Below are 57,671 nucleotides of genomic sequence, written 5' to 3' on the forward strand. Positions count from 1 at the left end.
CCCAGTCTCTCCCGAGCGTCCAACCGTCTCTCCGGCCCGTCTCCGCCGTTCCCAGCGTCCCAACAACCACCTCAGCAGCGCCGGTGAAGGGGTATTTACGGATTAGGTCTGGGACCTGCAACCCCCATTTTGAAAAAACTTCGCATTTCCGTTCGGTTTCTTCTCCACCTTAATAAAAACAATACGTTAGCTTCATAATTCGCCCCGAAAACTTGCTGAAAGGACGTTCACAGCAACGAAATGGACGACCTTTCAGCGGAATCATACCCAATGCTCGGTATACAGCCCTAAATCAGGCGAATGAAAACGCCGCCCGAGTCTCTTCGGGCGGCGCAATTTACTGCGATGGTCACAGGGTTACTTCAGATCAAAACGATCCGCATTCATCACCTTGTTCCAAGCCGAAACGAAATCGCAGACAAATTTGCCGCCTGCATCTTCCTGACCATAGACCTCGGCCAGTGCCCGCAATTGCGAATTCGACCCAAAGACCAGATCCGTGCGGGTGCCAGTCCATTTCACGTTACCGCTTGCGCGGTCGCGGCCTTCATAGACGCCGTCACCGGATGGCTTCCATTCGGTGCTCATATCCAAAAGGTTCACAAAGAAGTCGGTGCTGAGCGTGCCAACCCGGTCGGTGAACACCCCATGAGACGTGCCGCCGAAGTTTGCACCCAGTACACGCATCCCGCCAACCAGCGCCGTCATTTCAGGGGCCGACAGTGTCAGAAGTTGCGCCTTGTCTAACAACAGGGCCTCGGCCGGAATCGAGTATTCTTTGCGCAGGTAGTTACGGAAACCGTCCGCGATGGGTTCCATCACTGTGAAGGACTCGACATCCGTCTGCTCTTGCGAGGCATCGGTGCGACCCGGGGCGAAGGGCACATCTACGTCATGGCCTGCGGCCTTGGCGGCCTTTTCGATGGCTGCGGCGCCACCCAGGACGATGACATCCGCCAATGAGACCTTCTTGCCACCCGATTGTGCGTCATTAAACGCGGTCTGAACGCCTTCCAACGCATCCAGCGCCTTGGCCAGTTTCAGCGGTTCGTTGACCTCCCAATCCTTCTGCGGGGCCAGACGAACGCGCGCACCATTGGCGCCGCCACGCATGTCCGATCCACGGAAGGTCGAAGCCGAGGCCCATGCGGTCGAAACCAGATCCGATACCGACAGACCGGTAGCGAGAATCTTTGCTTTCAGATCTGCCACATCCGCGTCGTCGATCAGATCATGATCAACGGCCGGAACATTATCCTGCCACAACAGCTCTTCAGTGGGTGCTTCGACGCCCAGATAGCGCGAGCGGGGGCCCATGTCGCGATGGGTCAGTTTGAACCAGGCGCGGGCAAAGGCATCGGCGAACTCTTCGGGGTTTTCGTGGAAGCGCTTCGAGATCGGGCCATAGATCGGGTCCATGCGCATCGCCATGTCGGCGGTGGTCATCATGGTCTTGACCTTCTTGGACGGATCATGCGCCGCCGGGGCCATGTCTTCTTCCTTAACGCCGACCGGTTCCCAGATATAGGCACCCGAGGGGCTTTTGGTCAGGTTCCAGTCATAGCCGAAAAGTAGGTCGAAATAGCCATTGTCCCATTTGATCGGATTTGCGGTCCAAGCGCCTTCGATACCCGAGGTCGTGGTGTCATCGCCCTTGCCGCTGCCGAAATCGTTGATCCAGCCAAAACCCATAGCCTCGATCGGGGCGGCTTCGGGCTCGGGGCCAACAAGGCCGGGATCGCCTGCGCCGTGCGCCTTACCAAAGGTGTGGCCACCGGCGACCAGAGCCACAGTTTCCTCGTCGTTCATCGCCATCCGGCCAAAGGTGTCGCGGATGTCACGGCCTGATGCCAATACGTTCGGCTCACCATCCGGGCCTTCGGGGTTCACATAGATCAGACCCATCTGCACAGCGGCCAGCGGGTTCTCCAGATCTCGCTCGCCCGAATAACGGCTGTGCGGATTCTCGGTGGGGGCCAGCCAATCGGTCTCGGCACCCCAATAGATGTCTTCTTCGGGTGCCCAGATATCCTCGCGCCCACCAGAGAAGCCAAAGGTCTTGCCACCCATGGACTCAATGGCGCAGTTGCCCGCCAGAATATAGAGGTCGGCCCAAGAGATCTGGTTGCCGTATTTCTGTTTAATCGGCCACAGCAGGCGACGCGCCTTGTCCAGGTTGCCGTTGTCGGGCCAGCTGTTGAGCGGTGCGAAACGCTGATTGCCGGTCGAAGCACCGCCGCGGCCATCCGCCGTCCGGTAGGTGCCCGCGCTGTGCCACGCCATGCGGATGAACAAGCCGCCATAGTGACCATAATCCGCAGGCCACCAATCCTGCGAGTCGGTCATCAAAGCATAGAGATCCTCTTTCAACGCTTTCAGGTCGAGCTTCTTGAACTCTTCCGCGTAGTCGAACGCCTCACCCATCGGGTTCGAGGCGACCCCGTGCTGGTGCAGGATCGACAGGTTCAGCTGGTTCGGCCACCAATCCCGGTTGGTCCGGGCCTCGGCGCCATGCATCACCGGGCATTTGCCCATGTTAGGGGTATCACTTCCGTCCATATCGGTCTCCAGTCCTAGCTAGATGTGTGTGTCGCGCGGTTAACTCTGAATACGAGAAACAGGGGTCGTGAGTGTCTTTGCATCCTTTACTGGTCCGGGCACGTCGCTTGTTCGCAAGGGTCGGCCCTGACCTCATCTTGGAGAATAGCATTAACGACTCGTTCTTTCTGCTTGGCGTAGATTTAGCAACTCTGGGTGATGCATATAAGTTTTGTTTTTCGATGATATTAATAATTTAAAACTATTGCTCTTGAACGACCTCTATTCGCCGCAGCGTCACAATTGCGTTCCTGTGATTGCCCTTCACAGTGACCGTCATCGGCAGGGAGGTCAAAGCAAGATGCAATTCGACTATGTGATTGTCGGCGGCGGTTCGGCGGGCACTGTTCTGGCCAACCGCCTGAGCGCGAATCCACGAACCCGCGTTTGCCTGCTTGAGGCGGGCGGGCGCGGTGACAGCTTGATGGTGCGCATGCCCGCAGCAGTGGTGGGCATGCTGCCGGGTCGGCCCCGGATCAACAACTGGGCGTTTGAAACCACTCCACAACCCGGACTGAACGGGCGCAAAGGATACCAGCCGCGCGGACGCGCCCTTGGAGGCTCAAGCGCGATCAATGCGATGCTTTATGTCCGGGGCCAACGTCAGGATTATGACGGCTGGGCCGATCTGGGTTGCGAGGGCTGGGACTGGGACAGCGTGCTGCCTTATTTCAAACGCTCGGAAAACAATGAGCGCGGGGCGGACGATCTGCGTGGTGCGACAGGGCCGCTTCAGGTCTCAGACCAGAAAGAGGAACGCCCAATCACGCGCGCCTTCGTGGATGCCGCCACCCAAATGCAGCATCGCCGGACCGAGGATTTCAATAGGGGCGACAATGAAGGCGCGGGCCTCTATCAGGTCACTCAGTTTCACGACCCCGACCGCAATGGCGAGCGGTGCTCGGCCGCCGCCGCCTATCTGTTCCCGGTGATGAGGCGGCCCAATCTGACCGTCATCACAGGCGCGCACGTACAGCGGCTGCTGCTGGAGGGAAAACGCGCAACCGGTGTGCTGTATCGGAGGCGGGGTAAGGCGCGCAATCTGCAGGTGACCGCCACGCGAGAGGTTCTTGTCTGCGCCGGTGCTCTCAAATCGCCTCAGGTTTTGATGCTGTCGGGAATCGGCGACGCTGAGACCTTCTCGCGCCATGGAATCGCAGTTGCACATGATTTGCCGGGCGTGGGGCAGAACTTACAGGATCATCTGGACTTCACGATCTCCTACAAAACCAGAGACACCGACACATTCGGCATCGGTCCGGTCGGGGCATTGAAACTGCTTGGCCATCTCTGGCGTTGGCGAAAAGATGGAACGTCGATGGCGGCCACACCCTTCGCAGAGGGAGCCGCATTTCTGAAAACAACTCCGGATCTTGACCGACCTGATATTCAGCTGCATTTCACCATCGCCATGGTCGACGACCACGCGCGCAAATTGCATATGGGATATGGTTACAGTTGCCATGTCTGCAAGCTGAGACCTGAAAGCCGGGGCACCGTCTCGCTGAACAGTTCAGACCCGGAAGCACCGCCCGCCATCGATCCAAATTTCCTGTCCGACCCGCGCGACCTGGACACAATGATCAAGGGGGCACGTCTGACACGCGAAATCATGCAAGCCCCGGCGCTGGAGCCTTACCGTCACAAAGAGATGTTCGGCACCGATACCGCACAAAGCGACGCGGATTGGGAGCGCCATATCCGCGCGCGCGCTGATACGATCTATCACCCTGTCGGCACCTGCAAAATGGGTCTGGACGAACTGGCGGTTGTGACCCCAGACCTGCGCGTGCGTGGGATAGAAGGTCTGCGGGTGGTTGATGCATCGATCATGCCGACCCTGGTTTCAGGCAATACAAACGCGCCGACCATCATGATCGCGGAAAAGGCTGCGGACATGATTCTCTCGGTCGCATGACCAAACATGCGTTGAGGCGCCCCGCATAAAGCTCTACACCGCTACGTAATAAGCGGAGAGAGATATGCCGGCGCCGACAAATACTTTCAAACACGCCCTCAAGGATGGCCAGCTGCAGCTGGGGTGCTGGCTGGGCCTGGCCGATACATATGCTGCCGAGATCGCTGCAACCGCCAGTTTCGACTGGTTGCTGATTGACGGAGAGCACGCGCCGAATGACCTGCGTTCGATCCTCGGGCAGCTACAGATCGTTCAGGCCTCGGGTGCGCATGCGGCGGTTCGGTTGCCGGTGGGCGAAACCTGGATGATCAAGCAGGTGTTGGATGCGGGCGCACAGACACTGCTGATCCCGATGGTCGAAAGCGCTGAACAGGCGCGCGAACTGGTCCGCGCTGTGACCTACCCTCCCAACGGGACGCGTGGCGTGGGCTCGGCCCTTGCACGCGCCTCGAAATTCTCGGCCATTCCCGATTATCTGCAAACAGCGGATGAGCAGGTTTGCCTATTGGTTCAGGTTGAAAACCGTGCTGGACTTGCCGCGCTGGACGACATCCTTGCGGTCGAGGGCGTTGACGGCGTCTTTATCGGCCCCGCGGATCTGGCGGCCGATCTGGGCCATATCGGCAACGCGGATCACCCCGATGTAGACGCAGCCATCATGGATGCGCTCAGCCGGATCGTGAAGGCTAGCAAAGCCGCAGGCATCCTGACGCTTGATCCGACGATGCAGAAACGCTGCGCAGATATTGGCGTGACCTTTATGGCCACCGCAATTGATGTGGTTCTGTTTGCAAAAGCGATGCGGGCCGAAGCCAACGACGCACGCGCGCGTCTTCTGCCGGGCTAGTGACCGCTCACTTTCTTATAGAGCGCTGATTTATAGCCAAACGGAATCCCCAGAACGCCCACCAGCCAACCGGCGGTCCGGGCGATCTGGATCAGTCGCCGATCCGGCTGAAACGGGAAGAGCAGCATCAGCACCAACAGCGCGACAAGGCGGAACGGCGCGCTAAGGAATCCGACCATGGCGCGCGAAGGTTTCTGATCCAGCTTGCGGCGCATATGAGTGTTGGCCTGATCCCGCCCGCGCGCGGCCTGATACCAGAAAGACAGCCGAGCTGGGGGAATAGTCTCATAGACAAAGGCATCCGGCACCCAACCTACAGGCAAACCTGCGGCAACCGTCTCTGCATAAAACTTGGCGTCCGTGCCGCCGGTCATGCGCATCGCCTCGTCGAACCACAGGCCGGTTTCACTGAACAACCGCGTCTCACCCAACCAGTTATTGGTGACGATCGTCACTCCACCGGTATCGTTCAACGTGGCCTTCCTGGCAGCGGCGCGTTCCTTGTCGAGATACCGATTGCTGATGTTGCGCAACATCAGCCGTTGCAGCGCAGTCTCCGCACCTGACGGTCCCGCAGCCCGCAGCGGAGCCCCCAGCAGAACCGCCGAACTGATCCGGTACCCGGCGACCAGACGCTCCAGCCAGTCGGGCGCAACGACCTCATCGTCATCCACAAAGCAGAGCAGGTCAGACCCCTGCGCCAGCGCCTCACGCGCAGCGCGATTGCGGCCAAAGGGGATGCCAGGCTCGGTTTCCAACACATATTCAAGCGCAGCGCCATTGGGCAGTGTCGCTCCTGCCGCACGAACCGTGGCTTCACTGAAGGACGAGGCGTCATTCTCGACCACCAGACACCGGACTGAGCAATCGGGTGGCAGAGTCATTTCGCCCCAGCTTTGGATCAGTGCAGCCAACATCTCGGGACGCTGACGGGTCAGCGTCGACACGGTGATCTTCAAAGGGGCAGAGCGGTCATCCATCGAACCCCCTTACAACCCGCGACACTTTGTTGACAAGGTTCAGCGCTCAGCCGCAGCCGCATCCTGATGCTGCATCAACGACTCCAGCCCGACCCGGTAATTGGGATAAAGCAGTGAGATACCAAGCTCGGATTTGATCCGATCATTCCGAACCCGTTTGTTTTCATTGTAAAAACTCCGCGCCATCGGGGTCAGATCAGCCTCATCGAAGGACACAGCGGGCGGCATCGGCAGGCCCTGCAACTCGGCAGCATAGCCAATCACATCCTGCGGTGGGACGGGCTCATCATCACAGACATTGTAGATCGCCCCCGGATTAGGCTGCGCCATCGAGGCGATCAGAACCTGCGCAATGTCATCCACATGGATGCGAGAAAACACCTGCCCCGGTTTGATGATCCGCCGCAAGCCGCCGCGCTTGAGCTTCGAGAACGGCCCCCGACCCGGCCCGTAGATGCCCGCCAGCCGAAAAATGTGCAGCGACAGGTTCGGAATCTCAGCCCACTGATTCTCGGCCTGAACACGCCAGCGGCCCCGTTCAGCGGTGGGGGCCGTGGGCGTTGTCTCGTCCACCCACTCGCCCTGATGATCGCCATAAACCGCAGTGGTCGACAGATACCCAACCCATGTGAATTGCCCAGCGCGGGCAACGATCTCGTCCCGCAGTTGCGCCAGCACCGGGTCGCCCTCGGCGGTTGGCGCGGTCGAGATCAGCAGATGCGTCACACCATCCAGATCTGGCACCTCTCCCGGCCAAACATGCGGTTCGGCGCCCGTGGCCCGGATGACCTCAAGCTGGCTGGCATCTCGCGTGGTCCCGATGACGCGCCATGAGTTCGGGTCCATCTGTTTGGACGTGGCGCGGGCCGAATAGCCGTGACCAAAAGAGAGCAAACACTGTGTCATACCCCTTTGATGATCCGCCAAACGCAGGGATGCAAGCGCCGGATGGCCGCACTTGATTCGAATCCTCGGATGCGCATTCATTGATGTATGAGCGACAAAACCCCAGACCTGCACGCGGCCTACGCGTTGAAATCACCCGAAGACAACAAACGCCTCTACGCCGAATGGGCCGGGGATTATGATGACGGCTTTGCTGCGCGGGAAGATTATCAGCTACATATCCACACAGCCCGCGCCTTTGTCAGCGCCGGTGGGCAGGGTCCGGTTCTGGACGTCGGTGCCGGTACGGGGCTGTGTGGCGGTATTCTGGCCGGATTTGGCGTTGGCCCAATCGATGCCACCGATATCAGCGCCGAGATGCTGGACCAGGCCATGCGCAAGGATATCTATCGCGACGCGATCGAAGCTGATCTGAACGATGGTCTGCCGGTCCCGCGTGAGAGTTATGCCGGCGTCGTCTCTTCTGGGACCTTCACTCACGGTCATCTCGGCCCCGAGGTGCTGCCCGCCCTACTGCGCGTCGCCCGCCCGGGCGCTCAGTTCGCCCTGTCTATCAACGCAAAGCACTTTGAAACGATGGGATTTGCAGAGGCCCTCCGGGATCTGGAGGACAGTCAGATCAGCAATCTTTCACTGCCCGAAGTCCGGATCTACGGTGAGCTGGCAGCAGGCCCGAACAAAGACGACCGCGCGCTGATCGCCCTGTTCGAGACCTGCTGATCAGACCATAATTGGGTCATTCTCCCTCAGGTATACATCTGTTTCTTGTAGGCCCGTGTCCGCACCGTCGCCTCGGCCGACCCATCATGATAGGTGCCAAACCACTTATCGAACGGAATTTCGGAAGTACCATAGTTGCACTCGAAATAGCGGTGGTGCAGCTGGTGGAAGAAATCCCCCGCGCGGGCCGCCTCTGTTTCACCCGCTTTGAGTTTCTCGAACCCCGAATGGGACAGCACCGGGCTGATCTGCTGAAAATAGGCGTGGAACAGCAGATGCAGCGGGTGAGACGGCACAATCAGGTGGATGAAATAGGTGGTGAAGTAGAGCATGTTCTCGAACCAGTGGTTCGAAATGCCTGACCACGGTCCGATATTGACGTTGCGGTGATGCACGGCATGGACATGCTTATAGAGCTTCGGGTGATGTTCAAGCCGATGCACCCAATAGAAATGCAGACCGGACCACATGGGAATAAACAGCATCCAGATCACGAACCAGACGGGTGCAGCGGCCCATGTAACAACCGGTACATAGGCGTTGGCCATCGCCCAGTAGATGACCCATTGATAGACGGTCGCCACCGTCATGGCGCTGCCGAGTGTCCACCAGATGTTATCCCACACCTGATTGCGGAAGGTGAAAGTTCCGTTGTCGCGGGTCAGATCCCGTCGGTCGAACTTCTTGTACATGCCCTGTCCCTTGCGCATGTAAAGCCACCAATGCAGCCCACCTGCCACGAGGATTTGCGGTACCATGTTCAGCAGCCAGATGCGGAACATCCAGCCGGGTGCAAAGTTCTGCATTGTCTCTAACGCGGGGAAAAACGCGACATATGCAATGCTGGCCAGCACCATGCACAGGGTTAGCGAAGTCAATGGCAGCCAGGCCCCGCGATACCACCGCAAAACGGCCATGGGGCGCGGAGGCCAGCTGAACAGTGGATTCAGCCCAACCGGCCCTTCAGGGCGATAATTCCAACGCGCTGCTTCCGGGTCATGAACGTCGGTCATGGCAGATGCTCCTTGCAGAGTCTTCAGGTTGCGTAATCCGAGTCTTCGGCATCCAGAATGGCCTTAATCTCGCGCAGATGCGCCTCGGCCTGATCGGGATAATCATCCAGCTCCTGCGCGGTCTTCTCGGCGGTCTCGCCCGACAGGACGCGCAGAGGCTGGCCCGTCTGCAACGCGCGGATATAGGTTTCGGCGGCACGTTCAAAATAATAGAGTCTATTAAAGGCATCTGCCGGGCTGTCACCGATCACCAAAACGCCATGGTTCCCCATGATCATGACCTTCTTCTTAGGGTCCGACAGCATCGATGCGCAGCGCTCGCCCTCACTTTCAAACGCCAGCCCCCCGAACTCCTCATCGATGACATAGCGGTTATAGAAAGTGGCCGTGTTCTGATCGATCGGCGGCAAAGTGCTGTCCGCCAATGACGCCAGAACAGTGGCGAAGATAGAATGCACATGCATTACGCAACGCGCGTGAGGGCAATGACGATGAATCGACCCGTGCAGCCCCCAGGCGGTCGGATCTGGTGCGCCGGGTTGGTCCATAACTTCGTTGTCATTGGCATCCAACAGCAACAGATTGGACGCCTTGATCCTTGAAAAGTGCATCTGGTTGGCATTCATCAGGAACTGCGTGCCGTCTGGATTCACGGCCAGACTGAAGTGATTGGCCACGCCTTCGTGCATATTCAACCGCTCGGTCCAGCGAAAGGCGGCGGCCATGTCGACGCGTTCAGGCCAGTAATCCATGTTGGGGCGCAGGTTGGTCACGCTCATATCGTGCTCCTTGGGCGGAAGAGGTTTCAAAAAATGGTGCCTGCACCGCAAAAGTTTGACCAACGAAAAAAACACACCTATCTCATTAGCTAAACTAATGGCGAGGTTATACAGATGCAGAAACAACTTCCTCCGCTGGGATGGCTGCGCACATTCGAGGCGGCAGCCAGACATCTGTCCTTTACCGGCGCAGCGCGCGATCTGAACATGACGCAAAGCGCGGTCAGCCAACAGATCAAGTCGCTGGAGGGCTATCTGGGGCAGCCTTTGTTCCTGCGTCGTCCCCGCGCGCTGGAGCTGACCGAGGCGGGCATCACCTATCTGCCCGTTGTGCGCGAGGCCTTCCGTACGCTCGTGCGCGGCACACAAGCCGTGACGGGCGCACAGCAAAATGCAGTGCAGGTGCAAAGCAACATCAGCTTTGCGGTCAATTGGCTGTCGCCGCGACTGCCACGGTTTCGGGAACAGCATCCGGAGGTGCATCTGAACATATTCACTGAGCTGTGGGAGCCGCGCGAAATGGCAGAAGGCGCGGCAGTCGAGATTCGATATTCCCTGCGCCCCGCCGACACGGTTCGGACCGAGCTGTTGCGCACCGATCACTACTATCCGGTCTGCGCGCCCGATTTCGCCGTTACGTTGGAGGATCTTCAACAGCAGCCTTTGTTCGATTGCTCAAATTTGCTGTCAAACTGGGCGAGTTGGGCCGAAGAACAGAGTCTAATGTGGAAGAACCCACAGATCACCTATGCGACGACCTATCTGGTCAGCCTGTCGATCGCGATGGCAGGCGGCGGACTTTGTCTGGCACATGACACCATCGTCCGGCATCTGATCGAGCAAGGACGGTTGATCGCGCCTTTCGCTCACCGCGCCGAGATGCCCGAAGCGTATTACCTACTGTTGTCCCCTCAGGCCGAAGAGAACCCCGGGGCGACGGCGTTCGCCAACTGGGTACGCGCCGAGATCGAGGCGGATTTGCAGGATTGAGGCGGTGCCCTCCCGCCCATCGTCATGGCCCCTGTGGGGCCAATCCTCTGGTTGGGCGTGGCAGCGCTGACGCGCTGAGGGTAGCTCATCATGCAGGCATTATGATGATTTGATGATACCCCGCTGGCAGGGGTTGCACCTTCGGTCGCATTCGGGAAAGTTGGGCCATGGAATACAAGACTTTCCCCAGTTGGCCCGACACCGCCCCCCACCTTATTGCTGTGGCCTCAGGCCGCGAACCCGCCGATATGGTCATCCGTGGCGGGATCTGGGTGAACGTACATACGCGTGAACTGCTGCCGGATCATGACATAGCCATTGCCGCTGGACGTGTGGCTTATGTCGGACCCGACGCCTCTCATTGCACCGGGCCCGCCACTCAGATCATTGAGGCAAAAGGCCGTTATATGATCCCCGGATTGTGTGACGCGCATATGCATATCGAATCAGGGATGCTGACCCCAGCGGAATTTGCCCGCGCCGTGATCCCGCACGGCACGACCTCGATGTTTACCGATCCCCATGAGATCGCCAACGTGCTGGGGTTGGAGGGTGTACGGCTGATGCATGATGAAGCTTTGATGCAGCCCGTGAACATTTTCACCCAGATGCCATCCTGCGCGCCCTCGGCGCCGGGGCTTGAAACGACAGGCTATGAGATCACCGCCGAAGATGTGGCCGAGGCGATGTCCTGGCCCGGTATCATCGGGTTGGGCGAGATGATGAATTTTCCCGGTGTGATCAACGGCGACCCAAAGATGCTGGCTGAAATCGCGGCGACCCAAAGGGCGGGTAAAACCGTAGGCGGACACTATGCTTCGCCTGATTTAGGGTCTGATTTTGCTGCTTATGTGGCCGGAGGCCCCGCCGACGATCACGAATGCACCTGTGAAGCCGATGCCATTGCGCGGGTACGGCAAGGGATGCGCTCGATGATGCGATTGGGCTCGGCCTGGTATGACGTCGAAAGTCAGATTACCGCCGTCACCGAGAAGGGGCTGGACCCGCGCAACTTCATCTTGTGCACGGATGACTGCCATTCGGGCACTCTGGTCAATGACGGCCATATGAACCGCGTTGTGCGGCACGCGATTGCCTGCGGATGCGATCCTGTGGTCGCGCTGCAGATGGCGACCCTCAACACAGCGACTCATTTCGGGCTGGAGCGTGAGATTGGCTCTATCACCCCGGGGCGGCGCGCAGACGTGATCCTGACCTCAGATCTGACCGAGCTGCCCATCGAAACGGTGATCGCCCGGGGTCAGATCGTTGCGGAACAGGGCAAAGTCACCGTCGACTGCCCGCATCTCGACTGGCCGACAAATGCCCGCAACACAGTGCATCTGGGCCATACGCTGAGCGCCGCTGATTTTGAGATCACAGCACCTGCTGGCGCTAATCGTGTCAGGGCCAACGTCATCGGTGTGGTTGAAAATCAGGCGCCGACGCAGGCGTTGAAATCGGAACTGCCGATCATCGGCGGTCTGGTCGAAGGGGAAGGCGACGTCTGTCAGATCGCGTTGGTTGAACGACATCGCGCCACGGGCGGTGTGACCAACGCCTTTGTCTCGGGGTTCGGGTATCAGGGGCGTATGGCCATGGCATCGACCGTTGCGCATGACAGTCACCATATGATTGTCGTGGGGACCGACCGCGAACAAATGGCGCTGGCCGCCAATCGGCTGGCAGAAGTTGGCGGCGGCATCACGATCTTCCGCGATTGTGAGGAGTTGGCGCTGGTGGAGTTGCCCATTGCCGGGCTGATGTCTGATAGCCCGGCGGCCGAAGTGGCCGCCAAAGCGCAAAAGATGGTCGAGGCGATGCAGGCCTGTGGCTGTCAGTTGAACAACGCATATATGCAGCACTCGCTTCTGGCCCTAGTCGTAATCCCCGAATTGCGGATCTCGGACCTTGGGCTGGTGGATGTGCGCACATTCGAAAAGATTGATCTTCTGGAACCTCTTGCATGACCGTTCTCAATTCACCCGACGTCCCAAAGCCCGAGCAATTCGCCGATCCAGCTGCTGCGGTAGCGCGTTTGGAAATGCTCTATGAACAGGCCACGACCTACCTCTGCAATAGCTTTGCCGAAGCGATGAAAAACGGTACGCCTACCGATCGATTCAGAGCCTATTATCCGGAAATTCGCATCAAAACCTCGTCCTACGCTCAGGTCGATAGCCGCCTGAGCTTTGGTCACGTGTCGGAACCCGGCATACATACAACAACCGTGACCCGACCGGATCTGTTCCGGTCCTACCTGACCCAGCAGATCGCGCTGCTGATCAGAAACCACGATCAGCCAGTCACGATCGGAGCCTCTGACACACCGATCCCGGTTCATTTTGCCGTTGCCAGCAATCCAGATTTGCATGTTCCACATCAGGGTGCCGCAGGTTTCACCCTGCGCGATGTGTTTGACGTGCCAGATCTGACGACGACCAATGATGATATCGTCAACGGTGTATATGACCACGACGATGACATCGGTCCTTTGGCTCTCTTTACTGCCCAGCGCGTCGATTATTCATTGTCTCGGCTATCTCATTACACCGCCACCGATCCCAGCCATTTTCAGAACCATGTTCTGTTCACCAACTACCAGTTCTACGTCTCGGAATTCGAGAACTACGCTCGTACTCAACTCGCTGATCCGAACAGCGGCTACACCAGCTTTGTCTCAACCGGGAATGTCGAGATCACCGACGCAAACGCCCCGATTGAGCAGCCGCTGAAACTGCCACAGATGCCCACCTATCATCTGAAACGCGCCGATGGATCGGGCATTACGCTGGTGAATATCGGCGTCGGGCCGTCGAATGCAAAAACTGCCACCGACCACATCGCTGTTTTGCGCCCCCACGCCTGGCTGATGGTTGGGCATTGCGCCGGATTGCGCAACACGCAGGCCTTGGGTGATTTCGTATTGGCCCATGCTTATCTGCGCGAGGACAAAGTGCTGGACGACGATCTGCCGGTCTGGGTGCCGATCCCGCCGCTGGCTGAGGTTCAGGTCGCACTTGAACAAGCCGTCGCCGAGGTGACCAAACTGGAAGGGTATGAGCTGAAACGGATCATGCGCACCGGCACCGTCGCTTCGGTCGACAACCGCAACTGGGAACTGCGGGACCAGTCAGGACCGGTACAAAGGCTCAGCCAGTCGAGGGCCATCGCACTGGATATGGAAAGCGCAACGATTGCCGCAAATGGTTATCGCTTCCGCGTACCTTACGGAACCTTGCTGTGTGTGTCGGATAAGCCGTTGCATGGCGAATTAAAGCTTCCCGGCATGGCCTCGGCGTTCTATACCACCCAAGTCAGTCGTCATCTGGCCATCGGAATTCGGGCAATGGAACATCTGCGCGGAATGCCGTTGGAGCGTCTGCACAGCCGGAAATTGCGTTCCTTCGACGAAACGGCCTTTCTCTGAAGCAAAAAAGCAACGATTTCCCCATATTTTTAGGGTTTTCAGCGCTACTATTCGTTGTGTTCATCCACAATATCCCGTTACAGTTACGCGGTGAGGCCCAAATTATCGGGCACGTTAAGGAGACCAAGAAATGGCAAAGCCTATGACAAAGACTCAGCTGGTTGCTGCTCTCGCTGAGGAAATGGGAACTGACAAGAAATCCGCGAATGCTGCGCTGGAGGCCATGACCGGCCTGATCACCCGCGAAGTTTCGGCCGGTGGCGCCGTCACCCTGCCCGGCGTTGGCAAAATCTACTGCCGCGAGCGCCCCGAGCGCATGGTGCGCAACCCCGCCACCGGCGAGCAGTTCAAGAAAGAAGCCGACAAAGTGGTCAAGATGACCATCGCGAAGGCTCTGAAGGACAGCGTCAACGGCTAATCCGCCGCTGACAGATCGCAAGATCGAAGGGGTCGCCATCGGGCGGCCCCTTTTCCTTGCGGTTGATGCAAAAACCAGTGAAAGTCGCCCGGATTTCATCAGGAGGCCGAAATGGATCTGCGCGCCATTGCCATGGGGCTTGTGTTTGCCCTGATCTGGTCCTCGGCCTTTACCTCGGCCCGGATCATTGTGGCTGATGCATCGCCCCTGTTTTCGCTCGCGCTGCGATTTCTGATTTCCGGGTTGATTGGCGTAGCGATTGCACGGGCCATGGGGCAGAGCTGGCGTCTGACCCGACCGCAATGGCGCGCAACCATTTTGTTCGGAATCTGCCAAAATGCCCTGTATTTGGGTCTGAATTTCTATGCGATGCAAACCGTCGAAGCCTCGGTGGCGGCAATTATCGCATCAACCATGCCCCTGCTGGTCGCGCTGGCCGGGTGGTTGCTGCTGAGTGAGCGGTTGCGCCCATTAGGTATCCTCGGGTTACTGGCAGGCTTTGTCGGAGTTGCGCTGATCATGAGCAGCCGGATCAGCGCCGGCGTTGATCTGTTCGGTGTGTTCCTTTGCGGGATCGGAGCACTGGCGCTGACCTTCGCCACACTGGCAGTGCGGGGGGCGACCTCGGGCGGGAACTTCATGATGGTGGTCGGTCTGCAAATGCTTGTGGGCTCAGCAGCACTGTTCCTCGCCGCCCCAGTGTTCGAGACGATCTATATCCATCCTACACTGCCGTTTGTACTGGCATTTACCTATACGACCCTGTTCCCTGGCCTTCTGGCCACTCTGATCTGGTTCCTGCTGCTGGATCGCATCGGCCCGATCCGGGCTGCAACGTTCCACTTTCTGAACCCCGTCTTCGGTGTTGCCATCGCAGCAATGCTCTTGGGCGAGAATCTCGGCCCGCTGGATCTGCTTGGAGTCGGCATCACCACATTGGGCATTCTTGCGGTGCAGCTGTCGCGGCAACCCGCTCAGCGCAGCAAAGCTTCAATCTGATTGATCAGTTTCGACGCATTGGGCTTGGTGCCCGATCCATAGGTGGCGACAACAGTGCCCTGCGGGCCGATGAGAATCTTATTGAAGTTCCAGCTGGGTACAAAACCCACCTCAGCTGCGACCTCTTTGTAGAACGGGTGAGCATTGGGGCCTTTGACCTCGGTAATATCGGTCATCGGCAGCGTCAGATTATAGTTGAACTCACAGAACTCCTTGACCTCTACAGTCGTTTCCAACTCCTGATTGAAGGAATTCGACGGAACCGCCAGAACCACCAATCCACGATCCTCGTAAGCCTCATGCAGGTCCTGCAGGGCAGAGTACTGCCCGGTAAACCCGCAAAGGGACGCGGTGTTGACCACAAGCACAGGCTGCCCGCGCCAGTCTTCCAATGACAACTTTCCTCCATCGATCGAGGAGAACTCGGCAGTCAGCGGTGCGGCCTGCACCACCTTTGCCAGCAAAATCAGAGCCGTCAACAGAGCCATCCGAATCATCTTTTTACCTCCTCTTGCACAAGATACGCGATCTGCGGCGGTTTGGATCATCTGCACAGACCCGCGAGCAGACTGAAATATGATTTTGATTTTCCCGCGGATGTGCCCAAATAGTACACCACTAACAAAATACCGGAGGAGCCATGTCCCGCTATACCAAGGACCCCCAGGCCATCGCCGCCCTGTCACCGGAAGAGTTTCATGTGACCCAGCGCAGCGGGACCGAGCGCCCGGGCACCGGCAAACTGTTGAACAACAAGGAACCGGGTATCTATGTGGATATCGTCTCGGGTGAGCCTTTGTTTGCGTCCACCCATAAGTACGAATCCGGTTGTGGCTGGCCAAGCTTCACCAAGCCCATCGTCCATGAACATGTCGAAGAATTGGAAGACCGCACCTTGGGCATGATCCGGACCGAAGTACGCTCGAAACATGGGGACAGCCATCTGGGCCACGTGTTCCCCGATGGCCCTCGCGAACATGGTGGGCTACGGTATTGCATCAATTCCGCCTCGCTGCGGTTCATCCATCGCGACGAGATGGAGGCCGAAGGGTACGGCGAATTCCTAATCCATGTGGAGGAAATCTGATGACCGATCAACGCGCCGTTCTGGCCGGAGGCTGCTTTTGGGGCATGCAGGACCTTATCCGCAAACTGCCGGGCGTGTCCCGCACCCGCGTCGGCTATACCGGTGGTGATGTGCCCAACGCCACCTATCGCAACCATGGCACCCATGCCGAGGGAATTGAGATCTGGTTCGACCCGACCCGGATTACCTATCGCGATCTGCTGGAGTTCTTCTTCCAGATTCACGATCCCACCACGCCTAACCGTCAGGGCAATGACCGCGGGATGAGCTATCGCTCGGCCATTTATTACGTGGATGATGCACAGAAACAGGTGGCCGAAGACACGATTGCCGATGTGAATGCCAGCGGCATCTGGCCCGGCAAGGTCGTGACCGAGGTCGAACCGGTTGGTGATTTCTGGGAGGCCGAGCCCGAGCATCAGGATTACCTGGAGCGTATCCCCAACGGCTATACCTGCCATTTCCCACGCCCGGATTGGGTACTGCCAAAGCGATCCAGCGCAGCAGAGTAAGGACTCCGGTAGCCCCGCGCGGGGCTACCCGACCGCCACCCGAGGTCTTCCACTGGCTTCGACGGTAATCAGCGCTTCGACGAACACCTCCTGCGCCTCGATCTTGGCGGTACGGATGTCGCGTTCGACGCTCACGCGGATATCTTCAGCGCCCGCTTCGCGCACCGCGCCTTCAGCCTCACCGCGCAACACGTCTTCAAGCAACTTCAGGGCAGTATTCGAGTCCGAGAAATCCTGCGGCCCTTCTTCCAGATGCACCCGATAGCGGCCTTCAGCCGGAGATGTAACGGACCCGGTCCGCCGCAGAGTCAAGCGCCCGACAACCGCACCGATAGCATTTGCAACACCGGCATGTTCGGGTAGCACCATCTTGCAATGCAGCCGCTCTCCGACCGCTGGATAATAACTGGGGGCCGAGGCCCCAAGACCCACCACATCCACATTCAACGCCGTATCCAGCGCCACTAGCCCACGATGCTTTGCCAACCCGCGCTGCGTCAGCACATGCCGCGCCAGATCTTTAGCTGGCAATCCGAGTCCATCGCTTTCTTCGGCAAAAGCAGTCTCTAACAAGGTCAAAGCGGTCTGTTCTGTCAGTTGATCTACAATGATCTGCGCCAATGCTTCAGCCGATAGTTCCAGGCGATCTCCCGACCCAACACGCTTGCGCGCAACCAGTTCCAACGCCTTGAGCGCAGCCGAGCGATCCCAATCCTCAAGCCGTCCCAGAACATGGCTGGCATCCGATGGCGTGACGCCCGAAACCTGCACTATTCCGCGATCCACCAAACGGTTCAGAGCCCCATGCTCCATACGTGTCTGCAACAGATTGCCGAGGGGCACGACATCATTCCCCAGGCGGTCCAGCAATACGGATTCGCGCGGCCCCACTCCTTCGGCGGGAATGCCCGGCACCCGGCGGGCAAACCGAGTGTCGTGCTCGCCTACCGTCGTGGTCCGTAGCTGCTCATCCAGTGCAGCATGCACCACATCCGGAGCCTCGGATGCGATCAGCGACACTGGCAGCACCCGGCGCGGCCCAAGGAAGACACCACCGCCCAGGCCCTCGGTCACCACATGCACCTGACTGTCACCACCAAGACCATGGGTGCGCATCGCCACCGCCTCGACCATGGTCCGAAAACCGCCCACCTGCGCGCCAGCAGGGTCGATGGCTGGTTTCCCATCCCGGATCAGCGCCACATCGGTTGTGGTGCCTCCGATATCTGACACCAGTGCATTCTCAGCCTCGGTCAACCAGCGCGCGCCTACAATCGAGGCCGCGGGGCCGCTCAGAATCGTCTCAATCGGTCGCTCCCGCGCTTGCTCGGCGCTCATCAGCGCACCATCCCCGCGCACAACCATCATCGGAGCAGTAATGCCCTGTGCACGCAGTTGATCCTGCGCCCGTCCGATCAGCCGGTCGATCATGCCGATCAACCGCGCATTCAGCACAGCCGTCACCGCCCGCTTCGGTCCGTTCAACTTGGCCGACAGATGGTGAGAGCATGTCACGGGAACACCCGTACGCTCAGAAATTACGCGTGCGACCTCCAGTTCATGCGCCGGATTTCTGGTGGCGAACTGCGCCGCGACCGCATAGCCAGAGATGCCCGTATGTGAATCTAAAAAAGCCTCTAACGCCGGAATGTCCAATTCCGCAGCCTGACCACCTGCATGATTGTGTCCACCAGCCAGAACCAAAGCTGGGTCACCTTTCAATGCATCGCGCAGCCCGTGCTTTTCCAGATCGCTTTCCCGGAACCCGACATAGATCAGTGCTACGCGTCCACCCTGCCCCTCGACCAGAGCATTTGTGGCCAATGTGGTCGATAACGACGCCATGCCGATCTGATCGGGCGCAACCCCAGCCGTCTCAAGCACCGCAGAAACCGCCCGACCAACGCCAATGGCCAGATCCGCCCGCGTGGTCAGGGATTTGGCCGAGGCAATCACCTCGCTCTCATCCCGGATCAGCACTGCGTCCGTATAGGTTCCGCCCGTGTCTACCCCCAAAGCCAGCGCCATCGGGTCCTCCATCTGTTCGCCAGAATCGGGTGTAGCGTTTTCCTGCGGCGCGTCCAGCCCGTTTACGACAACTGAGACACCGCCCAGCGCGCAGCGTCAGCCACGGTTGGATCGGGATCATCGGTCAGTCCTTGGGCAATATGCCTCAACGCGGGTTGAGAGGAATTTCCGATCGCGTAAAGCACGTTCCGCACAAACCGATCCCGCCCAATCCGTTTGATTGGCGACCCCGAGAACTTCGCCCGAAACGCCGCATCGTCCAGCATCGCCAGTTCCGCCAGCGGTGGCGCGTTCAAATCTTCACGCGCCGCATAGCGAAAGTCGCTCGCCGCGACCGCAAACTTGTTCCAGGGGCACGCGGCCAGACAATCATCACAGCCATATATCCGATTCCCCAACAGCGCCCGTAAATCCTCATCTACCGGGCCCTTATGCTCGATGGTCAGATACGAGATACAACGGCGCGCATCCAACTGATAGGGCGCCGGGAAGGCATCAGTTGGACAGGCTGTCAAACAGGCCCGGCACGATCCGCAGTGATCAACCTCAGCGCCATCCACGGGCAAATCCAATGTGGTGAAAACAGACCCTAAAAAGGCCCAATTCCCCCAATCCTGACTGACTAGATTCGTATGCTTGCCCTGCCAGCCCAACCCGGCAGCCTGCCCCAGTGCTTTCTCTGGCACCGGCGCGGTATCCACAAAGACCTTAACCTCGCCGCCTGCTTCGGCAATCAACCAACGCGCCAGGCGCTTCAGGCGTTTCTTGACCAGATCATGATAATCCTTGTTTTGTGCATAGACCGAGATCGCGCCCAGCTCAGGATGCGCCAACACCTCAGTCGGATCATGAGCGGGCGTATAACTCTCAGCCAGCATGATCACCGACCGCGCCTCTGGCCACAGCACAGATGGATCGCCGCGCCAATGACTACGCTCGGCCATCCAGCCCATCTGCCCATGATACCCGGCCTCCAGAAAAGCAGCCAACCGCTCAGGTACCTGTGGTACATCCCATGGACGACACACTCGACAAGCGACAAACCCCTCAGACAGGGCTTGCTCCACCAACCGCTCCTTCAGCTCCGATCCGCTCTTCATCTGGCCAAAAATACCTTCGGGGCCAGGGACAGACAGCCCCGGTCCTATCCTGAATATCAGAAATCCAAATCAGCGTAATGCGGAGGCGGCCGGAATCCCGGAACCTGATCCGCCAGAATCGAACGGAAAGCCGGACGGGACTTGATCTTGGCGTACCAATCCTTCACCGCGGAACTCCGGTTCCAGTCCACGTCCGAAATATAATCCAACGCCGACAAATGCGCCGCAGCGGCAAAATCGGCCAATGTCATCTGATCCCCGGCCAGCCAGCGGCGATGGTCCAGCAGCCAGGCCATGTAATCCAGATGGTACTTGATCGCCCGCGCCCCCTCCTTGACGTTCTTGCTGTCCGGATAGCCCTGCCCCGTCACCTTCTTGTTCACCCGCTCATAAAGCAGTTTTGAAGTGACCTCGTGATGGAACTTGTCATCAAACCATCCCACCAAACGCCGCACTTCATACCGCGCTTCGGGTTTCTTGGGCATCAGAGGCGGCTCGGGGCGGGTCTCTTCGATATATTCACAGATCGCCGCACTCTCGGCCATGATCTGACCGTCGAGCCGCAGCACCGGAATTTTCCCCGCCGGATTGCGACGCAGGAAATCCGGGTCCTGCTCCCAGTATCGTTCTTCGACCAGCTCAACCTCGATCTTCTTTTCGGCCAGAGACAGGCGAACTTTGCGGCAATAGGGTGAGAGGGGAACGTGAAACAGACGCGCCATGGACTTCCATTCGAACCAGTAGAATACGCCTCAAGCTTTAGCCGTTGAGGGGGCGAGGTTTCAATCCTCGAAACAATCGGCGCGTCCATCTGCGCGGATGGTGGCCGCTCCATCAAGGATCGAAGCCGCGCGTCGCCGGGTTCGGACCGACGGGTCCGTCACCGAGCGGTTGCGTGGAGACGGCAGGATCGCTGCCAGCCGCGCCGCCTGCACGGGGGACATCTTGTCGGCGCTGACGCCATAGTATTTCTGTGCGGCTGCCTCGACGCCAAAGACACCCTGTCCGGTTTCAGCGACATTCAGATAAACTTCAAGGATGCGCTGCTTGCTCCAGATCAGCTCAACGACCGGAGTCATCGAGGTCTCCAGTGCCTTGCGCACCCAGCTACGTCCCTGCCACAGGAACACGTTCTTCACCACTTGTTGCGTGATTGTTGAGGCCCCGCGATTGCCGCCGTCTTCTAACGCGTCTCTGATCGCTTCAACGTCAAACCCCCAATGCAGGCAGAAGTTGGCGTCTTCGGCCGCGACGACCGACCGTGCCATGACAGGCGCGATCTCATCGATCGGCACCCATTCACGCTCGATCTTGCCCAGCCGCCGCCATTCGGACCAGATGGTGTGTGTGACGGGCGGATTCACGACCGAATAGAGCAGCACCAAAGCCGCAAAAACCACCGACATGGCCAGAACGGCGCGCAAAGCCCAGCGCCGGATCCACACGATCGCGCCTGATATACTGTTTGTCTTAGTCGCCTGCTTTTTCTTACCGCCTGTCTTGCGGCCTGCTTTTTTTGCCATGCCCTGCTATACGCCGCGACCAGCGTATTTGAAACGGATTATTTCGCCATCAGGCGCGCATCGCGCGGTCGGATCACCGGGCGTGCGGTCTTGGCCGCAACCGCCCCACGGGCTTGCAACTCGGGGAATAATGCAAGGACTTCGGCTTGCGTGTCACGTTCTGATTGCGAGACCGCATGGGCGGGATAATAGCTTTCGCTCTTGGCGCCGTTGGCAAATATGATCTCATGACGCCGGAACAGCAGGTGGATATATTCCACCTTTCCGCCTTCAACACGGGTCACAGTGGTCCCGTTCACCAGACAATGGGCAGCGATCAACACCTCGGCATGGCCAAAAAGATAGGGCGCGCGCCAATCATCGATCAGCATCCGGTGCTGCGGTGACACCAGCAGCGGACTCGTCAGCCCGAACAAACCGGCCTTGAAGCGGATCGGAGCGAATTTTCCATCGGCTTCCACGACCGTGCGTCCCACCCAAAGAAGAGGTTTTGGACCGCTGTCGGCGGTTGTCACCAGATCACCGGGTTCGAGATCTTCAATCAAACGCGGTCCATCGGGAGTGTCGATCAAAGTGCCTGGTGTGAAACAGGGCGGGCCAAGATCACCATTGTTGATGTCGACCGAACCAAAGGAGCCGCCGTTGTCGCTGAAATCGGTCACAGACGAGGATACAAATGTACCCTGCTGGAGTACCGATCCATCGGTTGGCGTGAATACCTCTCGTCCATCGGCCAGATAGAAGGTGACGCCGGTATAAGTGACCTGAGTTCCATCTGGCAGCTCGATTGTCACCATATCGTTGAAATACGAGGCGGTAATATCCACCCCATCCACCGAGTCGCCATTCAGCCGGTTGATCAGATCATTGTCATTCTGGTCGATGATCTCGAAACTTTGCACAGTCAGAGTGGAGCCCACCACCGTGCCATTCGCCCCGGGGTTTGCCGGGTCGAGCAAAAAGAACTGATCTGTATAACTAGTGGGCATGTAACAACTCCACTTCACTCATATCTGTCGGAACGCAGAATGCCCGCAATTCCAGAACAAACTATGTCCAAAGCTAGGTGTTTTTCGCCAATGCGGGCAAGAATCGGCGCATTATGCATACGCAAATGAGGGCCTTGCGTGTCTTTTCAAACACGCAAGGTTAAGTTTCTGCCCGCATCAAAGCCTATTCTGCCGGCATGGCTGCCACTTCCGAGGTCAATGGATGGCTGAGCTTGTTCAACATCTCTTTCGGGCAAACCTGCAGGAAGTGTGCCTTTTCGACATCCCAGTGCTGAAGCAGATCTGCGGCTTTGCGGCTATAGGTTTCTGCAGCGTGGTGCTCGATCAACGATTTCAGCTGATCTTCCCAGTGGTCGACCGTTACTGGGCAGGTGACCAGGGTCTCCTTGTTCATCAGGGCTTCGGCTTTACCGTCCGGGTCGTACAGATAGGCCATGCCCCCGGTCATGCCCGCTCCGAAATTGGCACCAATATCGCCCAGGATCACGGCCACACCGCCGGTCATGTATTCACATCCGTTCGAGCCACAGCCTTCGATCACCACCTTCGCGCCCGAGTTTCGCACCGCAAAGCGCTCACCAGCACGGCCTGCTGCGAACAGATAGCCGTCGGTGGCACCGTAGAGGACGGTGTTGCCGATGATGGTGTTGTCATCCGCCTTCAGCGGGCTAACCTGCGGTGGGCGCACGACGATCATGCCGCCTGACAGACCCTTGCCAACATAGTCGTTGGCATCACCCGAGACCTCCAGCTTGAGGCCTGGAGCCGCAAAGGCCCCCAAAGACTGCCCGGCTGAGCCCTGCAGTTTCACATGCAGGTGGTCATCCTGGAACGTGTTCCGCATACCGAAATTCTGCACGATATGGCTGGAAACCCGCGTACCCACGGTCCGATGCGTATTCTGTACAGCATAAGAAAGCTGCATCTTCTCACCGTCTTTCAGGAACCGGGCGGCGTCACGCACAATCTCGGCGTCCAGAGTATCCGGCACCGCATTCCGATCCTTGTCGCGGTTGTAAACGATGTCATGCGCCCCATCGACAGTGATCAGCAGCGGGTTCAGGTCCAGATCGTCCAGATGCGCCGAGCCACGGCTGACCTGAGCCAGCAGATCGGCCCGGCCGATGATCTCATCAATCGAACGCGCACCCAGGCTTGCCAACAGCTCGCGCACCTCCTGCGCGTAGAAGGTGATCAGGTTTACGACCTTATCCGCATTGCCGGTGAACTTGGCCCGCAGGTCTTCGTCCTGCGTACAGACACCGACAGGGCAGGTGTTCGACTGGCACTGACGTACCATGATACAGCCCATCGCAATCAGTGCGGCGGTGCCGATGCCGTATTCCTCGGCCCCCATCATCGCAGCCATGACGATGTCACGACCGGTCCGTAGGCCACCATCGGTCCGCAGGGTGACGCGGTCGCGCAGGTTGTTCATAGCCAGAACCTGATGCGCCTCGGTCAGGCCCATCTCCCACGGAAGGCCAGCATACTTGATGCTGGTCGCGGGCGACGCGCCGGTACCACCATTGTGGCCCGAAATCAGGATGATATCCGCCTTCGCCTTGGCCACACCGGCAGCAATCGTGCCAACGCCCGAGGACGCCACCAGTTTCACCGTCACCTTGCAGCGCGGGTTGATCTGCTTCAGGTCATAGATCAGCTGCGCCAGATCCTCGATCGAGTAGATGTCGTGGTGTGGCGGCGGTGAGATCAGCGTAACGCCCTTGGTCGAATGACGCAGACGTGCGATCAGGTCGGTGACCTTCATGCCCGGCAGCTGGCCACCCTCACCGGGTTTCGCACCTTGGGCGACCTTGATCTCCAACTCTTCACACTGGTTCAGATACTCGGCGGTTACACCGAACCGACCCGAGGCTACCTGTTTGATCTTGGCCGAGGGATTGTCGCCATTGGGTTCCGGCACGAAATGCGCCGGGTCTTCTCCGCCCTCGCCTGAGTCGGATTTCGCACCAATCCGGTTCATCGCCACGTTCAGCGTCTTGTGCGCCTCAGGGCTCAGCGCGCCCAGCGACATGCCCGGCGTGACAAAGCGTTTACGGATCGAAGTGATCGATTCCACCTCTTCAATCGGCACCGGCTTGCCCAGCGGTTTGAAATCCATCAGATCGCGTAGGTGGATCGGCGGATTCGACTGCATCTTTGCCGAATACTGCTTCCACAGCTCATATGAGGCTCTATTACAGGCCATTTGCATCATATGCATTGAGGTCGCTTCCCACGCGTGGGTCTCACCTGATTTGCGCGCCTTGTAGAAACCACCGATGGGCAGCACATCCAAGCCATTGGTCCAACCCTTGGCATGTATCGCCTCGGCCTTGACGCGAATGCCATGGATACCAATGCCTGAAATCCGGCTCGTCATACCGGGGAAATACTCGGCCACCATGGCGCGGCTCAGACCGACTGCTTCGAAATTCAGACCGCCGCGATACGAGGACACGACGGAAATGCCCATCTTTGCCATGATCTTGAGCAGACCCTGATCAATCGCCTCGCGATACCGCGCCACGTTTTCGGTCAGGGTGCCGTCCAGCAGTCCCCGATCGATCCGGTCCGCCAAAGAATCCTCGGCCAGATAGGCGTTCACGACGGTCGCACCACAACCAATCAGCACCGCGAAATAGTGTGGATCGACGCATTCAGCCGACCGTACGTTGAGCGAGCAGAACGTTCGCAGACCTTGCCGAGTCAGGTGACTGTGCACCGCGCTGGTGGCCAGAATCATCGGCATCGCCACCTTGTCCGGCCCCGAATGATGATCCGTTAGCACCAGATGCCCAGCGCCCGAGCGCACGGCCTCCTCCGCCTCGGCACGGATACGGCTAAGGGCCACGTCCAACTGCCCCTCGCCCGGGGTAAAGCTGCAGTCAATCTCGGCCAGAGGGGCATTGAACTGCCCAACCAGCAACTCCCATTGCGCATTGCCTACAAAGGGGCTTTCCAGAACCACGATCTCGGTTTGACTGCTGTCCTCGTCAAGCACGTTCTTCAGGTTGCCGAACCGTGTCTTCAACGACATGACGCGATATTCGCGCAAGCTGTCGATCGGTGGGTTGGTGACCTGGCTAAAATTCTGCCGGAAGAAGTGGCTGAGCGGGCGATACTGCTTCGACAGCACGGCCGAGGGTGTGTCATCCCCCATCGACGCCAGCGCCTCTTTGCCATCTTCGGCCATTGGCGCAAGAATCTGTTCCAGCTCTTCAACTGAGTAGCCGGCAGCGATTTGACGCTTGCGCAGCTCTTCGCCCGAAAACAGAGGTTTTTCGCTCGCACTGCCCAACGTGGCATCCACGTCGTTGATCTTGCTGACCCATTCTCCGAACGGCAGCGCCCGCGCCAGCTTGTCTTTGATCTGCTTGTCGCGGAAGAGCTTGCCCTTCTTCATATCCACGGCCAGCATCTGACCCGGACCCAGAGCGCCCTTTTCGGCCACCGAGGCCTCATCAATCGGGACCATCCCGGCCTCGGACCCGGCAATCACCAGACCATCGCCGGTGACCACATAGCGCATCGGGCGCAGACCGTTCCGGTCCAGACCGGCGCAGACCCAGCGACCATCGGTCATGGCCAGAGCGGCAGGACCATCCCACGGCTCCATCACCGAGTTGCAGTAGGAATACATGTCGCGCCAGGCCTGCGGCAGTTCCACCGCCTGCTTGGACCAGCTTTCCGGAACCAACATGGTTTTCGCCATCGGGGCCGAGCGGCCCGCGCGTACCAGAACCTCAAAAACCGAGTCTAATGCGGCCGAATCTGATGATCCACCGGCGATGATCGGCTTGATGTCTTCGGCATAGTCGCCAAAGGTTCCACTGGCCATGCGGATCTCATGGCTCTTCATCCAGTTGACGTTACCCTTGAGCGTATTGATCTCACCATTATGGGCCAGCATGCGGAACGGCTGCGCCAGCCACCATTGCGGGAAGGTGTTGGTCGAATAGCGCTGGTGATAGATCGCAAAGGCGGATTCGAACCGTTTATCCATCAGGTCGGGGTAGAAAACCGCGACCTGCTCGGCCAGCATCATACCTTTGTAAATGATCGAGCGACAGGACAACGACGCCAGATACAGACCGGAAATACCCGCAGCCATCGCTGCCTTCTCGATGCGGCGACGGATGACATACAGCTCACGCTCGAACGTCTCTTCGTCTACGCCTTTGGAGTTCGAGATCAGGATCTGCTCGATCTCAGGACGGGTTGCGTTAGCCTTGTCACCCAGGCAGGTGACATCGACAGGCACATGACGCCAGCCGTAGATGTAGTAGCCCATGCGCAGAACTTCAGTTTCTACGATAGTCCGGCATTGCTCCTGCGCCCCAAAATCGGTGCGCGGTAGAAAGACCTGACCAACCGCGATCAACTGATCCATGTTGGGCTCATGGCCCGTGCGGCGGATCTGGTCATAGAAAAAGGGCACCGGGATCTGTACGTGGATACCCGCACCATCGCCGGTTCTGCCATCGGCATCGACGGCACCGCGATGCCAGACCGCCTTGAGCGCATCGATCCCAGCGTCGACAACCTTGCGCGACGGCTTGCCGTCAACGGATACAACAAGACCTACACCGCAAGAGGAATGCTCTTCTTCCTCGGAATAGAGACCGTTTTCGGCCATCCACTGACGCTTGGCTTCCTCGGCCCGCACCCAATCGGCATCATATTTGGTCATTGGCTGTCTCCTTCTTCCGGTTGGGCATACATGGCTTCGACCTCAGCTTTGGTCATCTGCCGGCGCTCGCCTGCGAACGCATAGCCCTCGGGCTTTTTGTCGATATAAAGTTCAAGTTTCAGCGCGTAGCCTGTGTCATCAAACAGGCCCGCCGCCATCTGTGTCTGGCCGTGCATCTCGCCCGGCAGTGTGATCCGGTACCAGAGCGCCGAGCCACAATCGGCGCAAAAGGTACGCTCGGCCCATTCCGACGAGGTGAAGGTTTTGACCGGGCCCAAAGCAGCATAGCCGGGCTCGGCCGGAAACGTCACCAGCATCGAACTTGTCCAGCGGCGGCACTGGTCGCAATGGCAGGCCCCCAGCGTGTCCTTCGCCGGAGTGGCGGTCACGGTGACCGCGCCGCACATGCATTGGCCTTGCAATTCGGGCATTGCTGTCCCTCCTGTCGCTGGGCTTGGGGTTACTCGGCTGCGACTGCAGCCTTGCTGTTAAACCGGTCGATAATGGCCTCGGCGCAGTCACGACCATCGCGTATCGCCCATACGACCAAAGAGGCACCGCGCACGATGTCACCGATGGCATAGACACCGTCCATCTCGGTCTCACCAGTCTGGAAGGCCGCTTTGACGGTACCCCAGCGGGTCACCGGCAGGTCAGATTGACCGAACAGGGTTGGCAGGTCTTCGGGCTCGAACCCCAGTGCCTTGATCACCAGATCGGCCTCTTCGACATAATCCGCGCCTTCGATCACCTCGGGGGCCTGGCGTCCCGACGCATCGGGCTGACCCAAGCGCATCTTCTGCACCATCACGCCTGAAACCGTGTCGTCGCCGGTGAACCCTTTGGGCGCGCTCAGCCATTCGAAGACTACGCCTTCTTCCTCGGCATTCTGCGTTTCACGCTGCGAGCCCGGCATGTTGGCACGGTCGCGGCGATAAAGGCATTTGACCGAGGTCGCGCCCTGACGGATCGATGTGCGCACACAATCCATCGCGGTGTCACCGCCACCGATCACGACAACTTTTTTGCCCTCGGCATTCAAGCGGCCATTGTCGAAGTCTTCAACCTCATCTCCGAAGCTCTTACGGTTCGAGGCGGTCAGAAAGTCGATGGCTTTCTCGATCCCGGCCAGACCGCTGCCCGGCATGGACAAATCGCGGGATTTGTAAACGCCGGTGGCAATGATCACCGCGTCATGCTTGGCGCGGATCTCAGCAAACTTGGCGGCATCCACGTCGCAGTTCAATTCGAACGCGACGCCGCCATCGGCCAGCAGGTCATTGCGCCGTTGCACAATGTCTTTTTCCAGCTTGAAGCCGGGGATGCCATACATCAGCAAACCGCCCGCGCGGTCATAGCGGTCATAGACGGTCACCTGAATGCCCGCACGGCGCAGCATATCCGCAGCCGCAAGGCCACCTGGTCCGCCGCCAATGATACCAACACTCTCGCTGCGCTCAGCGCCCGGTGCGACTGGTTTCACCCAGCCTTGGTCCCACGCGGTGTCGGTGATGTATTTCTCGATCGAGCCGATCGTGACCGTGCCGTGGCCGGATTGCTCGATCACACAATTCCCCTCGCACAGGCGGTCCTGCGGGCAGATACGTCCGCAAATCTCGGGGAAGGTATTGGTGGCCTGGCTGGTCTGATAAGCCTCTTCAAGGCGCCCTGTTGCTGTCAGATTCAGCCAATCGGGGATATTGTTGTGCAACGGGCAGTGCGACTGACAATAGGGCACACCGCATTGGCTGCAGCGGCTGGCCTGCTCAGCTGCTTTCTCGGCCGCGTACTCGGCATAGATTTCATCAAAGTCTTCCTTGCGGTCATTTGCAGCACGCTTTTCAGGCATGACGCGATCGATCTGCACAAATTTCAGCATCGGTTGCTTGGCCACGGGTCAGACTCCATGAATTGGCTAGGTCACGCCTCTTTAAAAGATGAACAGTCAGATTAAAAGTCAATATTGCTGACTTATTTATCAAATATTCAGGGAAATTCGGCTTTGGACGCGAAATTATTCCTGATTTTAGTTCCGATTCGGACCTATTTGAACACTTTCCTTTCGCGCACCACACTTATACCCATTGGTCATAACAATATGACCATAGCGCAGGGTCGAGCAGATGAGCCTTTTCCACCTGATTCTCGTGGCGATTATTCAGGGCGTCACCGAGTTTCTGCCCGTGTCATCATCGGGACATCTGATTCTGCTGCCCAGCCTCACAGGGATCGACGACCAAGGGCTTGCGATTGACGTCGCAGTCCATGTGGGAACGCTGGGTGCGGTCGTTTTGTATTTCTGGAGCGATGTAAGAAAAGCGCTGTCCGGCCTTCCTGAGGCGCTGCAGGGTCGCACCGACCGGCCAGAGGCGCGTCTGGCACTGGGTTTGATCATCGCCACGATCCCGACCGTGATCGCGGGTGCAATCATTTACATGACCGGCCTCGAACAAGCTCTACGGTCGATTGCCGTAATCGGCTGGACGATGCTGGGCTTCGGGCTGCTGCTTTACTGGATGGATCAGAAGGGCGCACAGACCAAACAAGCAGACGACTGGAACTTACGCGATGCACTCATCATGGGTGTCTGGCAGATGTTAGCACTGATCCCGGGGACGTCACGCTCGGGCATCACCATTACCGGCGCACGCAAACTTGGTTACACCCGCGAAGATGGTGCCCGGATTGCGATGCTGATGTCGATCCCGACCATTCTAGCCTCGGGCGTGCTGTTGTCTTTTGATTTGATCCAGCAAGCCAATATGCAACTGGCCAAGGACGGAGCGATCGCGGCAGTCTTTGCCTTTGCATCGGCCCTGTTGGCGCTCAGCTTGATGATGCGACTGCTGCGCAGCGTCAGCTTTACACCCTACGTGATATACCGGGTCATTCTGGGTGCGGTCTTGCTTGTGATCGCTTACAGCTGATCAGATCCGCAGGTTTTTGGCCGAATTCTGAATGTCGTCATATTGACCCGACGGGCGGAACTTCCACAGGTAGTCTGGCAGCACCGACTCGAGCGTAGTGGGCTCGATCCCCAACTCAGCAAATCCTTTCGCGCCTTCCGACACGACATTGTCGCGCCGCAGGTTCTTCAACTGATCGCGGGTCAGGATGTTGTTCGGGAACAGCTGGAAACTAACGAATTTCATTATATCCAGTACCCCGGCCATAACCTTCGCGGCCAGGAATGGTACGCTCAGAATGACGCGACGGCGATGAATCACGCCCAGCATCTGCTGCATCAGGGCACGGAAGGTCTTGGTCTCAGGCCCGCCCAGTTCGTAAACCCCCGGCTGGGCCTTGCCCAGAACACCCTGAACCGCGGCCTGTGCCACGTCATCCACATAGACCGGCTGAAACTGCGCCTCTGCACCCACCAGCGGCAGGAACGGGCTCAACCGAGTCATTCCGGCAAAGCGGTTGAAGAACTGATCCTCGGTACCGAAGATCACAGACGGACGCAGAATGACAGCGTTCGGCATATGCTGTAGCACCGCTGCCTCACCCTGAGCTTTGGTGCGCGAATACGCGCTGTCCGAGTCTACATCTGCACCAATCGCGGAAATGTGCACCACCCGCTCAATGCCCTGAGCCGCAGCCAGTCGGGCAATGCGCTCGGCCCCATCTGCCTGAACAGCGTCGAATGCGTTTTGCCCCAGTTCGTTCAGAACCCCCACGCAATTGACCACAGCATCGACCCCATGCATCGCTGCAGCGACCGAGGCATCATCACGAATGTTGCACAAGATGGGTTCAACCTGACCAACGGCACCGTATGGCTTTACGAACATCGCCTCATTGGGTCGCCGAACGGCCACACGCACGCGCCAGCCTTCTGAGGCCATCCGGCGCGCGATATAGCGGCCGACAAAGCCCGATCCACCGTAAATCGTGACCAGTTTGGACATGATGGCGCTCCTGCTGTCTGGGTCTGTTTTGATCTAGCGCCCAAGCGCGCGGCGAACAAGGCGCAATAACGCCGCGTGTCTGCGAAAATCGGAGGTCCTGACCGATCTAACGGGGGCGTTACAAAAAACTTCACAAAACTGACGCGAATCTGGTTGACGCCCCCCGCCAGTCAGCTTAAACGCCCCTCCACGACACCTGCCCAGGTGGCGGAATTGGTAGACGCGCTAGCTTCAGGTGCTAGTGTCCGTATGGACGTGGAGGTTCGAGTCCTCTCCTGGGCACCATTTCTTCCCTTTAAGCACATAATTTTCAATGGATTAGATAGAACTCGCGCCTCGTAAAGGTGACGCAGTGCCTCTAGTCATTTTTGAAGCAGGAGCGATTCTGATCATACCTAAGTGTATCGAACGGAATGCAATCCTTGGGGTATGGCGCTTTCGCAGTCGTATGCCCTGTTTCCGTCAGCTAGGGAAAACCGCTGTCAGACGCCACAATGAGCCGTTTCATGGAGCGAGGGATACATGCGTGCATCCCTGATCACAAACAGCGCTAAACACCAGTGAAGCACAACAAGCGCAAGTACAGGCGCCGCAACCAGATTGAGATCATGTTCGGCAGACTCACGGATTGAAGGCGTGTTGCCATCCGATACGACAGGTTCCCAAAAGTGCTCCTGTCTGCCATCGTTCTTGCCGCTCTCGTCATTTCCCGGCTATGAGTACTGAGCCTAAATCTGATGACACATCCCCACCCGTTTCCGAACTGCGACTCACGTACACGCTCGGAAACCAATGGCCTTGAGCCTGAGCCAATCGTCAATGTATGTTCGACCTTTCCCACCTATTGAGCGATGATTTCAACTCACTAAGCTGCGCACGTCGGATGCTAGAAGGAGTTACAGAGAATTTCCTTCGGAAGGATCGGTTGAACGTTGACAGGCTGGAAAATCCACAGATGTGTGCAACTTCAGAAATCGGAATACTGGTTTGTTCAACCATCGACTTTGCTTTTTCCAGCTTTAGTCCCATAAAAAAATTTCATACGACTCTGATCGAAATATTTTTTGAATAACCGCTCTACGTGACGGGCACTCATATTCAGCTCTTTTGCGATTTCTGATGTGCTGTAATCTGGATAGCTGTAATTCTTCATGATTTTGACCGCTTTTAAAACTCTCACATCATCAACACCTAACCGGTCCTGTAATGATCTCCTTTGTTTTGTGCATTGCTCTCTAATTTCACCCTTGATTAAAATATCCGCAACATGAGCAGCAAACGAGCGACCCAAATGTTTGTCGATAATATATAACATGACATCAAAAGTAGCGATATAACCACCGGATGTGAGCATTCGCTCAGACTCAGAAAATATTGCATCATCCAAAACGCTTGGGTGAAGCTCAAAGTCAACTGCGGCTAGTTCTTTCCAATGTGCTGTAACCGGCTTATGACCAAAAAAACCGGTGCTCGAAACAGACGTTACGGCATCGGATAATATCACCATTTCGGATGACCGTTGCCTAACCCAGTTTACCGCTGTTTTTAGCTCCAATGCATGTTTTTTGCATTCTTTTCCGTCGAGGAAAACCATAATGTCTGGCGGTTTGCTCACGGTCCGGAAGTCGCTGGCTTTAACTTCAATCCCGGCGGTCGATTCTATGGCGCCTTCTGAGTTTGAAACGATATTCCATGTATACAACTCCTTGCCTGAAACCGAATTTGCACATTGCAGAATATCCAGAATTGCCGCCAGTTCTGTAACAATGAAATCAGGAAGAACATACAGCATAACCTCGCGCGATCGCGCGAATTCATTGTGATCCAGTTTAGCCATCTTTTCTCCCCATTTTATGCGCCGACAGGAAGGCACGGTCGATCAGCATTATTCCTTCCTTCGTCAACGCATATAAAAGCCCTTCTCGCCTCTGCCATTCGCGTTTTTTGGCCGTTCATTAAATATCTGCATCGCTACAAGTTAAATTTAGCAAGCAAACGATTAAATCATCAGCGTCTTACCAGTTCTCTGCGCCGCGCACATCGCGCGGACAGACATATCTTGCTGTAGGCCTCGTGCTGCACGCGGCCCTGAGCAAACAATCAGCGAAGAGATAAGGCGAATGACGAAGGTGCCGCCACATTCCCTACGAAGAAATGCGACGGGCACATCCTGAGATCTTAGCCTGTGCTCACTTCAACAAGCCTTCGCGCACCAATTCATCCTGTGTTTTCTCGATGCCCTTACGCAACGTATCGGCCAAGCAATCAATGTTCTCATAGGACATGGTCAAGGGTGGAGACAGGATGTTCAGGTGACCGGCCGGTCGAATGATCAGCCCCATCTCACGGCAATTGACAGCGATGCGTTCGCCGATATCAATTTCAGCATCAAACAGAGCTTTACTCTGTTTGTCCGCGACATTTTCAATCGCGACCATGAAACCTTCGCCACGCACGTCCCCCACAATCGGCAGGTCCGAAAGCGCTTTCAGCTTGCCCATGAAGTAGGGCGCGTATTCTAGTACACGGTCGCACAGATTTTCACGCTCCATGATTTCGATGTTCTTCAAAGCGGCGGCACAACAGACCGGGTGTTCCGCATAAGTAAACCCATGTGTGAACATCGAGCCTTTTTCGATCGGCGTTCTAAGGGCTTCCATGATCTTGTCACTCAAGATGGTGGCACCAAGCGGCAGATAGCCGGATGTCAGGCCCTTCGCCACCACGACAATATCGGGATCCATCTCAAACATTGCCTGCGACGCGAACATATGCCCCAATCGGCCGAATGCCGTCACAACCTCATCTGCCAGAATGAGAATATCGTTATCTTTACAGATCTTGGAAATCCGTTTGAAGTAACCAGAAGGCGGAAGCAGCACACCGGCCATGCCCATAATTGGTTCAGCGAAGAAGCATGAGATGTTTTCCGCTCCGACCTCTTCCACTTTTGCCCGGAATTCCTCAACCAGCTTGTCGCAGAACTCTGCGTCCGACAAACCATCAGCATCTCGATAGGCGTAAGGCGCCGACAAGTAATGAACCCCCACTTCAGGAAGGTCAAAACCGATCTTGTTATATGGGATACCGCAGAGCGCGGCCGAAACCGTTGTGCTGCCGTGATAGCCGCTATGGCGGGCAAGAATTTGCTTCTTATTGGGCTTGCCGATGCTGTTGAAGTAGAGCTGGATCACTCGCAGGGCCGCGTCGTTAGACGTAGACCCACCGCTAGAAAACAGAACATGATTCAGATCGCCAGGAGCAAGCTCGGCCAGCTTTGCGGTGAGTTCCGCCGCCGGAGGAGTCGTCGTATTGCGAAACGGGTTTGCATAAGGCAGCATGCGCGCTTGCTGAGTGATCGCATCCACAATCTCAGTCCGACCATAAGAGCGCTTTGGGGATCTGTAGCATCGGGTTCCAAAACGCCCCGATCTTTGAGCTCCCAAACATGATCTCAAAGGGAAACGCTGACAGTCCGCCTAGTTCAGTCCTGTTTGTTCGATTAAAGTCTTAACTCTTATCTTGGGGCGGGCTTGCGCGTACGCCCGGCCCGCTCATGGTTTTAAGCCTTTAATCGCGAAAAAAAGTCTGGTTAGTTTGCGACTGGAGATCATGTAATGATGTATCTGGTGAAGTCGGTTATATTTGCGAACCAGACGTCTTCAGTATTCTCGATACTTCCATACCCCCAACCGGCATGTACGAAGTGAAACCCTGCTCTTACGGCAGCTTGTTTGTCGACTTCCATATCCCCGATGTAAACCGAACGCGATGGATCAGAACTGGTAGTCAAGGCACACTTCAAGAGTTGATCGGGGGAAGGTTTTCCGCGGCCTGCTTTGACATCGTCAGGCGTGGTTAAGCAATCGAATGCGATGTCAGGCAATAGTGCATCAAGTATTGCCGTGGTTCGCTCGCGGTTCTTCGAGGTTGCAACAGCCAGCTTCAATCCATATGAAGCAAGCTGCTTTAGCCCGTCTTCGACCCCATCGTACACCCGAATATGATGCTGATTTTCAAGCGAATACAAATTGTAAAGGCGAGCGATTTCATCATGATGGGCGTCATCAATCTGCAAGTGCTCCAGGATCGCCTTAAACGGATATCCGATAAACTGTGCATAGGAAGAGAACGGTACTGACAACCCCACATCACGCATTGTAGCGTCCCAAGACAGTTCCATTGCGGGCACTGAATCGATCAAGACACCATCCAAGTCAAACGCTACCAGCTCAACGTTTCTATTCCTTGCTTGTGAATTCATCAAATTCACAAAGAAGTGGTCCTGGGTCGAACTGACACTTTCGGCTGTGTAATCCAGCAACTTAACCGCAAGATTAAAATCTGAAAGCTCATCAATATCCACGGCCTCACGATGATCAACTTCCGCCAAATACACCGGAGCGTTTATTCTCGTGTTGTGAGCGAGATAATCTTCTTTCCAAAAAACATAGGCACCGCTTGTTTCTGCGAACACCGGTGTAAGACTCTGAGTTTGAGCGATCATCTCCGGATTGTAGTTAATCGGCTCACCATCAAACCAGCAATAGGTTTGTAACTTCTCGACCGCCGCTGCCGAGCGGTACTCTCCAGACGTCACCTTCTCAATTGCGTCTCGCAGTGTTTCGCTGCGTATGAACGGCGAAGTCGCATGACATAAGACAATTACATCAGCATCTATACGCTCAACGGCATACCGAAACAGCTCATTTGCCTTTACTCCATCCCCATCCAGATAAGGTGGTCGAGCAAGAAATCTCGCGCCTGCAGGAAGCAGCTTCATTACTTGAGGTTGGCTTGAGTAGCTAAAAACGTCTCCAACACTCTCCAACTCCACGAGCGTTCTGAAAATGTGGTATGCAAGCGGGTGATCGCCCAAACGCAGAAAATTCTTGTTTGGCAATCTCCTCGACTGAAGTTTTAGAGGCACAAGAGCAGAAACTTTGATCATATTCATGAATACCAATTTGAGTGTATTAGCAGATATTCGTTGTTGGAAAACGCGCCCGAGAACTATCCACTTCCAGACTAACTCGCAACCCCAGTAATTTGTCCTGTGAGGATGCGCCGCACTTCCATCAGCACAGGCGAATATCGAACCCAGATTCGATGCTACAGCAGAACCAATTGCTAACTATCCAGTTGCTGCACCTTCTATTCATTAAGGGCTTCAATATTTGCGTATGGGTTAGTCATATTTGTAGTGGGCCAGTGATCAATCAACCGCAGGTACATGTCACAAAAAAACGATGGTTGTATCGGGAGTGAGGCATTGCCTGGTAGTGCCTCAAGCACCCACGCAGCCCTCCATCGCTTCCCAGTCCTGGGTGAATGACAGCGGATATTGGAATGGCATTTCGCGCGCTGCAGTAAAACTTGCCTAGTATTTGCCGTTAGTCTTCCGTTTGAGGCGAGAAATACTTGGCCTCTATCCATTCCCTCAACTCGCGTACGTCTGGCTGGTCCGCGATTTCGGCGATCCGTGCCTTGTGACGGGCGACGCACAGCTTATGCAAACGCTTGGTTTCTGTGTCCTGCAGCAACTCAGCCTCTGCTGCCCGTGCAGCTGGCAGCTGATGGGCGATCCAGTTTTCTGATGACCCGCCTCGCATCCGAACACGATAGTATTTGTTATTTACTCTGCGGTTTTTGTTCACAACATCGCCCCGATCCATCTTGATCAGATACGAGTCTACCGAGCGTAATCCATGGTGATTGAGCGTCACCAGATCATAGGCCCCCCTGCAATCATAGCTTTTCTGCTTTTCATCGGTGACGAACTCAAACGGTGCTGGACGGCCTGAACCATCTAACCATACAAGATCATTTTCGGATCCCGGGTGTATCAAAGGGCGGTGGTTCGATGGACGTTCGAACGCAGCTAATCCGTGCAGGATCGTCTTAACACCTCGGCGCGCCTTCCAGGGACCTGGCGTCGGATTATCGTGAACCTTATATTCCTCAGTCAACCATACATCGTGATATGCCTTATGCCCGCTTGATGTGAAATTCAGCTCGCTCATGGACAGAGCATGAAAGGGGCCCGCCGCCCTTAACAGATCGGTAAAATGACCGTCACCAACCCGGATGTTGACGAATTCATCCACGTCCATCGAGATGACGTAGTCAGACCGTCTGACAACAGGCATTTGTCGCGCATACTTAATCGCAACAGGCTGGTAGTAAGTCGACTGCATCACAACAGCCGGATTGGGCAAGTGAATGATTTCACCCAACTCATCCAGTCGGTCCAGCAGAAGATCCGTGCCATCCGTGCAGTGATTTGAGAAAACGACAAAATTACTGATGCCGATTGATTTGTGAAACGCCAGCCATTCGAGGATGAAAGGCCCCTCATTCTTCATACAGGTGATGATGGTGACCGTCGGGTCTTCCAGATTGTGCGTTGGATCAGGGAGTGCCGCTCTCGCAGGTTGCAAGCGATCTGTGGATCGCTCCAAAACCCAAACCGAACCTTTGAGGTAATCTTGGTTCACTTCAAAACCGAGCGCATTAAACCTGGCGAACACGCGATCCTGTCCCGCTTCGCCATAAACTTTTGGATGTAGCTCAAGGATGACCGTGTTCACGCCTTGAAGCGACGTGTTGTTGAATAGATCGAGCTCGGCACCCTCTATGTCAGCGATGATGACGGTCGGACGTACTTCCTTCAACAGCTCGTCAATGCCATAACCTGGAACAGATACGACCCGCGTGAAAGGCCGAGAGTCCGGCTCCACGCTAGCGGCCCAGAAATCCTTTCGTAAATAGAAGTCCATGGCTTGACTGCTCTTCGCGCAGACAACTCCGTTGCGAATATCGACATTTGCAATGTCGTTGATGCGGTGGGTTTCTTCAATCAACCCGATGAGTTCAGGATTGGCTTCTAACGCAACAACTTTTTCAACACCGGGCACCTGAGCTGCCACCCCGGAAATCAGACCAACGCCAGCACCCAACTCCAGTACCCGATCGCCAGAACTCAAGAGTTTTCTGACCGCCTCGCATTCGCCCTTTTCATAGCGATTGTTTCGCATAGGGCGCTCGATCTTCGGTGTTATGACCTGAGGTACAAATGGGATGCGAAGCCCCTGAACCTCAATCGTCTCTGCATAGTTAAAGCTTGAATCTGTTTCCGCCAACTTTGCAGGCATGGAATTGCCATCTGACATGTCATTCTCCGTCCGGAGACGAAATCCGGTATCCTAAATTGCGCAGGCATCTGATAGCTTTGCTACGCAGATCTGGTTGCTGCCGCAGTAACCGCGTCATGCTGCGTTTTACGTAGCTATCTGCAAGTACTTCGTCATATTTCGCCTCCAACACCTCAAGTGGTATCCGGTTGCTGTCCTTTAGCATGGTCGCCCGAACTCCAGTATCTGGGCCGATAAAGATCGCGGAGATGTATCCACCGCCAAAAACCACCGCATGCTCAGCACCCAGGCTCTCCAGATAGCTCGTAGCGTTCTGGACCGCCGGATAGATGATGTGCGTATCGTCAAAGACCACGATGCATTTCTCTTTCATCACGGTCAGCACGTTCAAAAAGTCCGTAAAGGCTGCCGCGATCGTGTGTTCGCCGTCAATGAACGCAAGATCAAACCGGGCCTCGGGCGGGTCCGAGCGCAACGATGCGGACGTCGTCTCGCGTGTTGACAGTTTCTGCATCTGGCTGTCGTTTGCATATTGCCGAAGGCCATCCAGCATATCCTGGGTCGTCACATGCTTGTACTGATCTAATGCCCCCCGCGCATCCGGGGTCATTTCGGGGCGCAGGTCGATCGACAGCGCTTCGATACAGTCGTCATCCATGACATGTGGTTGCAAGGATTTCCCCAGATACGAGCCGATCTCCAGATACCGGTAGGAGCCGTCTTTGGCCGCAATCTCCTGCACGTTAATAAGGGTGCGGGTGCCGCGCCTGCCGACCTGTCCTTTGAGTTTGAAATCGTCATTCGTCAGCGTATTCGGTGCAACCATTACCAGGTGACCTCAGTTCTTGTTCGAAGCATCGACCAGTTCCTGCGCAAGCTTCGAAAGCGCCGTATTGATAGCGGGATCGTTGTCGAATTCGTCCTTTTCGATCAGGGTCTGTAACCTGCTCCAGCGTTTGGCCAGAATGCAGCGCGACATGGCGGGCGGAAACAGCTCAGCTTCGGCACCGGCCTGCGCCCAAGCTTGCAAAATCGACGGTTTGGGAGTGTCTCCGTCCACGCACCAGGTATGTTCAAACAGCGTCATGATGAACTTCAGAGGTGCTTGTTTCGGATGCCTTCGATCCGCAACATAGGGCAGCTTGAAGACATCTGTGACGATCTCATAGGACGGCCAATAGTGCAGAACGCCTTCGTCTTGGAACTCACGGACCACTTCGTCCAGAGCCACGCGCAGAACACTTTTCGAGACGGAGTTCGACGTCAGGCATGAGTTATCCCGGAACGTCGCGATCAGCGGGATCGGAGACAGGGTAAACAGTATCTTGGCATCCGGCCGATGTTTTCGGATCAGATGGTAGATAGCACGCAGGTTATCTTTGTTTTCTTCGACCGTCGACACGCGAAACTTGTGCCGCGATGGGTCATAAACATCTTTGGGAATGGTGCGCCAGAACACGTTCCCAGTGACCTCATCATACCAGATCTCTGATAATCCGAAGGTCAGGATGAACACATCGGTTTCGTCAAATATACGTTTGGTTTCCGCCTGCACCTCAGGGTCATAACCATAGGATTCGGCCTTGTAGCCATGCCAGAGCTCTCCTTCGAAAACCTTGTTTTCCCATGCCCACTCGAATTGCTGGCGGATCACGAAAGAATTCACCATGCCTTCGCCACAGGTCACGACATAGGCATCTTTGGCATCTTCTTCCTTGTTGAGAACACGATAGTTCCGACGCGACAGCCATTCCGAGATATTCGCCGCAAAACAGCTGCCAAAGGCTGTAATCTGTGTGTCGGGGGTGATGAACGGTTCTTTCGGGGTCCAGCCTTTCAGCACGTATTTTCCAACTGCATCCGCTGGAATCATGCGCGCTACATTCGGGTTGGCATTCGTGTGCTCACCCCGAAACCAGGTTCTGAATTCAGGTGTATTTTTCGTCGTGCGTTGAAAGTTGAAGTGACGCGCACGGTTCGATCTTGCCATATCGCCCTCAAGTCAGTTGCCCTGGCGCTTATTGTTGGCGGAAAGCTGCGCCTTGTTGCAGCTACATCTATCCACAACACCATCTGAATTCTAGCGATGTTTTGTTGCCCGCCTTTTCGCTGAGGCTTGCTGGACGCACCCCACCTGATCCAATAGAGTTGCGAAAAACAGGTCGACGGGGTCCCCTGACGGCTCAGGCGAGGTTGCAGAGCATAACATGACAGACCTTCACCAAATCGGCATGCTGTGGATGCGCGGTTCGCTGAGCTTTCTCGAGCAGCTCTGCGTTCAGTCTTTCCTCGATGCGGGGCACCATACCATCCTTTACACCTACGAGGATGTCGATCGCGTGCCGAACGGGGTCGAGTTTCGCGATGCCGCCGATGTCCTGCCTGAAACCGGGTTTCTGGTACACGAACGCACCGGCTCGCCTGCGCTGCATTCCGATCTGTTCCGATACCACATGCTGCGTGACGCCGACCGAATGATCTGGGCCGACACGGACGCCTATTGCCGCAAACCCTTCGTTACCGAGACCGGCCATTTCTTTGGCTGGGAAAGCAAGAAGCACATCAATGGTGGTGTATTAGGCCTGCCCCGCGATAGCGAAGCACTGCGTCTGCTGCTGGATCATTGCTCGGACGAATTTGCCATCCCGACTTGGTATGGCGAGAAATACGTCAAGGAACTGGAAGAGAAGAAAGCCGCTGGCAACCCGGTTCACGCTGGCGAACAGCCATGGGGTGTCTGGGGGCCGCATGCGGTCTCGCACTTCCTGCACAAGACCGGCGAAGATCGCTATGCCTTCCCGCAGGAGGGGCTCTATCCCTACACATTCAAAGACCGTCGCAAGATCGTAAAGCCCAACAACCGGATCAGCGATTACGTCACCGACAATACCTATTCGGTGCATCTGTACGGTCGGCGAATGCGCAAGTTTCTGGCCGAGCATTACAAGGGTGTACCCGATCCGACCGGTCTGCTGGGGCAATTGCTAATCAAGCACAAGATCAACCCGCTGAATGCTCCATTGCGGGATTATCCAAACCCCGATCCCAATAGCGCCTTCGCCAAGGTGTTTCGGGAAGAGATCGACGGCAAGCAATATGCGGCGGCCACACCCGCGGTCAGCGATACTGCACCCCTGAAATCGGTTGTTGGGGTGACAACCATGAAGAACGAGGGACCCTATATTCTGGATTGGGTCGCTTATCATCTGTGGCTGGGATTTACCCATTTCCTGATCTACACCAACGACTGCTCGGACGGCACAGATGAGATTCTTGACTGTCTTGCTGAACGCGGGCTGGTCACTCGCGTCGACAACCCAGCACGCATAGACAAAGGCGAACGGCCGCAGCGCGTGGCGCTGGCACTGGCGCAGGATCATCCGGTGATTCAGGCGGCAGATGCTTACATGGTCTTTGACGTGGATGAATATATCAACATCCACACGCCCGAGGGCACCTTGCGATCCCTCATGAACGCCACTGGAAATCCTGAACTTATCGCAATGACCTGGCGGTTCTTCGGTTGTTCCGGTGTTGTCGATTTCGCTGATAACCCTGTGCCGCTCCAGTTTGACCGCTGCGCCCCGCAGAAAGTGCGCGTGCCCCATCACAACTGGGGCTTCAAAACCTTCGCGCGCAGACCGTCGAGCTATTCGAAATTCGGCATCCACCGACCATTGGAGCCGGTGACAGAGACCATGCCCCATTGGGTCAACGGATCGGGCCGACAGATGCCCGACCGTTATCACGAAAAGGGCTGGCGGTCGTCGCTGGAAAGCTGGGGCTACGATCTGGTAACGCTGAACCATTACTCGATCCGGTCGCTGGACAGCTATCTGGTCAAACGCGACCGCGGCCGCACCAATCACATCAACCGCGAACAGGGCATCGGGTATTGGAATATCCACAACCGCAATGACGAACAGGACACCTCTATCCGGTCACATTTCGAGAAATCCAAGCCTGTACGTGACGACCTGCTCGCGGACCAACGATTGGCAGAATTGCATGAGGCAAGCTGCAACTGGCATCGCGCGCGGATCAACGCTCTGAAGGACCTGCCTGAATACAACCAGCTCTACCAGATCCTGTCTCAGGACATCCTGTCCCACAGTGTATCGGACGACGTTCAGCCAGGTTTTGCACCACTTTCCCATACCGCGCTGACAGGTGAGCCCTTTGTCAGCGATCAGCCCCAACCGACACCACCCGAAGAACCGGAACCGCAAGCTGAAGTTCTGCAAGCCTCGGGTCATCCCATCCTACTGGGAGACGACGCGCAAGAAGCTTATGAGAGCATCAAGAAACGTGTCGAAACACTATTCTCGCCCCTCAAACCCGTCCCCCCCCTCTCACGCGATAAGATCACGCTTGTAACAACAATGCGGAATGAGGCACCTTTTCTACTGGAATGGGTCGCCTATCATCGCTCGATCGGGGTGACGGATTTTCTGATTTATACCAATGGCTGTACCGATGAGACGGTTGAGCTGCTGGACCGCTTGCAGGCGCTGGGATATGTGACGCGACTGGACAATCCATTCAAGTCAGACAAAGGGCAAAAACCGCAACGCGGAGCGCTGAACCATGCGATCACCCATCCTCTGATCTCGGATGCGGATTGGTACATGTGCATGGATTGTGACGAGTTCATAAACATCCATGTGGGTGATGGTACCATGCCCGAGCTGTTCGCGGCGATGAATGAACCGAACCTGATCTCGATGACATGGAAGCTGTTCGGGAATGCGGACGTTACCGATTTCGAAGACAAGTGGGTCATCGAAACCTTCGACCGCTGCGCGCCTCAATTCATCCCTAAGCCGCGCATGGGCTGGGGCTTCAAGACAATGGTCCACAAATCTGCGCCCTATGCCAAGCTCGGCGTTCACAGGCCGCTGAGCCCGGACGAAGATCGGCTGTCTGAGATACGGTGGGTTAATGGATCTGGTCTGGAAATGCCGGAACAGGTGCATGCATCAAACAGCTGGCGGTCAACCAAACGGTCGCTGGGTTATGATCTCGTCACGCTGAACCACTACACTTTGCGATCTGCCGACAGCTATCTGGTCAAGCGTGATCGGGGGCGGGTGAACCATGTCGATGAAGATATGGGCGGGTATTACTGGGACCGCCGGAACTATAACAGTGAACGTGACGCCCGAATTCAACAGCATGTGCCACGTGCCCGCGAAGAACTGTATCGGATTATGGCCGATGCCGAGATCGCGGCGCTGCACAAGTCAGCTGTCGAGACGCACAAACGTAAGGTGGCCGAATTGAAGGCCCTGCCTGAATATGCACGCCTCTACGAAAAGATTTCCGCGCCTGACCAACCTGACGCGATTTTCATGCCCGAGCGCACCGAAGCTGAGGTGGCCGATTAGCCGTCCTGCTCACGCGCCTGTTTCTCGGCGTGGATCGCCCGGCGGATCGACATGAGCTGGCTCCACATGCGACGCTGTGCGGTCATCGGCAGAACGCGCGTCGGGCCGATCTGACAGAGGCGCGCGTGCGTGTAGAACATATCTGAATCCTGCATCAGCGTTTTGATGCGTTGGTGCCGCCACGCGACGGATCGGGTATGCAATTGATCCAGTTCAGGGTCGGCGCGCAGCTCGGCCACGCCGTCGGCAATCGCATCGGCGTGGCGCAGGATCGTGGCATCTTCGATCTGATTGAAATCGCGGTCGATCCAATAGGCCAGATCAATCGGGTCTTCGCTGTGATTGGGGCGACCCCGTTCGGCCTTGACCAGATAGTTCTCGACCGAGCCCAGAGCGTAGTGGTTCAACTGCGCCAACCCATATCTCGGCGCGACGCTGGGAATGACCGTGCCGGGTATGGCAGGGGCCGGATCACCATTGCCATCAACCATGTTGAATTCCGCACCGTCCTTTAACCGGGGCCTGTGCACGCCCAGCCGGTCCAGCCGCTGATCAGCAAGGAACAGTGTCTTGAACTGCACCGCACGCCATGGCCATAGCAATGTTGCAGGGGCCGCGCGAGTGAAGAGGCGCGTCATCGGCTGATCCTGAAAGGCAACTTGCTGATTATGCCCGAACATCCGCCACGGTACAGCAAACCCATCCGCATCGGGCCGCGCCGCAATCAGATCGGCGATCTGGCCGCTGCCTTCGTGAATGCACAGGAACTCATCCACATCCGATACCAATATCCAATCGGCCTGCTCGACCAGCCGGTGGTTCGATGCGCGGCTCAGGGCCTGCCACTGCACCGTTTTCTTGCCTTTGCGCGGGTTGGGCTTGTGGTAGACGATTTTCAGCGCATGCAACCGATCCAGAATCTCATCGGTTCCGTCCTCGCAATCATTGCTGAAGATCAGGAAATCCGTAACGCCGATGGCCCGATGATAAGCAATCCATTCCAGAATGAACGGGCCTTCGTTGCGCATGGTGGTCACGATCAGGCAGCGCATGGGTCATATCCCGTTCAACAAGTTAAGATCGCCAGAAATCAAGGTTTTGGACGCTCAGAAACAAGGATCGCATAATCCTGATCATTCGGCCAGCGGGCACGTCAATACGCGGCCTCGGCCTCATCGGGCAGCAACAGGCTGAACTCACCTTCCGAGAATTCATCGAAAGACAAATCCCACGATGCCCCGGGCCAAAGCAGTTGCAGTTGCTTTTTTGCGGGTCGGTAGACGGCTGTGTAAAGCGTTCCGAACCCGGATTTGAACGCGGTGGAATAAAGCGGCGGGCGCAGGAAGGCATCGATAAAACGCTTTTCGCTTTCCCGGTGCTGGTTCAGCCGGTTCAGAAGAAAGCGTTCGCGTTCGACCGTCGCTGTAAACCGCGCGTGTTTGGACCATTCAACCTGACCCTGATGGTTCGTCGCCACCGGCACATCCGAAATCTGCGGATGCCGGTCCGGGGCAAGGTAAACTGTGCTGTGGTTATGTTTCGCATCCAATACGGTGACGTTATAGCTCATGTGACAGGGGATGCGGCACAGGCAGTCGACCGCTTCAGCCGTGGTTTCGCAGGTTTGCAGCACATAGCGCAGGATCAGCGGAACACCGAACCCGTCCCCCACCTCGCGCCGCCCGCCGAAGGTAAGCGAGACGGTCAGACCCGCATCGTTGATCCCATCGAGCAGGCCCAGAACACCGTCACTCATCCCGATGATCCCGCGCCCGCCCCAGTGGGTTTTCAGCAGTGCCGCATCAAACGTCTTCGGATGGTAGTCATAGTTGCGCACCAGAAACGGGGTCTTGCCACGCCAGATCGCCTGACTGCAGCCCGACAGGTATTTCGGCGGGCAGTAGAAGCTGAGAAACCGCGCCTGGCTATCGCTGCCTCCGACCAGTTCGACCACCTCTTCATAGAGCGGCAGGAGCTCGGGCATGTGCTTTTGCAAGGCGCGCAGGCATTCGCGATAGGTGGGACGGGCCGAATACCCCTCTTGCGCCCACCAATCGCGATAGGCGGGCCAGTATTCGGCAAACAGCCCGGCCAGCTTGGGACCGGGCTGTTCCTCGTCGATTGAGCGAAAAACAAGCGCCATGGGGCTTTCTACATGATCTTGAACGCGGGGTCTTGCATCGGTTGCGCAGCAGGCAGGGGCTCAGCCGTATAGGCCGAGGTGATGCCATGGATCCATTTCTTCGAATTGTCCGTCAGCTTGAAGCCTTTGGTCATCGACCGGCCGCGCGTCACCAGAATACCCAGATCAGCGCCTTCATAGCGATAATCGCCGACATTCGAGATGCGCAAGAAGAACGCCTCATTCTCACCCACAGCGCGGCGGTGATAGTCGAAGCGGTCAAATACAACGCGGCCATCCTCAAGCATCTTGTAGATGCCCGATTGCGGCGCCTGCGTGATGCGGTCGACACTGTCATCGGTGTGTTTGATCACCATCTGCGACCAGCTGTCGATCATGTCAGGGTCAGCCCAGCGCGCGTTTAGCTCTTCGACATCCAGCTCGAATGGCTTCTTTGAGAATTCCAACAGGTGGAACAGGAACAGCGGCGCGTCCGCATGGGCAAAGGCCGCGTGGTTGGTCATCGAACTGGCGCCGGTGATGCGCGGGTTCAACTCACCCAACCATAACTCATCAGTTTTTTTATCGATCAGAAAGTCGAGTTCGAAATATCCGCGATAGCCGGATTTGCGCAGCTCTTCCCCGAACTGGAAGGTCAGCTGCCGCGCCTGTTCTCTGGCTTTCGGAGGAAAAGCGGTCGAGAAGATCTCGTTCCCGCACCAGCCGCCGCGATAGGGGGTGAGTTCGTTGAAACCCACAAGCTCGGTCATCAGCGGGCCCACAATGGTGCCTTCCGAGGTTGCACAGGCCTCGATCGCCGCCCCGCGACAGTCGATCCGCTTCATGATCTTGATCTCGCCTTCGCCGACGATTTCATCTTTGTGCTTGTTGAAATCGGCCTCGGACTTGATGAAGAACGTCGTATGGCCGCTGTCACCAAAGGCCGATTGCAGAACCAGATCATGGCCCAGCCCGGCCTTGTCGCAGATTTTCTGCAGGTGATCGTAGCTTTTGACCACACTCAGGGTATTAGGCACGGAAGGAACACCTGCCTTGTTGCCAATGCGGACCGTTTCGATCTTGTTGTCGCATTTGGTGCGCAGCTTGGCCTTGGGGAACCACAGTTGCCCGCCCAGTTCCTTGACCAGCTTCTCGGTCGTTTCATCAAACATCAGGAAGACAAACTTGGGTTTACCACCGCGCCGCTTGACCAGATCGATGACTTCTTTGTGCTGCAGTAGATAGTTGTTGATGTCTTCGATGGACTGGAACTCATCATGCGGCATTTCAGAAGGCACGAACACGTTCGGATGTCGCCCGTCAAAGCAATCCATGTAGCAGATATAGGTGAAGTTCATCACCCATTCATCCAGCCCCAACAGGTTGAAATTGGTCGCCGATACAAAATAGATCGGGTCCTTGTTGGTGTGGAAATACCGACGGATTTCCGAGATGTTCTTTAGCACCTTCTTTGGCATGATTGTTGTCCTCCCTGACCCCTTAGGGGTTCTTGACTGATTTCAAAGCGTCTTCTGTAAAGATGCGCAGGCCCAGATCGGCGCGGAATCCATGGATTTCCGAAACGTCCAGTTCCTGCATGAATTTGAGGATTTCGGGGCTGATCACCTGCCCCGGCACCAGAATGGGAAAGCCCGGCGGGTACGGGATCACGAAGGTCGCCGAGACCATCTCCTCTCCGGCCTCCAGCCGCTCAAGCATCTCTTTGTCTGGCTCGACGTAGTCGCAGTTATCTTCGTCATAAGACAGGAAGAAGGCGGTACGGATATCCCCCGCCTCGGTGCCTTTTTCACAACGGAACGCATCGTGGAACCGGCTGAAATCGGGCAGCGGCGGGACGTGTTCGCTCAGGTTTCTGACGCGCTTCTCAAAGGCTCGTTTTTCCATCTTGGACGCGTCGTCCATCAGATCGTCCAGTTCCTTGGCGATCTCGACTAGCACCTCGATCAGATAAGCAACCGAACTGCGCGTGGTGCCGATATTGGTCATGAACAACACGGTATTGCGCGAGGTCTTGTTGATCTGGATGCCGTACTTGTCCATCAAGATCTTGGTCTTGAACGTATCGCCATCCCAGCCGGTCGCGCCCACATGCAGCGTGATGCGGGTGGCATCCAGAACGAATTCGTCCTTTGCCCAACAATCCCAGACATCAGCCCAGCCCTGATCGGGGTCGAAATAGCTGGTCATGCCGCTTTCGCGATATTCCTCGGGGATCATGTCGCCCGCTGTGACCAACTTGAAATACTTCCTGAGCAGCGGATGGGTCGTCACCGCCCGGCGGATTGCCATCGCGCTTTCGACTTGTCGCTGAACGAATTCATAGCCCTCGATCTCGACCTGCCTGCGACCTACATCCAGTGAGGCGATGATCTGGTAGTTGGGCGAGGTCGAGGTGTGGGTCATGTAAGCCTCGTGAAAGGCCTCTTCGACCGCACCTTTGAACTGCTGGTCGTTGACGTGGATCATCGAGCCCTGCCGTAGCGCGGTCAGCGTCTTGTGCGTTGATTGCGTGGCATAGACCCGCACCCGCGCATCCGGCGGCGCGATCAGGCGGGTGTTCAGCAGGGTTTCGTCATCCGCGCCTTCCAGTTCAACCTGCTGCGCCGCATAAGCCTCGGCATGTTCCGGGGTGCGGAACCGCTCGCGCAGCAGGTTGGCCGAGCGCATCGCCGTGCGCACACGCGTATTCGGGGCAAAACGGGCATAGCCGAACCATGCCTCATCCCACAGGAACACAAGGTCTTTCTTGATCGCCAAACATTCCTGCATCACCCGCTGCACGTTATAGACAATGCCGTCGAAGGTGCAGTTCGTCAGCAGCACCATACGGACCTGATCCAGCTTACCCTCGGCCTTCAAAGCCAACAGCTTGTGCTTGATTTCACGGATCGGCACCGCGCCGTACATCGAGTAATCGTGTAGTGGATAGCTGTCCATATAGACCACGCTCGCCCCCGCCAGTACCATGCCGTAATGGTGGGATTTGTGGCAGTCGCGGTCGACCAGAACGATGTCGCCGGGTCGGACCAGAGCTTGAACGACGATCTTGTTACAGGTCGACGTACCATTGGTGGCGAAAAACGTCTGTTTAGAGCCGAATGCACGGGCGGCAGCTTCTTGCGCCTCTTTGATCGGGCCACGCGGTTCCAGCAGCGAATCCAGCCCGCCCGAGGTGGCTGAGGTTTCGGCCATGAAGATATTCGATCCGTAGAACGCCCCCATGTCCTGAATCCAATGGCTGCGGCTGATCGATTTGCCCCGACTGATCGGCATGGCATGGAACACGCCAGTGGGTTGTTTCGAGTATTCCTTGAGCGCCGTGAAGAACGGCGTCTTATAGCGCCGCTGCACTCCGCGCAGGATGTTCAAGTGCAATTCCAGAAAGTCTTCCTGATTGTAGAACACCCGCCGGCACAGGCCCAGATCGAGACCGGCAATATCTTCCGCCGAACGGTCGGTGATTAGATAAGCGTCCAGCTCGGGGCGCAGCATGCCGATCCTGCGGCAGGTTTCAGGGCCGTATTCCGAGGGGGACAGCGCATCTAGATCGGCGCCCTCGCCATAGAGGCTGATATAGCGGCCCAAAACATTGGTTTCGTTCTTGGACTTCAGGCTAAGGCCCGGGCGAACAATGACCGCCTGTACATTCTGATTGAATAGAACCCCGATCAGGGCATCCTCGACACTGGGGACTATGACGGTTTCATAAATGAACGGGTCTTCGCTGCGGCGCATCCGTTGCAGGCTGGATTGCAGGAACCGTTCCTGATGTTCGTTGACATTGTCGACGATCATCACCTCGAAATAGGGCCGCCCCAGCGCGCGGGCCTCATGGCTTTGGGCCGCTTCATCCTCGAACTCATCACCTTCGGTTTCATCCGCGATCAGAGGGATAGAACGGCGGCGATAAGCCCCCGAGGTGAGCGCCCGCGACACCCGCCGCACGGCAGTCGAGAAATCGGAAAAATTGCCATGATCCAGCAGTCGGCGCAGATAGTCGAAGGCCGACCCCCCAGGGAAAGCGAAATACACCTCGATCGGGGCCAATGCCTGCAGCAACTGCCGTGCGCGATCTCGATCCTTTTCGCTTCCGCCCTGGTCCAGCGACTCGGCCGTTTCCCGCAGCGCGCTCCATCGGTCTGCCCTCAGCTGTGAGGCGCTGTAGTAGTCCGAGATGGTGTGGAGCTTTTCGCTGTCGGAAATGCCGTGCATGAAGTTTGTCCTTTCTACCGATACCGAAGAGCTGCCTCGGGATCAGTCTGTGCCAGAGCGCCCTTTGTAGAGATAAAGATTATCGGGCTTGGTCGCAGCGTCTTCGCTATATCCCAGTGCCGTTCTGGGGTCGGATGCGGCAACACCGGCAGCGTCGCCTTTTTGCGGAATGCGCAGCGGGCCCAACGTGTGCAGATAGGCATCCGCCCCACTGGTGCGATCATAGACCGGGAAATCCGCCTCGCGGTCACGGAAGCTTTTGAGAACCTGACCCAGGCCTTTCAGCCCGACCTCGCGCTGGCGGCGAACCTGGTCCAGATCGATCTCAATCGGGAAGATATCCTCTTGCCCCGCAGACTGGTGCAGAACGGTGGCCGAAGGGTCAACGACCAGCGAGCGGCCAACGCCACCAGCGGCCAAACCGTTCACGTCAAACACGTAGCATTGGAACTGCGCCGCGGTGGCCTTGGCGATCGACAGCTCTGCTTCACGATCGGTGGTGCCGGTCAGAACCGGGTGCAGCAGCACCTCGACCCCTTGGCTGGTCAGATGGCGGGTGGTTTCGGGGAACCAGATATCATAGCAGATCGAAAGGCCAAACCGACCCACATCCGGCACGTCAAAGATGCAGAAATCAGTGCCCGATGCGATGTTCTGTTCATATGGCTTGAACGGGAACATCTTGGAGTATTTCGAGACGATCTCACCATCCGGGTTAATCACAACCGAGGTGTTGAAAACCCGCCCGTCCTCGCGCTTTTCAAACATCGAGCCGGGGATCAGCCAAATGCCATAACGCCGAGCCGCATCCTGAAAACGCGACAGGTCATCATTGGGAAAGGGCTGGGCGAAACGGTCAAGCGGGCCATAGGGGGCCAGCTCGCTGAACAAGGCCATCTGAGTCCAGGGAAACCGCGCCATCATCACATCGATCCGATGCAGCATCGCCTCGACATTCGAGTGCAGCGCACCGACATGCATCTGGATTCCGGTTATCGCAAAAGGGGTCATTTTTCGTTTCTTCTCATTTTCTTGCCGATTGCGACCGCCGCTGTGACCAGGCGTTCTTCATCGGAACATAAAACCGTATGTTAGCGCAAGCCCACTATCCGCAGGCAGTTGATCTATCCGGCCTCTTCCTCGGTAAGCTCGTCGCCGAGCGTTTCTACAAAGTCGATATCGTTGCGCACCCAGAAGAACCGGAAGCCGCAGCTGCGCAGCCATTTTTCCAACCGGTCCAGGCTGGACCATTCCCGCCGCAGCCCGCGCGTGGATTCAACCAGCGCCCATTGGCCGTCGACCAGAAAATAGACTGTCCAGGTATTGGGATGCGCCGACTGGTTGGCAAAGCCGCCGCTAACCACCTCTCGGGCGGTGCGTACGGCGACCGGATAATCTCCGATCCGGTTCTCGGCGGCGAGGATGGCCAGATCGTTCTGGCGGATCGTGAAAGTGGGAAGGGGTGCGTCGTTCATGATTAGCCTGTTAAAGAACACACCCATTCCGGTACCTCACGACCCTTCGGTTGTTCAACCTCTGTCAGGATCACGCGGCCTCGGTCTGCTCTGCTGTCTCGACGGATTCGACCACGGCCTCGGCATCCTGATCCTGAATGGCGCGGAACAACGCTTTGCGGCGCTCACTGATATCCTCGGATTTCAGGTTCTCGATCCGTGTCGCCAGTGTCCAGATATGACCGAACGGATCCGCAACGGTGGCGCAGCGCTCGCCCCAATAGGTGTCGTTTGCGTCTGCGATCAGCGTCGCGCCATTTTCCAGGGCGGTCGTCAGCGTGGCGTCAGCATCTTCGACATACATATGATGGCCAACCGGAATAACGGTGCCGGGTACAGACGGAACATGCGCGCCCCAGCCAGCGGTGACGAACAGCATCGAGTTGCCGATCTTGATGGCTGCAAAGCCGGGGGCTTCTTCCGCGTCATAGGCCTGAATCTTGGCGTCAAAGGCTTTTTCATAGAACTGCAGCGCTGCGGGAACGTCCGAGACGGCAAGCGATGCGGTGCAGGTGCGATAGCCGCGGGGCAGGGTAGCAGGCTTCTTTTTCATATCCGAAATCTCCGAATAGGGCGGGGGTCGCCCGTTGGAATATGCAGGAAAATCCCACACTATGCATCATACTGTGGATCAACTCGACAAATATTGCAACACTATGATGCATAGTGCTGAGATTCCTGCATCGGCGGTCAAAATGTCGGCGGGGTGCAGGCGCTGATGATCCGGCATTTTTCAGGCCCCACCTGCCGGAACCGATGCGGCGCGCGGCTGTCGAAGTAGTAAGCATCACCAGGCCCCAGCACCTTGCGTTGATCGCCCACAGTGACCTCGACCCGGCCCGAGATCACCACGCCGCCCTCTTCCGCCTCATGCCCGTACATTACGCGGCCCGTGTCAGCGCCCAGATCATAGGTTTCCTGCAGGATCATCATTGCGCGGCCATGCAGGTTCGAGCCCACCTGCCGCAGCGACAACCCGCCCTTGCCGATCTCGGTCAGTTCTTCAGCGGCATAGAACACGGTCTGTTCGGGCTCGATCTCAAACGAGAAAAAGTCGGACATGCCGATAGGAATACCCTGCAATATCCGGCGCAACGCACCAACAGAGGGGTTCATCTTACCAGACTCGATCAAAGAGATGGTGGAGTTCGGTACATCCGACTTTTTAGCCAGCGCCCGTTGTGACAGGCCGGCCCGTTCACGCAGGGTGCGCAGGCGCAAGCCGAGGGTCAGATCATCTTGATTGGCGTTCTTCATGTTCACTATCCGCATCACTTGAGGGGTGCCGGGACCGTAAATCAAGGACTTATGATTCACAAGAAACAGGCTTTCGCTCGGGGCTGTGGGCTCTACAGTCACGCGGTCAGATTTACGGGCGCGCGCGCCCGATAACCCGAAAGGACGCAAGATGCTGAATGCTCAGATTGCTGAACGCCGCAACACCTCGATCGCGCAGGGCGTGGGAATGCAGACGCAGGTCTATGTGGACCGTGCCGTGAACTCCGAGGTCTGGGATGTCGAAGGCAAGCGCTATATCGATTTCGCAGCAGGCATCGCCGTTGTGAATACCGGGCATTGCCACCCCAAGGTGATGGAGGCGGTGCAGAAACAGGCCTCGAACTTCACCCATACCTGCCATCAGGTTCTGCCCTATGAAACCTATATCCGTCTGGCCGAGCGCCTGAACGAGAAGGTTCCGGGCGATTTCAACAAGAAGACCGTCTTTGTCACCACCGGTGCCGAAGCAGTCGAGAACGCCGTCAAGATCGCCCGTGCCGCCACCGGCCGCCCCGCTGTGATCGCCTTCGGTGGTGGTTTCCATGGACGGACCTTCATGGGCATGTCCCTGACCGGCAAGGTGCAGCCCTACAAGGCCGGTTTCGGTGCAATGATGCCTGACACCTATCACGTCCCTTTCCCGGTTGAGCTGCACGGCACCTCGGTCGAGGATTCGCTGGGCGCTTTGACCAAGCTGTTCAAGGCCGATCTCGATCCGGGTCGCGTTGCCGCGATTATCATCGAGCCGGTTCAGGGCGAAGGCGGCTTCTACCCCGCCCCTGCCGAGCTGATGCGTGGTCTGCGCACCTTGTGTGATGAACACGGCATCGTGCTGATCGCCGATGAAGTTCAGACCGGCTTTGCCCGCACCGGTAACCTGTTTGCGATGGACGCCTATGATGTGTCCGCAGACATCACCACCATGGCCAAAGGTCTGGCCGGTGGCCTGCCTCTGGCCGCTGTCACCGGTCGCGCCGAGCTGATGGATGCGGCACACCCCGGTGGTCTGGGCGGCACCTATGGCGGCAACCCGCTGGGAATCGCCGCTGCCCATGCGGTGATGGATGTAATCGAAGAAGAAGACCTGTGCGCCCGCGCCAATGAGTTGGGTTCACGCCTGAAACAGCGTCTGGAATCCATCCGCGCCCGTACGCCCGAGATCGTCGACATTCGCGGCCCGGGCTTCATGGTCGCGGCCGAGTTCAACACCTCCGATGGCAGCGCCCCGAACCCCGACATGGCGAACGCCGTGCGCGCCGAAGCGCTCAAGCGCGGATTGATCCTGCTGACATGTGGCGTATATGGGAACGTAATTCGTTTCCTCGCACCGCTGACGGTGCAGGACGAGATCTTCGCCGAGGCCATGGATATCCTCGAAGCCTCGGTCGACGCTGTCAAAGGAGCCTGAACATGCTGGATACCAAAGTGACCAAGCTGGAACTGAAAGATCCCAGCCTTCTGGAAACCCGTGCCTATATCAACGGCGAGTGGGTTGAGGGTGAGGCGACTTTCCCAGTTCACAACCCGGCCACAGGCGATCTGATCGCCAACGTGACCGATGTCAGCATCGAAGGCACCACACAGACCATCGATGCCGCTTATGCCGCGAAGAAGGACTGGGCCGCTCAGACAGGCAAGGAACGCGCTGCGATCCTGCGCAAGTGGTTCGATCTGATGGTCGAAAACGCCGACGATCTGGCCACGATCCTGACCGCCGAGATGGGCAAACCCTGGCCTGAAGCGCGCGGAGAGATCCTCTATGGCGCATCGTTCATTGAGTGGTTCTCGGAAGAGGCCAAACGCGTTTATGGCGACGTCATCCCCGGCCACCAGCGCGACAAGCGCATCGTGGTGCTGAAGCAGCCTGTGGGTGTGGTCGGCTCGATCACTCCGTGGAACTTCCCCAACGCGATGATCGCCCGCAAGGTTGGCCCGGCTCTGGCCGTGGGTTGTACCTTCGTGGCACGTCCGGCAACTCTGACGCCGCTCTCGGCGCTGGCGATGGCCGTGCTGGGTGAACGTGCGGGCATCCCGGCGGGCGTCTTCAACGTGATCCCGGGCACCGACAGCTCGGGCGTGGGCAATGAGCTGTGCACCAACGACAAGGTTGCCAAGATCACCTTCACCGGCTCGACTCGGGTGGGCCAGATCCTGATGCGTCAGGCCGCGGGCACGATCAAGAAGATGTCGCTTGAGTTGGGCGGCAACGCACCCTTCATCGTCTTCGACGATGCCGATGTGGATGCCGCCGTTGACGGCGCGATGATCGCCAAGTTCCGCAACAACGGTCAGACCTGCGTCTGCGCCAACCGCATCTATGTGCAGGCGGGCGTCTATGATGAATTCGCTGCCAAGCTGGCCGAAAAGACCAAAACGCTGAACATTGGCGACGGTTTTGGCGATGGTGTCACCACAGGCCCGCTGATCAACGACGCGGCGGTTGCCAAGGTCGAAGAACACATCTCGGACGCGGTATCGAAAGGCGCGACCGTCACGCTGGGTGGCAAACGCTCGGAACTGGGCGGAACATTCTTTGAACCTACCGTTCTGACCGGCGTGACCCGTGACATGGTGGTGGCGAAGGATGAAACCTTTGGCCCCGTCGCGCCTCTGTTCAAATTCGAAGAAGAAGACGACGTGGTTGCCATGGCGAATGACAGCGAGTTCGGTCTGGCCTCGTATTTCTACAGCCGCGATTTGGCCCGCGTCTGGCGCGTGGCCGAAGCGTTGGAATCGGGCATGGTGGGCATTAACACCGGACTGATCTCGACCGAGGTCGCCCCATTTGGCGGCGTCAAGCAATCGGGCCTTGGCCGTGAGGGTTCGAAATACGGGATCGAGGATTTCCTTGAGATCAAATATCTCTGCATGGGTGAAATCCAGTAGACGCCCAATGCCTTAAAATTTCAACGCACTCGCAGCCCGCTGCGGGTGCGTTTTTCATTTCAGACCGATGCGTGTCCGCGCAGTCGAAACACCAAGGGCATCATCAGCAGAACCAGCGCTGCCGAAAAGAAAAATGGCGCGCCGGGCATGTAGGTCCCGTTACTATCGACCGAGGCCTGAAAGAGGCCGGTCATGGCCAGGGGTGCCAAGACCGCTGCCACTGAAGACAGCGACGCAATCACCCCCTGCACAACACCCTGCCGGTCTTCGTCGGCCTGATTTGAGGCCATCGCCGTGATCAGTGCAGGCACCAGATCAGACAACGCAGCCAGCAAAATAAAGATGACAAGTGCTGTCACCGTTGCCGTAAACCCAAAACCGATCATTCCGATCAGCGCTGATGTCATTCCCAAGAGGAGGGTTCGGTAGTCGCCAATCCACCGGATGAAAAGCGGCATCAGACCTGCCTGCACGAAGGCCAGCAGTACGCCATAGGCCGCCAGAGACAAACCGATATAGAGCGTGGACCAGCCAAAGACTTCACGAATCCAAAAGGCCCAGAGCGTGGGGTAAACCATGTTGGCGAATTCGAAAATGAATATGCACAACAACGGAACGGCCAGCCCCGGAAAACGAAAGGCATCGAAGATCGATTTGAACGGGTTCAGGTCGCGTTTGCCAAAAGGTCGGCGTTTCTCGGGTGTTAGGCTTTCGGGAAGGACAAACACGCCGAACAGTGCGTTCGCCGCCGATAAGACAGCGGCAATCCAGAAAGGTGCGGTGATGCTAATCTCGGCGGCAATACCGCCGATGGCGGGCCCAAGAACAAAGCCGATCCCGAACGCAGCCCCGATAAGGCCGAAATTCGCGGCCTTCTCGGTCGGCGCGGATATATCTGCAATATAAGCTGTTGCGGTAATATAAGTCGCCCCAGCCAACCCCGCGAGCGTACGCCCAAGCAGCAGCAGCCAGAACGTGCCTGCCAGAGCCATGATCACGTAATCAAGCGCCAGCATGACCAGTGCCGCAATCAGGATCGGCCTGCGGCCAACGGCGTCCGAGATACTACCGACAACAGGTCCACACAGAAACAACGCCCCGGCATAAGCAGCCATCAACAAGCCGCCCCAGAAGGCCCCCTGCCCGGTATCGCCCGCGCCCACGCGATCCATCAGGTCAGGCATGATGGGGAACACGATGCCAATGCCAATGGCATCGATCATCAACGTGATCAGAATGAAGGTTATGGCGCGGCTTTTGAACATACCGCCCTATCGGACGAGTGCGCCGGCAAAGCAAGAGAAAAGGGCCGCGCAGAGCACCTCGCGAATGCTCTGTGGCAACCCTTTGCCGTCTTGAGCTACTGACCCAATGCCACACCTTCGCGACGCGGATCGGCAGCGCCGATCAGTTGGCCATCCTTGATCAGGATTGCGTGCAGCCCGCTATTGAGGTCAACCTGTTTCACTTCATGCCCCTTGCCGGTCAACGCATCTGCGAATTCAGCAGCGGATGTTCCCTGCTCCAGATCCATGGATGACCCGTTACGATGGACGAAGTGCCCTGTTTCGATGGCGTCCTGCGGGTCCATGTCCCAATCAAGGATCGCGATGATGGTCTTGGCCACATAAT

46 protein-coding genes, 1 tRNA gene and 1 pseudogene (1 of these 48 running past the window's edge) are annotated in these 57,671 nt (G+C 57.1%); 16 read left to right on the plus strand and 32 right to left on the minus strand.

Features of this window, described 5'->3' with window-relative positions; all coding sequences use genetic code 11:
- Nucleotides 1–357: 357 nt before the first annotated feature.
- Nucleotides 358–2,559 (minus strand): catalase/peroxidase HPI, encoded by a 2,202-nt coding sequence (gene katG / locus ACR0AZ_RS19200; RefSeq protein WP_480660586.1) that lies wholly within the window; start codon nucleotides 2,557–2,559, stop codon nucleotides 358–360.
- A 340-nt stretch (nucleotides 2,560–2,899) separates the two neighbouring features.
- Here katG and ACR0AZ_RS19205 point away from each other — a divergent pair, with 340 nt between their 5' ends.
- Nucleotides 2,900–4,516 (plus strand): GMC family oxidoreductase, encoded by a 1,617-nt coding sequence (locus ACR0AZ_RS19205; RefSeq protein WP_480471228.1) that lies wholly within the window; start codon nucleotides 2,900–2,902, stop codon nucleotides 4,514–4,516.
- A 64-nt stretch (nucleotides 4,517–4,580) separates the two neighbouring features.
- Nucleotides 4,581–5,363, plus strand: coding sequence for an aldolase/citrate lyase family protein (locus ACR0AZ_RS19210; protein WP_480471229.1), 783 nt, complete (start codon nucleotides 4,581–4,583; stop codon nucleotides 5,361–5,363).
- Here ACR0AZ_RS19210 and ACR0AZ_RS19215 read toward each other — a convergent pair.
- Both ACR0AZ_RS19215 and ACR0AZ_RS19220 read right to left on the minus strand, forming a co-directional pair.
- Nucleotides 5,360–6,343, minus strand: a complete 984-nt coding sequence (locus tag ACR0AZ_RS19215) for a glycosyltransferase (protein WP_480471230.1) — start codon at nucleotides 6,341–6,343, stop codon at nucleotides 5,360–5,362. The genes ACR0AZ_RS19210 and ACR0AZ_RS19215 overlap by 4 nt on opposite strands.
- A gap of 39 nt (nucleotides 6,344–6,382) precedes the next feature.
- The gene (locus tag ACR0AZ_RS19220; RefSeq protein ID WP_480471231.1) at nucleotides 6,383–7,249 is read right to left on the minus strand and encodes an SDR family oxidoreductase; all 867 of its coding nucleotides are present in this window, start codon (nucleotides 7,247–7,249) and stop codon (nucleotides 6,383–6,385) included.
- 87 nt (nucleotides 7,250–7,336) lie between these two features.
- Between ACR0AZ_RS19220 and ACR0AZ_RS19225 the strand changes: the two genes are divergently transcribed.
- Nucleotides 7,337–7,969 (plus strand): class I SAM-dependent DNA methyltransferase, encoded by a 633-nt coding sequence (locus tag ACR0AZ_RS19225; RefSeq protein WP_480471232.1) that lies wholly within the window; start codon nucleotides 7,337–7,339, stop codon nucleotides 7,967–7,969.
- Between the two features lie 26 nt (nucleotides 7,970–7,995).
- On the opposite strand, the gene ACR0AZ_RS19230 is transcribed toward ACR0AZ_RS19225, so the two are convergent.
- Both ACR0AZ_RS19230 and ACR0AZ_RS19235 read right to left on the minus strand, forming a co-directional pair.
- Nucleotides 7,996–8,982 carry a sterol desaturase family protein gene (locus tag ACR0AZ_RS19230; RefSeq protein ID WP_480668077.1) on the minus strand — a complete coding sequence of 329 codons (987 nt, stop codon included), beginning with the start codon at nucleotides 8,980–8,982 and terminating at the stop codon, nucleotides 7,996–7,998.
- A 23-nt stretch (nucleotides 8,983–9,005) separates the two neighbouring features.
- Nucleotides 9,006–9,761, minus strand: a complete 756-nt coding sequence (locus tag ACR0AZ_RS19235; RefSeq protein ID WP_480471234.1) for a class II aldolase and adducin N-terminal domain-containing protein — start codon at nucleotides 9,759–9,761, stop codon at nucleotides 9,006–9,008.
- 114 nt (nucleotides 9,762–9,875) lie between these two features.
- Here ACR0AZ_RS19235 and ACR0AZ_RS19240 point away from each other — a divergent pair, with 114 nt between their 5' ends.
- The 5 genes from ACR0AZ_RS19240 to ACR0AZ_RS19260 all read left to right on the plus strand — a co-directional run bounded on the left by ACR0AZ_RS19240 (nucleotide 9,876) and on the right by ACR0AZ_RS19260 (nucleotide 15,598).
- Complete coding sequence (locus ACR0AZ_RS19240; protein ID WP_480471235.1) at nucleotides 9,876–10,751, plus strand: LysR family transcriptional regulator; 876 nt, start codon at nucleotides 9,876–9,878, stop codon at nucleotides 10,749–10,751.
- Nucleotides 10,752–10,918: 167 nt separating this feature from the next.
- Nucleotides 10,919–12,721 (plus strand): adenine deaminase, encoded by a 1,803-nt coding sequence (gene ade, locus ACR0AZ_RS19245; protein ID WP_480668078.1) that lies wholly within the window; start codon nucleotides 10,919–10,921, stop codon nucleotides 12,719–12,721.
- Nucleotides 12,718–14,181: an AMP nucleosidase gene (locus ACR0AZ_RS19250; protein WP_480668079.1), complete on the plus strand. Its 1,464-nt coding sequence runs from the start codon at nucleotides 12,718–12,720 to the stop codon at nucleotides 14,179–14,181. The genes ade and ACR0AZ_RS19250 overlap by 4 nt, the downstream gene beginning before the upstream one ends.
- A 130-nt stretch (nucleotides 14,182–14,311) precedes the next feature.
- Nucleotides 14,312–14,599, plus strand: a complete 288-nt coding sequence (locus tag ACR0AZ_RS19255) for an HU family DNA-binding protein (RefSeq protein ID WP_010442901.1) — start codon at nucleotides 14,312–14,314, stop codon at nucleotides 14,597–14,599.
- 111 nt (nucleotides 14,600–14,710) lie between these two features.
- Nucleotides 14,711–15,598 (plus strand): DMT family transporter, encoded by an 888-nt coding sequence (locus ACR0AZ_RS19260; protein WP_480471238.1) that lies wholly within the window; start codon nucleotides 14,711–14,713, stop codon nucleotides 15,596–15,598.
- Here ACR0AZ_RS19260 and ACR0AZ_RS19265 read toward each other — a convergent pair.
- Complete coding sequence (locus ACR0AZ_RS19265) at nucleotides 15,574–16,095, minus strand: glutathione peroxidase (protein ID WP_480471239.1); 522 nt, start codon at nucleotides 16,093–16,095, stop codon at nucleotides 15,574–15,576. The two genes, ACR0AZ_RS19260 and ACR0AZ_RS19265, sit on opposite strands and share 25 nt — an antisense overlap.
- 143 nt (nucleotides 16,096–16,238) lie before the next feature.
- Here ACR0AZ_RS19265 and msrB point away from each other — a divergent pair, with 143 nt between their 5' ends.
- Both msrB and msrA read left to right on the plus strand, forming a co-directional pair.
- The gene (gene msrB, locus ACR0AZ_RS19270) at nucleotides 16,239–16,685 is read left to right on the plus strand and encodes a peptide-methionine (R)-S-oxide reductase MsrB (protein WP_480668080.1); all 447 of its coding nucleotides are present in this window, start codon (nucleotides 16,239–16,241) and stop codon (nucleotides 16,683–16,685) included.
- Nucleotides 16,685–17,197: a peptide-methionine (S)-S-oxide reductase MsrA gene (gene msrA, locus ACR0AZ_RS19275; protein WP_480471241.1), complete on the plus strand. Its 513-nt coding sequence runs from the start codon at nucleotides 16,685–16,687 to the stop codon at nucleotides 17,195–17,197. Before msrB ends, msrA begins: the two co-directional genes overlap by 1 nt.
- Nucleotides 17,198–17,221: 24 nt before the next feature.
- On the opposite strand, the gene ACR0AZ_RS19280 is transcribed toward msrA, so the two are convergent.
- The 8 genes from ACR0AZ_RS19280 to ACR0AZ_RS19315 form a co-directional block, all read right to left on the minus strand.
- Nucleotides 17,222–19,225: a hydantoinase/oxoprolinase family protein gene (locus tag ACR0AZ_RS19280; protein ID WP_480471934.1), complete on the minus strand. Its 2,004-nt coding sequence runs from the start codon at nucleotides 19,223–19,225 to the stop codon at nucleotides 17,222–17,224.
- 62 nt (nucleotides 19,226–19,287) lie between these two features.
- Entirely contained in the window at nucleotides 19,288–20,325 is a 1,038-nt protein-coding gene (gene queG, locus ACR0AZ_RS19285; protein WP_480471242.1) for a tRNA epoxyqueuosine(34) reductase QueG, read from the minus strand.
- Between the two features lie 56 nt (nucleotides 20,326–20,381).
- Nucleotides 20,382–21,047, minus strand: coding sequence for an FtsZ-binding protein FzlA (gene fzlA / locus ACR0AZ_RS19290; RefSeq protein ID WP_480471243.1), 666 nt, complete (start codon nucleotides 21,045–21,047; stop codon nucleotides 20,382–20,384).
- A 60-nt stretch (nucleotides 21,048–21,107) separates the two neighbouring features.
- On the minus strand, nucleotides 21,108–21,848 hold the full coding sequence (gene mtgA, locus ACR0AZ_RS19295; protein WP_480471244.1) for a monofunctional biosynthetic peptidoglycan transglycosylase: 741 nt from the start codon (nucleotides 21,846–21,848) through the stop codon (nucleotides 21,108–21,110).
- A 38-nt stretch (nucleotides 21,849–21,886) separates the two neighbouring features.
- Complete coding sequence (locus ACR0AZ_RS19300; RefSeq protein WP_480668081.1) at nucleotides 21,887–22,837, minus strand: Hint domain-containing protein; 951 nt, start codon at nucleotides 22,835–22,837, stop codon at nucleotides 21,887–21,889.
- 184 nt (nucleotides 22,838–23,021) lie between these two features.
- Nucleotides 23,022–27,554: a glutamate synthase large subunit gene (gene gltB / locus ACR0AZ_RS19305; RefSeq protein ID WP_480668082.1), complete on the minus strand. Its 4,533-nt coding sequence runs from the start codon at nucleotides 27,552–27,554 to the stop codon at nucleotides 23,022–23,024.
- Nucleotides 27,551–27,985: a GFA family protein gene (locus tag ACR0AZ_RS19310; RefSeq protein ID WP_480668083.1), complete on the minus strand. Its 435-nt coding sequence runs from the start codon at nucleotides 27,983–27,985 to the stop codon at nucleotides 27,551–27,553. Before ACR0AZ_RS19310 ends, gltB begins: the two co-directional genes overlap by 4 nt.
- A gap of 29 nt (nucleotides 27,986–28,014) precedes the next feature.
- Nucleotides 28,015–29,448 carry an NAD(P)-dependent oxidoreductase gene (locus ACR0AZ_RS19315; RefSeq protein WP_480668084.1) on the minus strand — a complete coding sequence of 478 codons (1,434 nt, stop codon included), beginning with the start codon at nucleotides 29,446–29,448 and terminating at the stop codon, nucleotides 28,015–28,017.
- 229 nt (nucleotides 29,449–29,677) lie between these two features.
- Between ACR0AZ_RS19315 and ACR0AZ_RS19320 the strand changes: the two genes are divergently transcribed.
- Nucleotides 29,678–30,481 (plus strand): undecaprenyl-diphosphate phosphatase, encoded by an 804-nt coding sequence (locus ACR0AZ_RS19320; protein ID WP_480668085.1) that lies wholly within the window; start codon nucleotides 29,678–29,680, stop codon nucleotides 30,479–30,481.
- Here the strand turns inward: ACR0AZ_RS19320 and ACR0AZ_RS19325 are convergent, their stop codons facing one another.
- Nucleotides 30,482–31,465 (minus strand): complex I NDUFA9 subunit family protein, encoded by a 984-nt coding sequence (locus ACR0AZ_RS19325; RefSeq protein WP_480668086.1) that lies wholly within the window; start codon nucleotides 31,463–31,465, stop codon nucleotides 30,482–30,484.
- 198 nt (nucleotides 31,466–31,663) lie between these two features.
- Between ACR0AZ_RS19325 and ACR0AZ_RS19330 the strand changes: the two genes are divergently transcribed.
- Both ACR0AZ_RS19330 and ACR0AZ_RS19335 read left to right on the plus strand, forming a co-directional pair.
- A tRNA-Leu gene (locus tag ACR0AZ_RS19330) sits at nucleotides 31,664–31,750 on the plus strand.
- A gap of 224 nt (nucleotides 31,751–31,974) precedes the next feature.
- Nucleotides 31,975–32,184: pseudogene (locus tag ACR0AZ_RS19335) on the plus strand (transposase); the annotation flags it as partial.
- Nucleotides 32,185–32,281: 97 nt separating this feature from the next.
- Here the strand turns inward: ACR0AZ_RS19335 and ACR0AZ_RS19340 are convergent.
- The 7 genes from ACR0AZ_RS19340 to ACR0AZ_RS19370 all read right to left on the minus strand — a co-directional run bounded on the left by ACR0AZ_RS19340 (nucleotide 32,282) and on the right by ACR0AZ_RS19370 (nucleotide 40,492).
- On the minus strand, nucleotides 32,282–32,494 hold the full coding sequence (locus ACR0AZ_RS19340; protein WP_480668087.1) for a helix-turn-helix domain-containing protein: 213 nt from the start codon (nucleotides 32,492–32,494) through the stop codon (nucleotides 32,282–32,284).
- The gene (locus ACR0AZ_RS19345) at nucleotides 32,457–33,302 is read right to left on the minus strand and encodes a helix-turn-helix domain-containing protein (RefSeq protein WP_480668088.1); all 846 of its coding nucleotides are present in this window, start codon (nucleotides 33,300–33,302) and stop codon (nucleotides 32,457–32,459) included. The genes ACR0AZ_RS19340 and ACR0AZ_RS19345 overlap by 38 nt, the downstream gene beginning before the upstream one ends.
- A gap of 352 nt (nucleotides 33,303–33,654) precedes the next feature.
- The gene (locus ACR0AZ_RS19350; protein ID WP_480471252.1) at nucleotides 33,655–34,833 is read right to left on the minus strand and encodes an aminotransferase class III-fold pyridoxal phosphate-dependent enzyme; all 1,179 of its coding nucleotides are present in this window, start codon (nucleotides 34,831–34,833) and stop codon (nucleotides 33,655–33,657) included.
- A 242-nt stretch (nucleotides 34,834–35,075) separates the two neighbouring features.
- Nucleotides 35,076–36,422: an HAD hydrolase-like protein gene (locus tag ACR0AZ_RS19355; RefSeq protein WP_480471253.1), complete on the minus strand. Its 1,347-nt coding sequence runs from the start codon at nucleotides 36,420–36,422 to the stop codon at nucleotides 35,076–35,078.
- 436 nt (nucleotides 36,423–36,858) lie between these two features.
- Nucleotides 36,859–38,637, minus strand: a complete 1,779-nt coding sequence (locus ACR0AZ_RS19360) for an FkbM family methyltransferase (RefSeq protein WP_480668089.1) — start codon at nucleotides 38,635–38,637, stop codon at nucleotides 36,859–36,861.
- A 1-nt stretch (nucleotide 38,638) separates the two neighbouring features.
- Nucleotides 38,639–39,445 (minus strand): class I SAM-dependent methyltransferase, encoded by an 807-nt coding sequence (locus ACR0AZ_RS19365; protein ID WP_480471255.1) that lies wholly within the window; start codon nucleotides 39,443–39,445, stop codon nucleotides 38,639–38,641.
- A gap of 12 nt (nucleotides 39,446–39,457) precedes the next feature.
- Nucleotides 39,458–40,492 carry a GSCFA domain-containing protein gene (locus tag ACR0AZ_RS19370; protein ID WP_480485001.1) on the minus strand — a complete coding sequence of 345 codons (1,035 nt, stop codon included), beginning with the start codon at nucleotides 40,490–40,492 and terminating at the stop codon, nucleotides 39,458–39,460.
- Nucleotides 40,493–40,826: 334 nt separating this feature from the next.
- Here ACR0AZ_RS19370 and ACR0AZ_RS19375 point away from each other — a divergent pair, with 334 nt between their 5' ends.
- Nucleotides 40,827–44,006 (plus strand): glycosyltransferase family 2 protein, encoded by a 3,180-nt coding sequence (locus ACR0AZ_RS19375; protein ID WP_480471257.1) that lies wholly within the window; start codon nucleotides 40,827–40,829, stop codon nucleotides 44,004–44,006.
- Here ACR0AZ_RS19375 and ACR0AZ_RS19380 read toward each other — a convergent pair.
- The 8 genes from ACR0AZ_RS19380 to ACR0AZ_RS19415 all read right to left on the minus strand — a co-directional run bounded on the left by ACR0AZ_RS19380 (nucleotide 44,003) and on the right by ACR0AZ_RS19415 (nucleotide 53,132).
- Nucleotides 44,003–45,058: a glycosyltransferase family 2 protein gene (locus ACR0AZ_RS19380; RefSeq protein WP_480471258.1), complete on the minus strand. Its 1,056-nt coding sequence runs from the start codon at nucleotides 45,056–45,058 to the stop codon at nucleotides 44,003–44,005. The genes ACR0AZ_RS19375 and ACR0AZ_RS19380 overlap by 4 nt on opposite strands.
- Nucleotides 45,059–45,159: 101 nt before the next feature.
- Entirely contained in the window at nucleotides 45,160–46,149 is a 990-nt protein-coding gene (locus ACR0AZ_RS19385) for a C45 family autoproteolytic acyltransferase/hydolase (RefSeq protein WP_480471259.1), read from the minus strand.
- 8 nt (nucleotides 46,150–46,157) lie between these two features.
- The gene (locus ACR0AZ_RS19390) at nucleotides 46,158–47,606 is read right to left on the minus strand and encodes a biotin carboxylase (RefSeq protein ID WP_480471260.1); all 1,449 of its coding nucleotides are present in this window, start codon (nucleotides 47,604–47,606) and stop codon (nucleotides 46,158–46,160) included.
- A gap of 22 nt (nucleotides 47,607–47,628) precedes the next feature.
- Nucleotides 47,629–50,361, minus strand: a complete 2,733-nt coding sequence (locus ACR0AZ_RS19395) for an aminotransferase class I/II-fold pyridoxal phosphate-dependent enzyme (protein WP_480471261.1) — start codon at nucleotides 50,359–50,361, stop codon at nucleotides 47,629–47,631.
- Nucleotides 50,362–50,403: 42 nt separating this feature from the next.
- Nucleotides 50,404–51,372, minus strand: coding sequence for a carbon-nitrogen hydrolase family protein (locus ACR0AZ_RS19400; RefSeq protein ID WP_480471262.1), 969 nt, complete (start codon nucleotides 51,370–51,372; stop codon nucleotides 50,404–50,406).
- Nucleotides 51,373–51,485: 113 nt separating this feature from the next.
- The gene (locus ACR0AZ_RS19405) at nucleotides 51,486–51,836 is read right to left on the minus strand and encodes a hypothetical protein (protein WP_480668090.1); all 351 of its coding nucleotides are present in this window, start codon (nucleotides 51,834–51,836) and stop codon (nucleotides 51,486–51,488) included.
- A gap of 70 nt (nucleotides 51,837–51,906) precedes the next feature.
- The gene (locus ACR0AZ_RS19410; protein ID WP_480668091.1) at nucleotides 51,907–52,428 is read right to left on the minus strand and encodes a VOC family protein; all 522 of its coding nucleotides are present in this window, start codon (nucleotides 52,426–52,428) and stop codon (nucleotides 51,907–51,909) included.
- A gap of 137 nt (nucleotides 52,429–52,565) precedes the next feature.
- Entirely contained in the window at nucleotides 52,566–53,132 is a 567-nt protein-coding gene (locus ACR0AZ_RS19415; RefSeq protein WP_480471265.1) for a cupin domain-containing protein, read from the minus strand.
- A gap of 151 nt (nucleotides 53,133–53,283) precedes the next feature.
- Here ACR0AZ_RS19415 and ACR0AZ_RS19420 point away from each other — a divergent pair, with 151 nt between their 5' ends.
- Both ACR0AZ_RS19420 and ACR0AZ_RS19425 read left to right on the plus strand, forming a co-directional pair.
- Entirely contained in the window at nucleotides 53,284–54,561 is a 1,278-nt protein-coding gene (locus ACR0AZ_RS19420) for a 4-aminobutyrate--2-oxoglutarate transaminase (RefSeq protein WP_480668092.1), read from the plus strand.
- A gap of 2 nt (nucleotides 54,562–54,563) precedes the next feature.
- The gene (locus tag ACR0AZ_RS19425) at nucleotides 54,564–56,039 is read left to right on the plus strand and encodes an NAD-dependent succinate-semialdehyde dehydrogenase (protein ID WP_480668093.1); all 1,476 of its coding nucleotides are present in this window, start codon (nucleotides 54,564–54,566) and stop codon (nucleotides 56,037–56,039) included.
- A gap of 59 nt (nucleotides 56,040–56,098) precedes the next feature.
- Here the strand turns inward: ACR0AZ_RS19425 and ACR0AZ_RS19430 are convergent, their stop codons facing one another.
- The gene (locus tag ACR0AZ_RS19430) at nucleotides 56,099–57,304 is read right to left on the minus strand and encodes an MFS transporter (protein ID WP_480471268.1); all 1,206 of its coding nucleotides are present in this window, start codon (nucleotides 57,302–57,304) and stop codon (nucleotides 56,099–56,101) included.
- A gap of 95 nt (nucleotides 57,305–57,399) precedes the next feature.
- A protein-coding gene (ggt, locus tag ACR0AZ_RS19435; RefSeq protein WP_480471269.1) for a gamma-glutamyltransferase crosses the window boundary here: on the minus strand, nucleotides 57,400–57,671 show its end. It continues 1,477 nt past the right edge of the window; the window shows 272 of its 1,749 coding nt (coding positions 1,478–1,749); the start codon falls outside the window, past its right edge — the gene reads right to left on this strand; its stop codon occupies nucleotides 57,400–57,402.

Source organism: Ruegeria sp. BE3 (assembly GCF_056538865.1).

What these genes read in the sequence shown, in the direction of transcription:
- ACR0AZ_RS19395 (WP_480471261.1), bottom strand. Translation starts at nt 50,361, where the DNA reads ATGCACGGCATTTCCGACAGCGAAAAGCTCCACACCATCTCGGACTAC.
- ACR0AZ_RS19225 (WP_480471232.1), top strand. Translation starts at nt 7,337, where the DNA reads ATGAGCGACAAAACCCCAGACCTGCACGCGGCCTACGCGTTGAAATCA.
- ACR0AZ_RS19345 (WP_480668088.1), bottom strand. Translation starts at nt 33,302, where the DNA reads ATGGCTAAACTGGATCACAATGAATTCGCGCGATCGCGCGAGGTTATG.
- ACR0AZ_RS19405 (WP_480668090.1), bottom strand. Translation starts at nt 51,836, where the DNA reads ATGAACGACGCACCCCTTCCCACTTTCACGATCCGCCAGAACGATCTG.
- msrB (WP_480668080.1), top strand. Translation starts at nt 16,239, where the DNA reads ATGTCCCGCTATACCAAGGACCCCCAGGCCATCGCCGCCCTGTCACCG.
- ACR0AZ_RS19300 (WP_480668081.1), bottom strand. Translation starts at nt 22,837, where the DNA reads ATGCCCACTAGTTATACAGATCAGTTCTTTTTGCTCGACCCGGCAAAC.
- ACR0AZ_RS19220 (WP_480471231.1), bottom strand. Translation starts at nt 7,249, where the DNA reads ATGACACAGTGTTTGCTCTCTTTTGGTCACGGCTATTCGGCCCGCGCC.
- ACR0AZ_RS19325 (WP_480668086.1), bottom strand. Translation starts at nt 31,465, where the DNA reads ATGTCCAAACTGGTCACGATTTACGGTGGATCGGGCTTTGTCGGCCGC.
- queG (WP_480471242.1), bottom strand. Translation starts at nt 20,325, where the DNA reads ATGAAGAGCGGATCGGAGCTGAAGGAGCGGTTGGTGGAGCAAGCCCTG.
- ade (WP_480668078.1), top strand. Translation starts at nt 10,919, where the DNA reads ATGGAATACAAGACTTTCCCCAGTTGGCCCGACACCGCCCCCCACCTT.
- gltB (WP_480668082.1), bottom strand. Translation starts at nt 27,554, where the DNA reads ATGACCAAATATGATGCCGATTGGGTGCGGGCCGAGGAAGCCAAGCGT.
- ACR0AZ_RS19420 (WP_480668092.1), top strand. Translation starts at nt 53,284, where the DNA reads ATGCTGAATGCTCAGATTGCTGAACGCCGCAACACCTCGATCGCGCAG.
- ACR0AZ_RS19370 (WP_480485001.1), bottom strand. Translation starts at nt 40,492, where the DNA reads ATGATTCCAGCGGATGCAGTTGGAAAATACGTGCTGAAAGGCTGGACC.
- msrA (WP_480471241.1), top strand. Translation starts at nt 16,685, where the DNA reads ATGACCGATCAACGCGCCGTTCTGGCCGGAGGCTGCTTTTGGGGCATG.
- ACR0AZ_RS19415 (WP_480471265.1), bottom strand. Translation starts at nt 53,132, where the DNA reads ATGAAGAACGCCAATCAAGATGATCTGACCCTCGGCTTGCGCCTGCGC.
- ACR0AZ_RS19390 (WP_480471260.1), bottom strand. Translation starts at nt 47,606, where the DNA reads ATGCCAAAGAAGGTGCTAAAGAACATCTCGGAAATCCGTCGGTATTTC.
- ACR0AZ_RS19400 (WP_480471262.1), bottom strand. Translation starts at nt 51,372, where the DNA reads ATGACCCCTTTTGCGATAACCGGAATCCAGATGCATGTCGGTGCGCTG.
- ACR0AZ_RS19340 (WP_480668087.1), bottom strand. Translation starts at nt 32,494, where the DNA reads ATGGGACTAAAGCTGGAAAAAGCAAAGTCGATGGTTGAACAAACCAGT.
- ACR0AZ_RS19260 (WP_480471238.1), top strand. Translation starts at nt 14,711, where the DNA reads ATGGATCTGCGCGCCATTGCCATGGGGCTTGTGTTTGCCCTGATCTGG.
- ACR0AZ_RS19320 (WP_480668085.1), top strand. Translation starts at nt 29,678, where the DNA reads ATGAGCCTTTTCCACCTGATTCTCGTGGCGATTATTCAGGGCGTCACC.
- ACR0AZ_RS19365 (WP_480471255.1), bottom strand. Translation starts at nt 39,445, where the DNA reads ATGGTTGCACCGAATACGCTGACGAATGACGATTTCAAACTCAAAGGA.
- mtgA (WP_480471244.1), bottom strand. Translation starts at nt 21,848, where the DNA reads ATGGCAAAAAAAGCAGGCCGCAAGACAGGCGGTAAGAAAAAGCAGGCG.
- ACR0AZ_RS19235 (WP_480471234.1), bottom strand. Translation starts at nt 9,761, where the DNA reads ATGAGCGTGACCAACCTGCGCCCCAACATGGATTACTGGCCTGAACGC.
- fzlA (WP_480471243.1), bottom strand. Translation starts at nt 21,047, where the DNA reads ATGGCGCGTCTGTTTCACGTTCCCCTCTCACCCTATTGCCGCAAAGTT.
- ACR0AZ_RS19410 (WP_480668091.1), bottom strand. Translation starts at nt 52,428, where the DNA reads ATGAAAAAGAAGCCTGCTACCCTGCCCCGCGGCTATCGCACCTGCACC.
- katG (WP_480660586.1), bottom strand. Translation starts at nt 2,559, where the DNA reads ATGGACGGAAGTGATACCCCTAACATGGGCAAATGCCCGGTGATGCAT.
- ACR0AZ_RS19380 (WP_480471258.1), bottom strand. Translation starts at nt 45,058, where the DNA reads ATGCGCTGCCTGATCGTGACCACCATGCGCAACGAAGGCCCGTTCATT.
- ACR0AZ_RS19230 (WP_480668077.1), bottom strand. Translation starts at nt 8,982, where the DNA reads ATGACCGACGTTCATGACCCGGAAGCAGCGCGTTGGAATTATCGCCCT.
- ACR0AZ_RS19425 (WP_480668093.1), top strand. Translation starts at nt 54,564, where the DNA reads ATGCTGGATACCAAAGTGACCAAGCTGGAACTGAAAGATCCCAGCCTT.
- ACR0AZ_RS19250 (WP_480668079.1), top strand. Translation starts at nt 12,718, where the DNA reads ATGACCGTTCTCAATTCACCCGACGTCCCAAAGCCCGAGCAATTCGCC.
- ACR0AZ_RS19265 (WP_480471239.1), bottom strand. Translation starts at nt 16,095, where the DNA reads ATGATTCGGATGGCTCTGTTGACGGCTCTGATTTTGCTGGCAAAGGTG.
- ACR0AZ_RS19205 (WP_480471228.1), top strand. Translation starts at nt 2,900, where the DNA reads ATGCAATTCGACTATGTGATTGTCGGCGGCGGTTCGGCGGGCACTGTT.
- ACR0AZ_RS19375 (WP_480471257.1), top strand. Translation starts at nt 40,827, where the DNA reads ATGACAGACCTTCACCAAATCGGCATGCTGTGGATGCGCGGTTCGCTG.
- ACR0AZ_RS19360 (WP_480668089.1), bottom strand. Translation starts at nt 38,637, where the DNA reads ATGTCAGATGGCAATTCCATGCCTGCAAAGTTGGCGGAAACAGATTCA.
- ACR0AZ_RS19385 (WP_480471259.1), bottom strand. Translation starts at nt 46,149, where the DNA reads ATGGCGCTTGTTTTTCGCTCAATCGACGAGGAACAGCCCGGTCCCAAG.
- ACR0AZ_RS19355 (WP_480471253.1), bottom strand. Translation starts at nt 36,422, where the DNA reads ATGAATATGATCAAAGTTTCTGCTCTTGTGCCTCTAAAACTTCAGTCG.
- ACR0AZ_RS19215 (WP_480471230.1), bottom strand. Translation starts at nt 6,343, where the DNA reads ATGGATGACCGCTCTGCCCCTTTGAAGATCACCGTGTCGACGCTGACC.
- ACR0AZ_RS19280 (WP_480471934.1), bottom strand. Translation starts at nt 19,225, where the DNA reads ATGGCGCTGGCTTTGGGGGTAGACACGGGCGGAACCTATACGGACGCA.
- ACR0AZ_RS19310 (WP_480668083.1), bottom strand. Translation starts at nt 27,985, where the DNA reads ATGCCCGAATTGCAAGGCCAATGCATGTGCGGCGCGGTCACCGTGACC.
- ACR0AZ_RS19255 (WP_010442901.1), top strand. Translation starts at nt 14,312, where the DNA reads ATGGCAAAGCCTATGACAAAGACTCAGCTGGTTGCTGCTCTCGCTGAG.
- ACR0AZ_RS19210 (WP_480471229.1), top strand. Translation starts at nt 4,581, where the DNA reads ATGCCGGCGCCGACAAATACTTTCAAACACGCCCTCAAGGATGGCCAG.
- ACR0AZ_RS19430 (WP_480471268.1), bottom strand. Translation starts at nt 57,304, where the DNA reads ATGTTCAAAAGCCGCGCCATAACCTTCATTCTGATCACGTTGATGATC.
- ACR0AZ_RS19240 (WP_480471235.1), top strand. Translation starts at nt 9,876, where the DNA reads ATGCAGAAACAACTTCCTCCGCTGGGATGGCTGCGCACATTCGAGGCG.